Here is a 57,201-nt window from a genome sequence, read left to right as displayed (position 1 = left end):
TGTAATTCTCGCCCTCGGTGGCCTCGGTGAGTTTCTTGCGCAGCTTGCAGATGAACACGTCGATGATCTTCAGTTCCGGCTCGTCCATGCCGCCATAAAGATGGTTGAGAAACATCTCCTTGGTCAGCGTCGTGCCCTTTCGCAGCGACAAAAGCTCAAGCATCTGGTATTCTTTGCCCGTCAGGTGGACAGATTTCCCGGCCACATCGACGGTCTTGGCATCGAGGTTGACGTTGATCTTGCCGGTGCGGATCACGGATTGCGAATGCCCCTTGGACCGGCGGATGATCGCGTGGATGCGCGCCACAAGCTCGTCGCGGTGAAACGGTTTGGTCAGGTAATCATCCGCGCCATAGCCAAAGCTCCGGATCTTGTTCTCCGTATCGTCCGCGCCGGTAAGGATGAGGATCGGCGTCGCGATCCGCGCCAGGCGCAACTGACGCAGCACCTCGTGCCCATTCATGTCAGGCAGTCCCAGGTCGAGCAAAATAAGATCGTAGTCATAAAGCTTGGCCAGATCGATGCTCTCCTCTCCCAGATCTGTTGTGTAAACATTGAGATTAGCATGGGTGAGCATCAGCTCGATACTCTTCGAGGTTGTCGGATCATCCTCGACCAACAATACACGCATAAGGGTTCTCCAGATTTAATTTTCATCACACGTACACTGGCCAAAATTGGTTAATCACGCGTTACCGTTCAAAGAACATCCTGACAACTCTCGTCATGGTTGTCTATACGCCTTCAAGGTGGTCGCCTTCAAAGCGCCTTCTCCATGCTCGGCCACGGCCATGATCCAGCTATCAAACTCTTCTTCGCTCAGACTGTATTCCCGGAGTGCGTCACCACGGGAGATCAGCCCATAGGCCACCCCGCGTACCACCGCGAGCTTGCGTGACGCCACCCAACGCTTAGTGTCCTGTGGCGGCAGGTCCGCCAGGCTCAAGACCGTTCCATCCGGCAGGGTCACGGCTCTTGGCCCTTCGACTTTCTTCAGATACATGGCACTCACCCTTCTTTCACTGCAGCCAGAATGCGCTTTGCAGGCTTAATGAGCAGTGAAACCGGGGCTTGAGAGTGCTTAGGATTTTCCTATATTCTGACAGACCCGAGCGGAGACCGACATGGCATTGGACAGCGACACATCCTTGAATTCCCTAGGCTTTCCCAAGTCGCCGGCGGATACCCGAGTCGTGGTGGCGATGTCAGGTGGTGTCGACAGCTCGGTCGTTGCCGCGCATCTTGCCACACAGGGCTATGACGTGGTGGGCGTGACGCTACAACTCTACGATCATGGCGCAGCACTCGCCAAAAAGGGGGCCTGTTGCGCCGGTGTCGACATTCATGATGCGCGCCGCGTGGCGGAAGACCTTGGGTTTCCGCATTACGTTCTGGATTACGAGAACATCTTTCGCGATGCAGTGATTGACGAGTTTGCCGACAGCTATCTCGCAGGGGCCACTCCGGTGCCGTGTATTCGCTGCAACGAGCGCGTCAAGTTCAAGGACCTGCTGGAAACCGCACGGGATCTGGACGCAGATTGCATGGCCACAGGCCACTATATCCAGCGCAAGATGGGAGAAAACGGCCCTGAGTTACACAGCGCGACTGATTCGGCCCGCGATCAATCCTATTTCCTGTTCTCGACCACGGCGGAGCAGCTGGATTACCTGCGCTTTCCCTTGGGGCATCTGCCGTCAAAACAGGCGACACGTGAGCTTGCCGCTAAATATGGCCTGCAAGTGGCCGACAAGCCGGACAGTCAAGACATCTGTTTCGTGCCGGATGGCAACTATGCGGGCGTTATCGAGAAACTGCGTCCCGGCGCCGCTGAGCCGGGCGAGATCGTGCATGCCGACGGACGTATTCTGGGGACGCATGAGGGCGTGATCCACTACACCATCGGTCAGCGGCGTGGCCTTGGCATCGGCGGATTGGATGAGCCGCTTTATGTGGTTCGCCTCGACGTGGATACCAAACGCGTCATTGTCGGTCCGAAAGAGATGCTATCGACCCGGACCGTGCCACTGCGCGAAATCAATTGGCTGGGCGACGCAGCTCTGACCTCGCGCAGCGAATGGTCTGTTTTGGTAAAGGTCCGATCCACCCGCCCACCGCGCGAGGCCGTGCTGCGCCCGATCTCAGAGACCGAGGCCGAAGTCGAATTGCTAACCCCCGAAGAGGGCGTGTCTCCAGGACAGGCCTGTGTGTTCTACGAGTCGCAGGGCAGCCGCGTGCTGGGCGGCGGCTGGATCTGGCGCGGCGCCTGAAACCTGGCAAAAAACATCACGCATCCAGATGCACGTAAACGCGGCGGTTCTGGCGGCCCTTCTTCTCGATCTTGCCAAGTCGAAGGCGTCCTATTTCGCCGGTGCGCGCCACATGTGTTCCGCCGCAGGGCTGCAAATCGACCTGATCCGAGCCGCCACCAATCCGGACCAGCCGAACTGGCCCGATACCGACGGGCGGCGTCACTGACATGGTCTTGACCAGCCCCGGATTGGCGCGCAGCGCGCCTTCGGTGATCCATTCTTCGCTCACAAGCAGATCCCGATCCACCAGCATGTTGAGATGCTCCTGAAGCGTCTCGCGGTCTGTCGGGGCCTCCGGCATGTCAAAGTCGAGTCGGCTGCGCTCCTCACCGATGCCACCGCCGGAGACCGGCAACGGAATGACCACCGACAGTAGGTGCAGCGCGGTATGCATGCGCATGAGCCGATGGCGCCGCGGCCAGTCGATCTGCTGACGCAGCACCGCACCCAACGGGGGCAGCGGGGCGGGCTCTGAGGGAACGAGGGCTATGTCCTCACCCTCCCCCTTGACCGCCGTCGCAATGCTCAGGCTCTGATCTCCCCACCTGAGACGTCCACTATCACCCGGCTGACCGCCTCCGATCGGATAAAACACCGTCTGATCGAGAACCACACCGCCCTCGGGCGTGTGCGCCATCACGCGCGCCTCGGCCTCGGCGAGATAGGGGGCGGTGCGAAAGAGCGGCTCGCTCATCGTCCGTCGCCCTCTCCGCCTGCAACATCACCATCGAAATCGGCCTCGGACTTTGCCATAGGCTCACGGCTTGGCGTTGCGGGGGACGGATCAGGTGCACCTTCACGGCCGTCGGGTTGACCGCCCGCAGCCTCCGGAATCGCATTCCGAAACCAGACATCCTGCTGCGGAAAGGGAATCTCGATACCGCCCTCGATAAACAGCCGCGCAATCTCGTGATTCATGTCGGAATGCACGTTCATCACCCAGTTCACATCGCGCAGAATGGCGCGGATTTCGAAATCGAGCGAGTTGGCCCCGAAGCCCCGAAAGACAATATTGGGCGGCGGGTTCATCAACACCATCGGATGCGCCTCGGCGACCTCGCGCAAGATCGTCTCGACCTTGCGGGTATCAGAGCCATAGGCCACGCCCACCGGTACGATCACCCGCCCCACCGTGTTGCCGCGCGTATAGTTGGTGACCGTGCCGCTGACGAAATCGGCATTGGGCACGATCACGTCAGTCCGATCAAAGGTCTCGATCCGGGTAGAGCGTACTGAGATCGATTTTACATAGCCATGCTGGCCGCCAACCTCGATCCAGTCACCTTCGGAAATCGGCCGCTCAATCAGCAGGATAATGCCCGAGACGAAGTTTGACACGATGTTCTGAAGCCCGAAACCGATCCCGACCGAGAGCGCACCAGCGACGATGGCAAGCGAGCTGAGGTCGATGCCCGCGCTGGTAATCGCAATAAGAGCTGCAAGGAATATGCCCACATAGCCCGTACCCGAGACGATCGCGTTGCGCCCGCCGGTATCTAGCCTGGTCTTGGGCAGGATCGTATTTCTAAGCGCCCCCTGAAGGAGCCGCGTTGCCAAATAGCCAAGGGTGAAGACCAATGCGAATGTCAGAAAGATCGCGGGCGATATTTGCGTGCCACCGAGACTGACACCCTCTGTGAAGCGCGTCCAGAATTCCAGCAGTTGTGCCGGACGCGCGCCCCAGATGAGTGCAAAAACCGGCAGTGACAGCAATACCAGCACAAAGCCTGCGAGCACAGGCAGAAGAGATTCCTGCGCACCGTCCCGATTGCCCGTGACCATCACGTATAGCTCTGTCAGCAGACGTTGCAAGACCAAGAGCGCGGCCAGCAGCATGAGCGAAAGCGCCGCCGGCAGCATCATCGCCTGCGCTGCCTTGACATAACCAATCGCCGCCAGAACCGGAGCCAGAAGTGCAAGCGCCGTCAGCAACCGTGACAACAACCGAGCGATGCGATCACGAAAACCGGTTTCCGAGTCAGGAGCGCTCTCGCTCGCACGGCTGTGCAGGTTCAGCAGATTGGCCAGACGCCAGAGCAAAAGCCCAGTGAGCGCCAGAACCGGGAAAACCACGACGTTGGTGGCCGCCTCGCTCCAGCCTGCGCCCTCGGCGACCGACTGGATGAAATAAAACGCAGCGACAACCCACCCCATCAACGCCCCGTAAAGACGACCTGAGTAGCGACAGCGGTCGTCGAGATTGAGCACCGGGCCACGCGGTTCGTGACGCGGAAAGATACGCTGCGCGAGCCAGCGTGCCAGAAGAAAAATGAAGGCGGCAGGCAGAAAATTGGAGAGCAACAGATCCGTATGTGATCCGGTCAGTCCAGTGGCCTGAATTGAACGCACCAGGGCATAGACCCCGGCATAGGGCAAGAACCACTCGCCCAGCGAAATCAGAAACGTGGTGATCCAGCGCCCGGCGCTCGGCTCGTCCTGGCTCAGTTGCCGCATCAGGCGGGTCGACCAGCGACGTCCGCGCAGCAGCAGGATGAGCCCCAGAAGCAGCCACGCCACAACCGCCGGCAGACTGTCGTTGAGCACCGCGCGCCCAACCGGGCTCCTCCATTCGAGCGCCACCTCGGAGCGAACGGACTCGGCCAGACCATAGGTCGCGCGCAGGGCCTCAGGCCAATGAAGAGGGTTGACCGGCATCGGCCCAAGACGCAGCAACTCGGCGGTTTGACGATCACGAATGACCTGATCGATGCCCTGGATGAGCCCGTCGGCGCGACTCTTGGCCAACTCGGCTGTGCGCACCGGCGCCTCAAGGCGTGTCAGCCTTCGGTTGAGTTCCTCGCGTTGTGCGGCAACCTCCTCTGGTTCGTTGCCGTCTTCGGGCACCGCACCAAGGGCATCAAGCTGGTCACGAACGGTTTTGATCGTTGTGGAATTGGTGCCTTGCGCGTCCAAGAACTTCTGTCGGAAGTCAGCGACGAGACGGCGCAGATCCTCGAGGATCTGCGTATCGACTTCGCCGCTTTCCAGCGCGTCCTCCACCCGCGTCGCAAGAGATTCCCAAGCCTCGTAATCCACCTCGTTCAACGATTGCTGCGCCTGCGCCATCGGCGCAAAGGGCACCATCCCGCCGCCGCCAATCGTCACGGCCAGAATGAGGCATAGAACGCGAAGCAGGTGTCTCACTCCTCGAACACTCCCGGTATCGAACGGGGTGCCTGATCAAGCCAGCGGGGGGTCGGCAGACCCTTTTCGCGCAGGAAATCCGGATTGAACAGCTTGGACTGGTAGCGCGTGCCGTAGTCGCAAAGGATGGTGACGAGGGTATGTCCCGGCCCCATCTCTCGCGCCATCCGCATCGCCCCCGCGACATTGATCCCGGTCGAGGCCCCCATGCAGAGGCCTTCGTACTCCAACAGATCAAAGACGATGGGCAGCGCCTCGGCGTCCGGGACCTGACAGGCGAAATCGGGGGTGAAACCGTCGAGATTCTCGGTGATGCGAGCCTGACCGATGCCCTCGGCGATAGACGATCCCTCGCTCTCCAACTCGCCGGTCGTATACCAGGAATATAGCTTGGCCCCCATGGGATCAGCGATGCCGACCTTCACGCCCTTTGGCTGAAGCGCCATGCCGACGCCTGCCAGCGTACCACCCGATCCCACGGCGCAGACAAAGCCATCGACCCTGCCGCCGGTCTGCTCCCATATCTCCGGGCCCGTGGTCTCGACATGCGCCTGCCGGTTCGCAACATTGTCGAACTGATTGGCCCAAATCGCCCCGTGAGGTTCGGATTTGGCAAGTTCTTTCGCCAAACGCTCTGAATACCGCACAAAGTTGTTGGGATTTGAATAGGGCGCAGCAGGCACTTGCACAAGATCCGCCCCGGCGAGGCGCAGCATATCCTTCTTTTCCTGGCTCTGCGTCTCGGGAATCACGATCACGGTCTTGAAACCGAGAGATGCCCCTACCAGCGCAAGGCCGATGCCGGTATTGCCCGCTGTCCCCTCGACGATGGTCCCGCCCGGTTCCAACTCGCCGCGGGCCACCGCATCACGAATGATGTACAGGGCAGCACGATCCTTGACCGATTGCCCGGGATTGAGAAACTCGCATTTTCCGAGGATTTCGCAGCCGGTTTCCTCACTCGCACGGCGCAACCGAAGGAGGGGCGTGTTGCCGACCGCTGCGGCCAAATCATTTGCGATGCGCATCTCTCGTGCTCCTGTGCTCAGAATGTCCGCTCGGTTTAGGCGTTCAGCCCATGGAACTCAAGCCGATGCGCGCAGTCGTGCGCGTTCACGCTCAAGCCACAAAAGACTCAGAACCAACGGACCGTTATTGGCCTCTCCACTTCCAACCAAGGCCATCGCGCGGGCAAAATCAACGACATGGCTGCGTATATCTTCGTGCTCCGTGGCCAGCCCGCCCTGCCCCATTTGCATATCGGGCAAATCACACAAACCCACAAAGATGTGGAACAGCTCGGTCGAATACCCGGGCGTGCAGTAGTGCGCCGAGATCTTTTCCAACCCTGTCAAAGTCAGGCCCGCCTCTTCCAGGCATTCACGGCGCGCGGCGTCTTCCGGAGATTCTCCGCCGTCGATACGGCCCGCCACCGGTTCGAGCATCCAAGGCCGTGGATCACCGCGCCCGTAGGGACCCATGCGAAACTGCTCAACCAAAAGCACGCGATCCCTCTTCGGGTCATAGGGCAGGACAAGGGCGGCATCGGTCGCGACGAAAACCTCACGCCGCAAGACCGCGCTGTACGTCCCGTCAAAGCGTGGATGGCGTATCGTATAGGCACGCGAGAGAAAAAAACCGGCATGGGTGATCTCGCAAGAAATGTCCTCCACTGACTCAGACGACGTCGCGCTGCGCAGATCGGTCGGGGCATGGACCTGTGCCGCGACCCGAGCCCCCGCCCGCGACAGGATCATAGAGTTCCGCGCAGCCAGATCATCCGCGCGCGCAAGGCCAATCATGGCCATGATCTCCTCTGCGGCCTCTAAAAGCACGGGACCAAAACGCTCGGCCCAGTCATCGCCGCGCCAAATTCGTGATCCGGGCTGGCCCGGGAAATACTGCGCGTCGATCTGTGCACCCTTGGTATTCACGACGATCGGAGCGGCAGGCCCGAGCCCCAGACTGTCCGCCAAGAAACTAACACGTTCAATTGCCTGCATATCACTAATCAGGACACCCTCGGCTATGCCCTCGCCTTGCGAGAGCCCGGCAAATGGCAAGGCGTCCGCACGTTCTGAAACAAAGGCGTTGTGCACCCGCGCCGGAGGCCTGCCCGTGTCGCCAGCCACGCGATCGAGCAATGGCGACCAAGCCAAGGGCCCGTAAACAAAAAGCGGGCACGTCACGGCCACCGATGAGACACCCATTCCGAGACGAGCCCCACCACGATGCCACCGGTTACGAGAAACCCGATCAGTGGGCCATTTATCATCACCGTGCCGAAATCGACGATCAGCTCAAACATCGAGGTCAAGCCTTCGATCACACCATCATACCGGTTATCCAGCGCACGCTTCAGCATTTCGTTCAGGCTCTGCACGAAGAGGGCCCAGAATACCAGTGCGCCGATCCCGGTCAGACCTGCGCTGAAACCTTCGGCATAGCCAAAGCCCAGGCGCTTGCCTGTGACACGCCAGCCGCAAATCATACCGAGCACGACATTGACCACGTTGAACCAGCCAAAATTAGTGTCATCGGGCATGAGAGGGCGAAACAATTCCGAGCCGAACCACCCCACGACACCAAGACCAACCGCCGCGACAAGCCTCCCGGCAGTTGGCATGTGATCTGTAACGGGCATCTATCCGGGCCTTGCGATGGTGATCTGTGTCACATCGCAACTACCCCCTTTGAAGGCGCCCGCGCAAGAGGTCAGATAGAAATTCCACATCCGGCGGAACCGCTCGTCAAAGCCCATATCAGCAATCTCGCCCCATCTTTCGTTGAAGCACTGATGCCAGCGGCGCAGCGTCTGGCTATAGCTTTCCCCGAATTCGATAGAGCCCGCGACGGTCAGCCCGGCGCGCTCGATCTGCTGGCGCAGGACCGTCGGGCTGGGCAGCATGCCCCCCGGAAAGATGTATTTCTGAATGAAATCAACATCGTTACGGTAGCCATCCCAACGGCTGTCCTCAACCGTGATGATCTGCAACGTCGCCTGCGCCCCGGGGCTGAGCCGGTCGCGCAGCGTCTCGAAAAACACCGGCCAGTAGCGCTCGCCCACGGCCTCGAACATTTCGATGCTGGCGATACCGTCATAGGTGCCGCGCTCATCGCGGTAATCCTGCAATTTGAGCGTCACCCTGTCCGACAGCCCGGCCCGGGCGATGCGCTCGCGGGCATATTTCAGTTGTTCCTCGCTGATTGTGAGGCCAGTCACGCGGAGGCCCCTTTGGCCAGCCGCATACTCGGCAAAACCGCCCCAGCCACAGCCGATCTCCAGAACATGATCGCCGGGTTTTACGCCCATCTGATCGACCATGCTGGCATACTTTGCGATCTGTGCCTGTTCCAGGCTGTTGCGCCCCTCGTCGAAAATGGCGCTGGAATAGGTCATCGTGTCATCCAGCCACAGCCGGTAGAACTCATTGCCCAGATCGTAGTGATAGCTGATGTTGCGCCGCGCCTGTGCCTTGGAATTGCGCTTGAACCAAAAGCGGATGCGCTCGTAAAGCTGTGCGATGGGCTGGCCGGGATAGCCGTTGTAGATCCCGTCATCATCGTTCAGCAGATCCATGAAGGATTGCAGATCGGGCGTCGACCAGTCACCGTCGAGATAGGCCTCGCAGAACCCCAGATAGCCCTCGCGCACCAGCCGGGCAAAGACCTCCGGGTCGTGGATCTCCAGTACCGCCACCGGGCCGGGGCGCGGCCCTTGCGCGCGAAAGGTACGGCCATCGGGCAGCACGATATCGAGCCGCCCGGCGCTGATCTGGCGGGCCACGGCGAAAGTGCGGGCGAAATAGCGTGGCAGGTCGGTCTGGCCGGTCGTGTCGGTCAGGATCATGCGGTCGTTTCCTCGTGTTTCATCGTCAAGGCTAGAGGCTTCGACCCCGGGCGAGCAAGATTTTTCAACTGTGGCGATGCCCATTCAGACCCCCCGCGCTTGGTATGCGGCCAGCGCCCGTTCGCGCCCCTCTTTCAGACCCACGACCGGGGCCGGGTAGCAATCCTGCGGCGAGAGACCCCACGCACGCGGGATGGCGTCGAAATAGGACAGCGCCGTATCGCTCGGGCTGCGCGCCTCCTCGGCGATCCAGCGGCGGATATAGGCGCCTTCGGGGTCGAACTTGTGCAACTGCGTCTCGGGGTTGAACACGCGGAAATAGGGCGCCGCATCCGGCCCGCAGCCCGCCGCCCATTGCCAGCCCATGGCGTTCGAAGCCGGATCCCAATCGGTCAGGCAATCGGCGAACCACTCAAGGCCGATCTTCCAATGGGTCATCAGGTGCTTGGTGAGGTATGACGCCACGATCATCCGGGCGCGGTTGTGCATGGTGCCGGTCACATACATTTCGCGCATCGCGGCATCGACAAAGGGCACGCCCGTGCGGCCCTGTTTCCAGGCGATCACCTCGGGGCGATCCGGGTCCTCGTTCCAAGGAAAGGCATCCCAATCCTCGCGCCAGTTGCCGCTTGCGATGCGCGGCGTGTGATAGATCAGGTGATAGGCAAACTCACGCCAGACCAACTCCTTGAGCCATGTCTCGGCACCCGCCGCCCCCTCGTGCAGCGCGCGCAACCCGGCATGCCAGCACTGGCGCGCGGATATTTCGCCATAGGTCAGGTTCTCGGACAGGCCCGAGGTGCCGGGCTTGGCGGGCAGATCGCGAGCGGTGCTGTAATCGGCGATGGCCCCGCCGACGAAGGCCCCAAACCGCCCCTGCGCCGCCGCCTCGCCCACGCATTGATGCGGCAGGCAAACCTCGGCCCCGCGCTGCATGGCGGCCCCAAGCCTCCAGTCTTCCAGACGCTCGCTTTCGGGCCATGTCTCGGGCGAGGGAATGCGCGCGGGGGTGCTCTCGGGCGCGGGCACGTCGCGGTCCTTCACCGCGCGCCACATCGGGGTGTAGACCTTGTAGAACCCGCCCTGCTGCGTCTCGACCGTCCAGGGCTCGAACAGCAGATGCCCGTTATGGCTTGTCGCTTCGACACCACGCTCATTGAGCGCAGACTTGATGGCGCTGTCACGCCCAATCGCCTCGGGGTCGTAAAGCCGGGACCAATGCACCGCCTCTGCCCCCGTCTCTTCGATCAGATTGAGGAGGGCAACGCGGGCATCGCCTGTGCGCAGGATCAGGCCATTACCCTGCGCGGCCAGCGATTTCGCCAGACACTCGAGCGATAGGCCAAGCCGCCATTTCGCCGCCGCGCCGAGCCGTGCAACGCTGTCGTCGTGAATGAACACCACAAGCACAGGCCCGCCACGCGCGCAGGCCGCCGTCAAGGCGGGGTTGTCGCTCAGCCGCAGATCACGGCGGAGCCATACGATACTCGGTGTTATGTCGGTCATGCCCTGCCCCGGTCTTTCAGGGTCTTACGCAAGGCCGCCAGGGTCGGATCAAAGAATATCGTCTAGCGCGGTCAAAAGCTTGTCCACCTCAGCGCGCGACGTGTAATGCACGAAGCTGAGGCGCAGCACCCCCTTGTCCGTATCCACACCCATGGCCTGCAGCGGACGCACCGCGTAGAAATCACCGCCCCCCGCCATGATGCCATGCGCTGCAAGATCCGCCGCCGCCTCGGCGCCGGGCCGGTTGAGCACTACCGCGACCGTGGGGGCCTTTTGCTCCGCCATGACCGGGCCGAGAAGACGGGCCGAATTGCGGTCTGTGAGAAAATCCAGGACAGGCTGTAAAAGGTCGGTTTCGTGGCGGCGCATCAGGTCGTGAACCGCCGCCGCGCGAGTTGCAGCATCGCCCGTCACCCCGTGATGCGCGGCGAGCGCGTCGATGTAATCGGCCATGCCGGCACTTGCCGCGACCTGCGCGTGATCGGGTCCGGCGGGGGTAAAGCGCTTGTAGAGCGTATCGGCGTTGAAGTAATGCGCCTGATTGGGCAGCAGGTTGCCCAACTCACGGCGCATCACCATGATGCCCTGATGCGGCCCGTAGGTCTTGTAGGCCGAGAAAAGGTAAATATCAGGGCCCATGCCGCCCACATCGGGCAGACCGTGAGGCGCGTAGCTCACGCCGTCAACGCAGACAAACGCCCCCGCCGCGTGGGCAAGGGCCGTGATCTCGACCACCGGATTAACCGCGCCGACCACGTTGGAGCAATGCGGGAAACAGACCAGCCGCACACGCTCATCCAGCAGGCTTTCGAGGTCGGCGGGATCGAGCAGACCGGTCTCGGGGTCGATCCGCCACTCGCGCAGCTCGAACCCTTCATCGGCCAGGCGCCGCCACGGCCCGGAATTGGCCTCGTGATCCTGATTGGTCACGATGATCGCATCGCCGGGTTCCATCCATTGCCGGAACGCCTGCGCCAGAACATAGGTGTTCTGCGTGGTCGAGGGGCCAAAGCTGACCTCGTCAGTGGCCACCCCCATCATCGCCGCCAGCCGCTCGCGCGCCTCGTCCATCTCGGCACCCGCCAACTGACTGGCCTCGTAGGGCGCATAGGGCTGCACCTTGCGCTGCCGGTAATACCGCTCCAGCCGGGCGATCACCGGCGCGCAGGTATAAGACCCGCCCGCATTCTCAAAGAACGCCTGCCCCGCCAGGGAGGCCTCCGAGAAAGCCGGAAATTGCGCGCGCACGAAATCAATGTCGAGTGTCATCTGCTGTCCCCTGATCCATTTTTCCGCACAAAACAGCAAAGCCCCCCGGGGTGCAACACCCGGGGGGCTCTGGTTGGTCCGGCCGTCGACGCGTCCGGTCAGCGCTTTTCGTTCGCGAGGCCGCGCCAGATGGCATAGCACATGACGAGCAGAACCACTGTGAACGGCAAGCCGGTCGAGATAACCGCAGCCTGCAACGACGCAAGGCCGCCGCCGATCAACAGCACAATCGCCACGGCCCCCTCGAAGACGCACCAGAACACGCGCTGCGACACCGGTGCGTCGACCTTGCCACCTGCCGTAATCGTGTCGATCACGAGGCTGCCGGAGTCCGACGAGGTAACGAAGAACACGATCACAAGAATGATCCCGATCACCGAGGTGATCGTCGCCAATGGCAGTTCCGCAAGCATCTTGAACAACTTGAGTTCAAGCGCCGCATCCTGCGCGCCGGTATAGCCGTCAGCCACCACCTGGTTGAGCGCGGTGCCGCCAAAGACGGTCATCCAAAGGATGCAGACCGTGGTCGGGATGATCAGCACGCAAATGATGAATTCGCGCACAGTCCGGCCCCGGCTAACGCGAGCGATGAACATGCCCACGAAGGGTGACCAGGAAATCCACCACGCCCAGTAGAACGACGTCCAGCCCTGGCTGAAGTTCACATCTTCACGTCCGAACGGATTGCTGAGAGCAAACAGGTTCTGGAGGTAGGCCCAGATACTGTCGAAGAACAGCGTGATCAGAAAGATCGGCCCGCCCACCAGGAACACGAACAAGAGCAGGATCGCGGCCAGCCCCATGTTGATCTCGGACAGCACCTTGACGCCGCCGTCAAGGCCACGCACGACCGAAACAAGCGCAATACTCGTGATCACGGAAATCAGGATCACCAGCAGAAGCGGGTTGTTGGTCACGCCCGACTCGTCACTGTTGCCATAGGTGATACCCATGAAGGCGCGTGTGCCCTCTGCAGCGTCACCTGAGCCAAAGAGAAAGGTCAGACCCGAGGCCGTCTGTTCCGCACCAAAGCCGAGCGATGTGGCCAGACCGAAGAGCGTGGCAAACACCGCCAGAGTGTCGATGATGTGACCCCACCAGCCCCAGACACGCTCGCCCAGAAGCGGGTAGAACGCCGAGCGCAGCGTCAGCGGCAGGCCCTTGTTGTAGGAAAACAACGCCAGCGCGAGGGCCACCACGGCATAGATTGCCCAAGGATGCAGACCCCAGTGAAAGATCGTTGCCGCCATGCCAAGACGCTGCGCCGCGGCTGCATCGCCTCCGGCAGCTCCGATCGGCGCCCAGTCCGTGCGCACACCGTCCTCACCGACCGCAGTACCGCCAAGTGATGTGGAAAAATGGCTCATCGGTTCTGACACGCCGAAGAACAGCAGCCCGATCCCCATACCAGCCGCGAACAACATGGCGAACCAGCCGATATAGCTGTAGTCGGGCCGCGCATCTGTGCCGCCCAGCCGCACAGAGCCATAGGGCGTCACGATCAGCAGAAGACAGAAGATGACGAAAATATTAGCGGCGCCAAGAAAGAAGAAATCGAACGTGTTGATGACGTAGCTCTTGGCGGACTCGAACACCGATGCCGCCTGCTCCGGCAGCGCCAGTGAGTAGAAAACGAAAATGACCACCGCCAGCCCGGAAATGAAGAACACCGGATTGTGGATATCAAGCCCGAACGGGCCAAGCCTTGGCTGGACATTGTCCTGACCGACCTCGTAATCGGTCTCGATGATATCCGAATGCCCTTCAGGCTCGGGTATCCCCTGATTTGCCGTTTCATCGGCCATTTAGGCCCCCTCTTCTCACTGATTGCCGTTTGAGACGCGCATGTCATGACCCGCAGGAGCACGTACTCTGCCCGCATGCGTGCCGCGCAATCTGCGTCGGCTTTTGCTTCATTTTGGGCCGGGGGGCGACCGCACAGACGTTGCTCGCGCGCAAAACAGACCCCCAAACGCACCCGCTCCACGACGTAAGCTTAACAAGCTCGTGGCCTAAGGCGCAACCGGATCGCGTATCTTTTCAGCATAAAACGACATTTCCAGCCGTCGCATTTGGCAGATGAAGAGGGAATCGACCTTTAGAGGCGCGCCCATCCTTCACTTCAATTCTGCTGTGTCGGCCATCAACCGGGTTGAAGCGCGCAGCTTGAAATCGACATGCGTCCGTCAGAAGCGTCGTAAACCGCGTCTTGAACGCCGTATTCTCGGCCCGGCTATGGGCAGCACACGTGTGAGACTGCCGCGATGGGCGCAAAATCGACGGTTGGAGATCCGCCGCCAAAGCGGACACCGCGCGGCAAGCCCCCGCAAACCACTACAACAGGGAACGCCACAACATGAGTATAAAACCCCCATTTACAGATCTGGAGATCAAAACAGCTCCAAAAGGCTTTTACGAAGGCTACAGCCTTCCGATTGCCTTGATCTCCAAGACCGCCATGTCGCTTTTGGTGATCTGGGCGTTGGTCTGGCCGCTCAACGCCAATGCCACGCTTTCCAGCCTGAACTGGTCTCTGCTGGAAGGCTTCAACACCTTCTACATCATCGCAACCGGCATCTTTGCCTTTTTCCTCTTCATCGTGGCGCTTGTCCCGGCCACCGGACGACGCTTGATGGGCCGGGGCGACGAAAAGCCGGAATTCTCGAATTTCTCCTGGTTCTCCATGATGTTCGGCGCCGGTCTTGGCGTCGGGCTTATGGTCTTTGCCACGGCTGAACCGTTGGGCCTGTGGGGCTCGAACCCTGAAACCGTCGCCGGGATCGTGAGCGGCAATACCGCCGAGGCCGTGACGCCCGCCTATCGCTATACCTTTGCGCATTACGGCTTTCACGCATGGGCAATCTATGTCGTGACCGGTCTGAGCCTTGCCTATTACGCTTATACCCGCGACATGCCGCTGACCATCCGTTCTGCGCTGACACCCCTTCTGGGACGTGCGGCCAACGGGATTCTGGGTGATGTCGTTGATATTCTCGGCGTCGTGGCGACCATTCTCGGTGTGTCGGTGACCATCGGCTTTGGCGTCTCGCAATTTGTCGACGGCGTGTATGCGGTGACCGGTATGGAATGGCTGATGAACGCAACAGGCGATACGCCCAAACCCTCGACCGTGGGTCTGATCGCGGCGCTTCTGGCCATCATGGGCCTGTCGATCCTGTCCGCCGTGTCAGGCGTGGGCCGCGGGATCAAGTATCTCTCGAACCTCAATCTGGTCCTGTCGATGATCCTGTTGATGGTTTTCGTCGTGTTCGGCTCTTTCGCCTTCGCGATGACGACCTATGCAAGCGCGTTTGTCGATTACATCCTGCATTTCGTTTCGTTGTCGTTCAACGCCTATGGCCCGTTGTCGGCAGATGCCTTTGCCGCGGCGCTGCCTGCGGAGGCGGCACCACTGGCCGGGGACCTCTTTGGCGGGGCGACCAATGCCTGGGGCAGCTACGACGGCTTTGCCGGCGGCCTGACGGGGGCTGCGGCCGAGTTGTCCGACGACGCCAAGCTGGCAGCCTACGAGGCGGGCACCGAGGGGCGTCTGTTCGGCTGGCAAGCGGGTTGGACCACGTTCTACTGGGCATGGTGGATCGCGTTCTCCCCCTTTGTCGGTCTGTTTCTCGCGCGGATTTCCAAGGGGCGCACGGTGCGTGAATTCATCCTTGGCTGTGTGATCGCACCGGCGCTGGTTTGCTTTGCCTGGATGACCATCCTCGGAGCCACGGCGATCGATCTGGAACTGAGCGGCGTCGCCGAGGGCGCGATCATCGGCGCGTCCAACACCAACAAGCTGTTTGCCACGTTGAGCTTTATGATCGACGGCGGGCTGTTGACCGGCATCACAATCATGTGCGTGGTGCTGATCATGACCTTCCTCGTGACATCGGCGGACTCGGGTATCCTGGTGATGAACACCATCATGTCGGGCGGTCAGGCCGAAACCGGGATCAAGCACCGTATCATCTGGGGTATCATCCTGACGCTGGTCATCGGGGCGCTGATCATCGCGGGCAATTCGGGGGCGGCGGCAGATCCGTTCGAGGCGCTCAAGAACGCCATGATCATCGGGGCACTTCCATTTACCGTGGTGATGATGCTGATGGTCGTCGCTCTGGCCAAGGCGCTCTATCGCGACAACCTGCGGGACAAGGGCGCTGTGATCGAAGGCCAACCGGCAGAATAAGCCGCATCGCTGACCCTGCCAAACTCTGACGCCGCGCCTCGCTTGCGCGGCGTCAGTCTGTTTGTGAGTATCTTTCCCGATAATGGCGCAAGACATGCAACCGAATGGCTGTCGCCAGCCCCATCTCGACGCCGCGCGCCGCATCTATTTCCGCCGCTAGCGCATTGAGCGGAATGCCCGTCTCTTCGGCGATCTCACGGAACGCCTGCCAGAACTCATCCTCAAGCGAAACGCTGGTGCGATGGCCCCTGAGAGTGAGGGACCGTTTGACCGGTCGTGCATTCATGGCACGCGGGCCTCGGGGGCGCTGCCCCCGTCCCGGACGCGGTCCGGGACTCCCCCGAGGTATTTCATGCCAGATGAATGGGGGGTCATTCCTCGTCCCGGCGATGCAGATCGAGCCTGCGGCGGGCCCTGTCGACCTCGGACTCTTCGAGCTTTCTCTGCGCCTTGGTCCGTCCAAAGCGCGTGGCGTTCTCGTCGGCGCGGGCCTTTTGCGCAGCCCGCGCCTTTTGCTTGCGCACCCGGTTCAAGTTGACCGGCGTGTCGCTCATTTCGGGCCGATCATGTCTTCGGGCCGCACGACGCGGTCAAAGGTCTCCGCATCCACGAAGCCAAGTGCGATCGCCTCTTCGCGCAGCGTGGTGCCGTTCTTGTGCGCGGTCTTGGCGACCTTGGTGGCGTTGTCATAGCCGATGGTGGGCGCGAGCGCCGTCACCAGCATCAGCGACTCTGTCATCAGCTTTTCGATGCGCGGCTCATTGGCGCGGGTGCCCATCAGCATCCGCTCGGTGAAGCTGTCGGTCGCGTCCCCCAGAAGCTGAATGGACTGCAACAGGTTATAGGCCATCATCGGGTTGTAGACGTTGAGCTCGAAATGCCCCTGCGAGCCTGCGAACTTGATCGCCGCGTCATTGCCCATGACATGGGCGGCGACCTGTGTCAGCGCCTCGGCCTGCGTCGGGTTGACCTTGCCGGGCATGATGCTGCTGCCCGGCTCGTTCTCGGGCAGGATCAACTCGCCCAAGCCGGAGCGCGGCCCGCTCCCCAGAAACCGGATATCGTTGGCGATCTTGTAGCAGGAGCCCGCCACCGTCGCGAGCGCCCCCGACAGGAACACCATCGCGTCATGCGCCGCGAGCGCCTCGAACTTGTTGGGCGCGGTCACGAAAGGCAGCCCGGTGATCTCGGCCATGTTGGCCGCGACCGTTTCGCCCCAACCCTGCGCGGTGTTGAGCCCGGTGCCCACGGCGGTGCCGCCCTGCGCCAGCTCGTAAATGCCGGGCATGCAGGCCTGCACCCGCGCGATCCCCTGCCGGACCTGATGCGCGTAGCCCGAAAATTCCTGCCCCAGTGTGAGCGGAGTGGCGTCCTGCGTATGGGTGCGGCCGATCTTGATGATGTCCTTGAACTCTTCGGACTTGGATTCGAGCCCCGCCGCCAGCTTGTCCAGCCCGGGCAGCAGCACGTCGCGCACGCTCATCGCGGTGGCGATATGCATGGCCGTGGGGAAGGTATCGTTCGAGGACTGCCCCATGTTGCAATGGTCATTGGGATGCACCGGGTCCTTGGAGCCGATCTCGCCGCCGAGGATCTCGATGGCGCGGTTGGCGATCACCTCGTTGGAATTCATGTTGGACTGCGTGCCCGACCCCGTCTGCCAGACCACCAGCGGGAAATTGTCGTCGAACTTGCCCTCGATCACCTCGCCCGCCGCCTGAATGACCGCATCGGCCAGCCGCGCATCGAGCTTGCCGCTCGCCTCGTTGGCCTGCGCGCAGGCCTTCTTGATGACGCCGAGGGCGCGCACGATGGCCACCGGCTGTTTCTCCCACCCGATGGGAAAATTCTGGATCGAGCGCTGCGTCTGCGCGCCCCAATACTTGTCGGCGGGCACTTCGAGAGGTCCGAAACTGTCGGATTCGGTGCGAGTGGCGGTCATAGCAAAGCCTTTCGTAGGACGTTTGCCTTGTTCATACCGCAGATGTGTAAAAGATCAATGCTGTATACTATGGAATACAAATATGCGGGCAGGTGGCAAATTGGCCCAGACCGTGCCCCTTCTCTCGACGCGCAGCCCCAATTCGCACCGCATTTCTGACGAGATGGGGGCATTCGGACTGTAGGTGATCTGCGCAAACCATCCCTCGCGGGCCATCACCTCGAAGGCGCGCCCAACCACCTCTCGCTGTATGCGTGGACGAGCCAACACCGGAACGCCCGAAATCACGGCGCCGATATCGCGCAGACCGATCGCCGAAATCTCCTGCGCCGGGCGGTTGAGCACGCGCACCCCAGGAAACCTGTCGCGTAACGCTTCACAAAACCGTGTATTGGTCTCCAACAAGGTGAGACGCTCCGGGGCCACCCCGCGGGCCAGAATGGCGCGGGTAAAGCTGCCCGTTCCGGGGCCGATCTCGACAACCGGGCCAGTGACACGGTCCAACCCGGCGGTCATCCGGCGAGCCACAGCGCCCGACGACGGCGCGAGCGCCACCACCTCACCCGGATGACGCAGCATCTCACCGAAAAACATGCCAAGATCCTTCGCCATGTCGTCTCTCCCGCAACCAAGGTCGGGAAACCGCTATGACAAAAGTGTAACCGCCACGTTACAATCGGTGCGTGTTACGAAAGTTTCAAACGGGAAGACGTCACTTGCGGAAGCTGTCGAGGCTGACCACTTCGGCATTACCGCCGTTCCCCTCGTCTTCCGGCGCTGTGCTCTCGTCTTCGATGCCGTCTTCTTCGACGTCCTGCGTCTCGAAGCGCAGGCCGAATTCGACAGATGGATCCACGAATGTCTGGATCGCGTCATACGGCACATAAAGCCTCTCGGGCGCATCCCCGAAGTTCAGCGTCACGGTAAACCCTTCATCGTTCACGTCCAGATCGTCATACCAATGCTGCATGACAACAGTCATCTCGGACGGGTATCGCTCGCGCAGCCAATCGGCAAGGACCGCCTCGGGATGCGTGGTGTCGAAGGTGATGAAGAAATGATGAGACCCGGGCAATCCTTCGATCTGCACCTTGCTCAGCACCTCCTGAATGAGGCCACGCATGGCGCGATGCATAAGATTTCCGTAGTCGATTGAACGAGACATGCTTTACCCCGGGGATTTCTATCGTTCAGCATAGGGGATTCGAAGCAAAACAAAAGACCTGCAATGCAAGCCCTCAGATCAAAACATGCCACGCGCCCGCGAGGCCCGCCATCAGCGCAAGAACCGGCACCATGGCTATGCGGAAAACCAGCAAAAGCACAGCCGCGAGAATAACGAAACCGGCATTGAGCGCCGCAAAGCTGCTCAAATCAGGACGCGGACCGAATGCCGTCATGGTCACGCTGGAGAACAAGACATGCAGCGCAAACCAGACTGACAGGTTGAGGATAACCCCCACCACCGCCGCGGATATCCCCGCAAGCGCCCCTTTGAGACGCGGCCTGGACAGAATTCGCTCGATATAGGGTGCGCCAGTGAATATCCATAGAAAACAAGGGGTGAACGTCACCCATAGGGTGAGCGCGGCAGCAAGGATAGCCATGCTCATCCCGCCCTGCGCATAGCCTGCCAGCAGGCCGACAAATTCGGTCACGAGGATCAGCGGCCCCGGCGTCGTCTCGGCCAACCCAAGCGCGTCGATCATCTGCGCCGTGCTCAGCCAGCCCTTGGTCGCCACCACCGTTTCGGTCATATAGGCAAGCACCGCATAGGCGCCGCCGAAGGTTACCACCGCCAGTTTGCTGAAAAACAGGGCAAGGTCCGTCAGAAAAACGGCCCCCATACCCCATGAGAAGACCACGGGCGCAGCCCAGAGCGCGCCCCACAGGGCAGCTGTTCCAAGCGTATGCAAGGGCCGCACATGAGCGTCGATCAGCGGCGCTCCGGGTGTTTCACCGCGCGCCTGAACGTATCCCCACAACGCCGCCAAGCCGATAATCAGTGGAAACGGCACTGACAGAAAGAACATGGCGACAAAGGCCAAACCCGCCAAAACCCAGCTCGCCCTTCCCTTGAGAGCGCGGCGTGCGAGGTTGACGAGCGCCTGCAAGACAATCGCCACCACAGCCGCCTTGATGCCAACGAAAAGCGCCTGCACCAGCGGAACGCCCCCATAGGTGGCATATCCCAAACCGAGCATCATGATCACCATAGCCCCGGGAAGCACAAATAGGAGTCCGGCGATCAGTCCGCCCGAAACGCCCCGCAGCCGCCAGCCGGCGTAAGTTGCCAGCTGCATCGCTTCCGGCCCCGGCAACAGCATGCAGAATGACAGCGCACCAAGAAATTGCGTCTCATCCAGCCACTTCCGGCGCTCGACCAGCTCTTCATGCATCATCGAGATCTGCGCCGCCGGCCCGCCAAAAGACAGAAGGCCAATGCGCAGAAAGCTGCGGACAAGGACAGAGAGCGGCGGCGCGGTCATGCCGGTTTGTCACCCGCCCGCCCGGCTTGCGCAAGTCATAGTTCCAAGACGCGCGGCACAGTGTCTGAAAAGAGGAAATGCAGGCTTCTGTTGCCAGGTGCCTGCGAACCCCGCCTTACCTGGCTAGAGGCAAGGACTTAAGTTTCGGTCTTGTTACCGCTTACGCAGCAACGGCGACCGGAGCACGGTTGTCATTTGCAACTGTACGTTTCGGACCGATAACGGTGGTACCTCACCGGGACAAAGCATAACCCCTTTAGACGTTCGTCGATCCTGTTTCGACCCCATGATCCCCAAATGAAGGATGATTGGTGGAGCCGCCGGGTACCGCCCCCGGGTCCGATCCGCTTATTACGAGCGCGTTTATGTCCATAGTCCCCGTTGCCGAGGACACCCCATACATAGGGGCTTTGGCCGGGCTTGCAAAGGGGTCAGCGCGGGGAAATCGACAGCCAGATGCCGTCACGCCCGCGCACCGTCAGATGTGCCACCGGCATGGCCGGGCGCTCCGGCACCGCGTCAAAGCGATAGGCCCGCACCAGCATCGCCAAGAGGAGCGGCCCCTCGATCATCGCGAAGCCCGCCCCGGTGCAGACCCGCTGCCCGGCGGAGAACGGGATATAGGCGGTACGCAGGCAGGCCTTGCCGTTCTCGGTGCCATAGCGCGCCGGGTCAAAGCCGTCGGGATTGTCCCACAGCCGTTCATGCCGGTGCAGGTGCCAGGGGCTGATCACCACCTGCGCGCCCGGTTTCACGTCGCGATTGCGAAACCGTTCAGGACATGTGCTCTCGCGCACCATCATCGGCACCGGCGGATAAAGGCGCAGCGTCTCACGAAACACATCCCGCGCCAAGCGCAGGCGCGACATGTCGGAAAACTCGGGCGCGCGGTCGCCAAACACCGCCTCGGCCTCTTCGGCAAGCCGCTCCTGCCAGTCCGGGTACAGCGCCAAAAGGTAAAGCGCCCAGGCCAATGCCGACGCACTCGTCTCATGCCCCGCAAGGAAAAAAATCGCCACCTGATCTACCATTTCCTGCGTGTCGAACCGCGCGCCGGTCTGCGGGTCCGCGGTGGTCATGATCTTGGTGGCCAGATCGTCGGGCGCGGTCCCGGCCTCGATCTCGCCCATGCGCTGCGCCGTCAGCTGCGTGATCAGCGCGCGGATGGTGCGAGCGGTCTCTCGCGTTTTCCGGCGATGAAAGCGCGGAAACCAGCGCGGCAGCGGCACAAAGGCCGCAAGGTTCAGCACCGGCTGCGTGCGCTGATGCGCCTTGAACTGCTCGAACACCTCGCTTGCCGTCGCGTTCTCGATCGGGATCGAGAACAGCGTGCGAAAGATCACGTCGGCGGCGGCGTGGCTGGTCTGCGGCTCGATATCGCGCGGGGTGCCATCGGCCAAGGGCGCAAGCCGCGCCACCGCACCCTGCCCGGCCATGACCATCGCCGCAAAGGTATCGCGCAGCCGCCCGCCCTCGAAGGCCGGGTCGATGATGCGCCGCTGCCGTTTCCATGTCTCGCCATTGGTGACGAACACCGACTGCCCCAGAAGCGGCCGCAACCCTTCGGACACACGCGTGGATTTCGGAAAATCATCAGGCCGCGCGCGCAACACCAGATCGACGAGGTCGGGCTGATTGCAGAGATAGGAGCGAAAGAACGGCGTGCGAAACTCGGCCATCCACGCGCGGTAGAGCCGCGCGGGCTGCGCCGAGAGAAGATCGGCCCGAAAGAGCCGCATGTAGCGCCACAATGACACCCGATCCGGCCGCGCGGGGGGCTTGGGCGGTGTCATGGCACAAGGCTCGTATAGCCCGAGGTGGCCCGCTCGATCCGGCTTTTGGACGGGGGCCGCCCGGTGAAGCGCTGCGCGAGGGTGTGCGGCCCGGCGGTGATCCGGAAATAGTCGTAATCCTTGGGCCGGTCAAAGGCGCAAAGATATTGAAAATGCAGCCGAAAAAACCGCCAGCGGAGGGCGCGCCACCGCTCGGGACTCAAGCTTTGGGTGAACGCCGCCGAGATCACCAGCGGCCAGCGCTTGCCCTCGGGCGCGACGCCACTCACGCTGACCGGATCGCAGAGCGCGAAGGCACAGCCATCGCCCGGCGCGGTCACGTCGAGCCAGAAAAGCTCTTCGCGCGTGCTCAGATAGGCCAGATCGGCGCGCAACCGGTGCGCGCGCGGCAGGAAAGACACCATCGGCACCACCTGCCCGAGACTGAGAAACGACAGCGCGGGGCCGTTCGCGGGCACACCGCCCGCGCGGATCAGATCGGCGAGGATCGACACACCCAAATGCGCGCCCGAAGAATGCCCAACGACCAAGACTTCGTCGCATTCTCCTTGCAACGCTTGCGCAATCTCGGCGGTGAACTCGGCCATCCGCGCCTCCAACTCCGGCGGGTTGCCCCCCAGATGCCGCGCGGAATAGGCGTAGTCATGCATCAGGTAATAGGCAAAGAACCGGCCATCCATCCGCCGGAACCATTCGAGGATGAGCGGCACCACCACCAGCCCGCCCCAGGCCGCCAGCGGATGCAGCAGGGCGAGGACGTGCCCCAAAACCCACGCCGCCAGCAGCGCCAGACCAAGCTGCGCCAACAGAAACCCAACCGGATAAAGCGCCGCAATCACCGGACCTTTGCGCAACCGCATCAGCCGAAACAGCGCGCCGGTGCCGATATAGGTGGCGGCGGTGCGGATCAGTTGGCCATATGTCGCAAGAATGCCTTGGTCCATGCTGTGCTTGACGATGTCGGACCAGACCAGCACCTCGACTTGGGCATCCACCTCGGCCCCATCCATGAATGCCCGCACACCCCAGCCGAACCGTGCCTTGGCCTTGCTCGGCAAGAGACTGATTTCATATCCTGAAATATCCGCCTGCGCGGCGCTTTCCTTGCGATAAAGCTCGCGGTAGCGGCGCGGCGGGATCGGATCGTAGCCCGGAATGTAAAACACGCGCCTGCGGCGCACAGGGGCGTTAACTGGGGCGTTGCTGCTCATGACCAACCTCTTGTCGGCCAGAGCCTAGCGCGGAAATCGGGCGAGCGTAAGGCGTTATCCGAGCACGGCGAGGGCCGGGAACGTCTCCAGCAGCCAGAAGGAAAAGGCCGAAAACCCGCCGGTCAGCATCAACAAGCCAATGGTCCACAAAAGCAGGCCCATCACCCGCTCGATCTGCTCCATATGGCGTTTCATCCAGCCCATAAGCCCGGTCAGACGCGGCAAGAAGGCGGCGACGAGGAGGAATGGAACACCAAGACCGATTGCATAGACCGCCAGAAGCGTTGTGCCACGCGTTACATTCGCCTCGGAGGCCGCAAGCGACAGGATAGCGCCCAGTTGCGGGCCGATGCAGGGCGTCCAGCCGAATGCAAAGGCGAGACCGAGAATATAGGCACCAAAAGACGACCCCCCCCGATCCCCGGCATCGAGACGCGCTTCGCGATCCAGAAAGCCAATCCGGTAGACACCGACAAAATGCGCCCCGAACGCCATCACAAGAACGCCCGCAATGGTATTGAACCAGCTTTGATATTGCAGGAACACCGTGCCGATGGCCGATGCCGTGAAGCCAAGAAAGAGAAACACCGTCGACAGGCCGAGAACAAAAAACAGGGCGGGTACGATCGCACGCCCCCGGCTGGATGCATCATCGGACAGATCATTCAGGCTGACACCGCTCATATACGCCAGATAGGGTGGCACAATCGGTAACACACAGGGGCTGAGAAATGAGATGATCCCGGCTGCCAAAGCCACAAACATGGCGGGCAGCAGTGTGGCGTCTATGATTTCGATTCCGAACATTGCGCAGACATAGCCCGGATGACGGGCCTCGTCACCCGGCAATGCGTCACATCCCTGTGGACAGGTGGTCACAAGGCCGCTATCTCACGCAACATGACCCCGAATGACACTCTGGATGCCTGCGGCCTGCTGTGCCCCCTCCCCGTCCTCAAGCTGCGCAAGCGGTTGAAGTCGTTGAGTATTGGCGAGACTATAACGGTTCAGGCCGATGATCCGGCAGCCGTGATTGACGTGCCGCATTTCTGCGCTGAAGCGGGGCAGGAATTGCTCTCGGCGACCGAGGCCAACGGCATTCAAACCTATGTGATCCGCCGAACCGTATAAGACCACCAAAAGAAATCACCGCGCGCCGGATTGCGGCACGCGGTGATCTGGGTCTTGTGGTCACGCGCCTCAGAAGGACGCGTGCGCGAGACGCTTACCCCAGAGACCACCAGCCACGACGCTTGGGCTTGCTCACGGGTTCACTTTCGGGAGCCTCGGCAGCAGGTTCCGGCGTTGGTGCCGGGGCCGACTCCGGGGGTGTCTCGGCGACCGGCGCGGGCGCAAGTTCGGTCGCGTCCTCGCTCTCCCGAGACGGCGTGGGCTCTTCTGTCGCGGGCGGCGCGCTCTGCTCGGCCGGCATCGGATCGGAGGTGACCGTCTCCTCCTTGACCGGCTCAGTGGTCGTGTCCTCTGTGGCTGCGGCCTCGGTGGGGGCGGCCTCGGTGGGGGCGGCCTCAGCCGCGTCCGGCTCTTTCTTCTTGCGCGGCGCGCGGGTGCGCTTGGGCTTGGGTTTCTCCTCGGCCTTGGCCTCGTCGGCCTCCGCCTTGGGCTCGGCCTCGGCCAATTCCGGCTCTTTCTTCTTGCGCGGCGCACGGGTGCGCTTGGGCTTGGGCTTGGGCTGTTCTTCGGCTTTCGGCTCTTCCGTGACAGCGTTGGCCTCGGGCGAATCGGCCTCGGCGCTCACTTCGGTCTTGGGCGCATTCTCTTGCGCATCACCGTTGCCCTCAGCGCCATTATTCTCTTCAGAGCCGTTTCCATCAGCCCCGTTACCGCCCGATTTGGGCTTGCGCCGACGGCTGCGACGGCGACGGCTTTTCTTGGGCTTGTCCTGCCCATCTCCGCCAGTCTCCGACGCGGCCGGGGCCTCCGACGCCTCGTCCTGTTCGCTGTCGGCGTCGCTCTCGTCGTCGATATCGCTCATCAGTGTCGAACTGGCCGATACGAATTGCGCTGGCGGAGCCTCGGGGACATTGCGGGTCGCGGTCTTGAATTTCTCCATCGTGAAATCGGGGCTGACCAGCGTGTGATCGCCTTCGATCCGAACCGAAAGACCATAGCGCGCCTCGATTTGGGCCACGTGCTCGCGTTTTTGGTTCATGAGGTAGTTGGCGATGCCAACCGGACATTTGAGAAGCACTTCGCGCGAGCGGCGACGCACGCCTTCTTCTTCGATCTGGCGCAGGATCGACAGCGCAAGGTTGTCATCCGAGCGGATCAGGCCGGTGCCATGGCACGCCGGGCATGGCTGCGTCGTCGCCTCGATCATACCGGGGCGCAGGCGTTGGCGCGACATCTCCATCAGGCCAAAACCCGATATGCGGCCCACCTGGATGCGGGCGCGATCGGTCTTGAGGCGCTCCTTCATCCGCTTTTCGACAGCGGCATTATTGCGCCGTTCGTCCATGTCGATAAAGTCGATCACGATCAGCCCGGCAAGGTCGCGCAGGCGCAACTGGCGGGCGACCTCGTCGGCGGCCTCGAGGTTGGTCTTGGTCGCGGTTTCCTCGATCGAACCTTCCTTGGTGGCACGGCCGGAGTTGACGTCGATGGCAACAAGCGCTTCGGTCACGCCGATCACGATATAACCGCCGGATTTGAGCTGTACCGTCGGATTGAACATGCCACTGAGGTAACTTTCGACCTGATGGCGGGCGAAGAGCGGCTGTTGATCGACGTAATGCTTCACGTTCTTGGCATGGGACGGCATGATCATCTTCATGAAGTCCTTGGCGATGCGATACCCCCGCTCGCCCTCGACCAGAACCTCGTCGATCTCGCGATTGTAGAGGTCACGAATCGAACGTTTGATAAGATCACCTTCTTCGTAGATTTTTGCCGGCGCGATGGATTTCAGCGTGAGTTCGCGGATCTGCTCCCACAGGCGCTGCAAATATTCGTAATCGCGCTTGATCTCGGCCTTGGTCCGCTTGGCCCCCGCCGTGCGCACAATAAGCCCGGCACCGCGCGGCACGTCGATCTCGCTGGCGATTTCCTTGAGCTTCTTGCGGTCGGCGGCGTTGGTGATCTTGCGGCTGATGCCACCACCACGCGCCGTGTTGGGCATGAGAACACAATACCGGCCCGCCAGAGAAAGATACGTGGTGAGCGCCGCGCCCTTGTTGCCGCGCTCTTCCTTGACGACCTGCACCAACAGGATCTGTCGGACTTTGATGACTTCCTGGATCTTGTAGCGGCGCGGGCGGGGTTTGCGGACCGGGCGAATATCTTCGCTATCGTCCTCATCGGCGACCGATTCGATGCTGTCGTCATGCGTGGAATGGTCGCGCGTAGAGGTCTCGGCATCTTCCTCCTCGGACTCCGCAGGGCTTGCCTCGGCTGCCGTCCCGGAGTCACCGCCCACATCAGGGGCCGCACGCTCGGCCGTATCTTCGACCGGTTCCTCAACAGGTGTTTCGGAAACGCGCTCCATCGGCGACGACCCCTCGTCAGGCGTCACATCGGTATCGGAGCGTTCATCGTCGTCCGTATCGAGGTCAATGGTTTCCATCCCTGAAATGTCAGTGCTGGCCACCGCATCATCAGAGTTGGTCTTTTCTGCCTGCGTCTTGGACCGCGAACGCGAGCGAGACCGAGACGGTTTGCGCTTGGGCTTTTCGTCCTCGTCCTTTTGCGCTTCGGCAAAAGCTTCTTCTTCGGCCATCAACGCTTCGCGATCGGCGACCGGGATCTGATAGTAATCGGGGTGTATTTCCGAAAAGGCGAGGAAGCCGTGGCGGTTTCCGCCATAATCCACAAATGCCGCCTGCAGAGACGGTTCGACCCGCGTTACCTTGGCGAGGTAGATGTTGCCAGCGAGCTGGCGCTTGTTCTCGGATTCGAAGTCGAATTCCTCGACCTTGTTTCCGTCAACCACCACGACGCGGGTCTCTTCCGCGTGGGTGGCATCGATGAGCATTTTCTTAGCCATGTTTTCCGATTGCATCGCGGCGCGGCAGCCGGCCCCGGGGGAGCGGCGCGTTGCGGCAAATGTCTGATAAGGGCGATGGCGGGCGCACAGCAATGGGTGCCGGTTGCGGCCCCTGCTCTGACGTTGTGTTGTCTCGCGCGCTTCATCGCGGTTCTTCTTCTCCGGTGCCGCGAAAGCGGTACCAATTCAGGGCCTGAGCGTCGGTTGACAGGGCGCAGGCTTGTATGCGGCCCCCTTTGAGCGGGGTCCAATCGGTCTGTTCAGCCGTGTCGGATATCATCCTGACCGAAGTCTGAAACAGCGAATCTCTTTTGGTGCGGGACGGTTCCATCCCTTTTCCATGAGATCACACTAAAGCGTCCGACGCGCCAATGACAATGGTCAAAATGAAATTGGCCGCCATGTGCCTCAAAGATAGTCAGACCTTTGAAGCGCATATTTGGCCATTTTCTCGTTCAATGTGCGACGCGGCAGGCACAGTTCATCCATTACAGCGGCAATGGACCCCTTGTGGCGACGCATCGTGTTGTCGATGAGCATCCGCTCGAACGCCTCGACGTATTCCTTGAGCGGCTTGCCCTCGGTGGTCATGACCGGCTGCATATCCTGATGATCGGACATCAGAAGCGATGTGATCGTCCCTGAGCCACGACGGGCCTGAAGCACCGCGCGCTCCGCCATGTTGAAAAGCTGCCGCACATTGCCCGGCCAAGGGGCCTGCAACAACTGCGTCGCCTCCTGTGCGCTGACCGGGGGCGCGTCACAGCCGTAGTCATCCGCAAATTGCTCGGTAAACCTGGTGAACAGCGTCAGGATATCCTCGCCACGGCTACGCAGCGGCGGCACGGTGATACGCAGGCTGGCCAACCGGTAAAACAGATCGGAGCGTAGCGCATCCTCGCAGGTATGTCCCTCGTTCTGCATATTGGAGATGGCAACGATGCGGGTCTCTGGCGGGCTTCCCTCGGAATTCACGAAGGTCAGCAGACGGGCTTGTGCCGCCTCGCTCAGCGCCTCGATATCTTCGAGCACGAGCGTGCCGCCGCGCGCCTCCTCGACCGCCGGCAGACGGCTGTCCTCGGGCTGCATCGGACCGAACAGCCGCTTGATGAGAGCATCCTCATCATGGGCCTCGCAGGCAATCGAGACAAAGCGCTTGCCGGCCCGTGCGCCCGCCGCATGCAGCGCATGCGCCACGAGCGTCTTGCCGGTACCGGTCTCGCCCTCGATCAGCACATGGCCATCCGCCTGCCCGAGATCCAGAATGTCCTCGCGCAGACGCTCCATCGCCGGGCTGGTGCCAATCAGCTTTTTCATCAGCTGGCCGCCATCGGACAGCTCCTTGCGCAGCGCGCGCGCATCGAGCGTCATGCGCCTCGCATGCGCCGCCTTTTTGGCCAGCTCGGTCATGCGATCCGGATTGAACGGCTTTTCCAGAAAGTCGAATGCGCCAATGCGCATCGCCTCGACCGCCATCGGAACGTCGCCATGCCCGGTGATCATGATCACGGGAAGCGAACTATCAGCGCCCATCAGTTTCTTGAGAAACTGCATGCCATCCATGCCCGGCATCTTGATGTCGGTCACGACAATGCCGGGATAGTCCTGGCCCAGGGCCTTTAGCGCATCCTCGGCCGAGGGAAACGCCTCGGTTTCATAGCCCGACAGTGCCAGCCACTGGCTGATCGACTGGCGCATGTCTTTCTCATCGTCGACGATGGCGATTTTCATGGCTGATGGCATCTTGTTATCACTCCGCTGCACGGGTCTCTTCTGGCAATATGGGAAGCTGCATCTCGAATACAGCCCCCCCATCGGGCGCATTGCGCGCCATGAGACGTCCGCCAAGGTCGTTCACGATCCCCGAGGAAATGGCAAGCCCCAGACCGACGCCATCCCCGGGTTGCTTGGTGGTGTAGAACGGCTCGAACAGGTTCTTGAAATCGCCAATACCGTGCCCGTTGTCGCGCACCGTCAGGACCGCCGTCTCGCCTGCCGCCAGAAGGATGTCGATATTGGCATCCGCCACTGTCTCGGTCGCGTCGATGGCGTTGCGCAGGAGATTGATGATCACCTGCTCCACGCGGACCCGGTCGCCCATGATCATGACGGGCTCGGCTGGCAGCGTGCGCGTGATCGTGACTTTGCGCTGACGCAATTGCGGCTCCATCATCGCCAACGCCGAGGCGACGGCATCGCCCATGTTTACAGGCGAAAACGTATCGCCCGAGTGGCGCGCATAGGATTTGAGCTGCTTGGTGATGGCGCCCATCCGCTCGATCAGATCGTCGATCCGCTGAAACGCCGAGAGCGCCTCGTCAGGCCGGTTGCGGGACAGCAGAAGCCGCGCGCCCGCAAGATAGGTTTTCATCGCCGCAAGCGGCTGATTCAACTCGTGGGAAACAGCCGCCGACATCTCGCCCAGAACCGCCAGCTTGGAGCTTTGCTGAATGGTCTGTTCGGCCTGCGCGAGGTTCTCCTGCACTCGCCTGCGCTCGGCGATTTCCCGCTGCAACCGGGCGTTCAATGCGCGAAGCTCTGCCGACTCACGCTGGAAAAGCGCCATGCGCAGCGCCGCTTTGCGGTTGAGGAAGTAGAACGCAAGCGCCAGAAGAATCGCGAATCCCATGATCTCCAGAGCAAGGTAACCGTTTACCTTGTCGCGCACCGCCGTGTAGGTCGTGAAGCTTGCAATACGCCAGCCACGGAACGCCACCCGGCCCTCGACCCGCATCACCGCCTCACCGCGCACATAGGCATCCGCCGGAAGCGCGGTCCAGTCCGAGGTGGCCTGTAGCGCGCGCTGAATGGCACTGCTCGCGGGCTCACGGGCCAGCGCCTCGGTCTCGGTCAGACCACGCCAGCGCGGCTCTGTCGCGAGGATGATCCGCCCTTCGGTATCGGTGACCATGACGGCATCCGATATCCCTGCCCAGGCTCTTTCATATTTGCGCAGGTCGACCTCGACCAGGATAACCCCCAACACGCCGTTCTGCGTCTCGATCCGTCGCGAGTAGTAAAAGTTGAATTGCCCGGTATCCTGCCGCAAAACCGAGAATACCGTATCCCGCGAGCGCAGTGCGTCAACAAAGTACGCCGCCTGTTTATGGGTCTCCCCGAGGCGCACGCGCTCTGTTGCCGCAACCGCGCGTCCATCCTTGTCGAGCAGCGTCAGCGCGGCCGCCCCGATCTCTTCGACAAACGAAATCAACCGCTGTGTGGATTGCGCATAGTCTTGCGTGTTGAGCGCCGAAATCAGTGCCGGATCACGCGCAAGGAGCTGGGGAACGATGGCATTCTGCCTGAGTTCCGACAGCAGGTTGCCGGAATATAAAACGAGACGCAATTCAGCCCGGTTTCGGGTATTTTCTGTAAATCTGTCTGTCAGCAGGCGGTGCGTCGTGACAACGACGACCACCGCGATGATGAAGAGCAAGACCAGCAAAAGCCTCGCACGCCATGATATGGTGCGCATGCGCGGGGCGTTGGGCTGTGTCGTGGTCAGGCTCATTATCAGAGTTTAGGCCGACCGGCCCCAGCCCTCAAGCCTTCAGCGTGCCCCGCCCTCACGCGTCGGCAAGCTCTTGCACCAACCCTTCGAACATCGCCGCCCCGTCGGTGCCGCCATGCAAGGGCTCGGCCATGCGTTCGGGATGCGGCATCATGCCGAGCACGCGGCGGTTCTCCGAGAGGATCCCGGCAATGTCGCGGGCCGATCCATTGGGGTTTGCAGCATAGGTGAAGGCGATGCGATCCTCGCCTGCCAGACGGTCGAGCGTGGCCTCGTCGGCAAAGTAATTACCGTCATGGTGGGCCACTGGCACGGTGATGGTGTTGCCGTCCTTGTAGCTTTGGGTGAACGCGCTCTGATTGGTGGTGACATGCAGGTCCACCGGCTTGCACACATATTTCAGCCCCGCATTGCGCAACAGCGCGCCGGGCAGGATGCCGGTCTCGGTCAGGATTTGAAAACCGTTGCAGACCCCGAGGACGTAGCCGCCCTTGTCGGCATGGGCCATGACCGACCGGCAGATCGGCGAATTGGCGGCGATCGCGCCGCAGCGCAGATAATCACCATAGGAAAAGCCCCCCGGCACGCCGATGATATCGACGTCGTCGGGAAGCGATGTGTCCTTATGCCAGACCATCGAGACCCGCGCGCCCGCGCGTTCGAACGCCACGGCAAGGTCGCGGTCGCAATTGGAGCCGGGGAAGACGATGACGGCGGCATGCATGGCAAGGACCCTCTCTTGGTGCTGTGGCGATGCTCTAGCGCGGCGGCGCGGGCTTGTCCATGCGTGGTGCGGCGCACGGGCCTGCGGGCGCGTCTTTTCCAAGGGAGATCACGCGAGGGGCACGCGTTTCGAATGGCATGGGGTGGAGGTTAGAGTTCAGCACAAATGCGCGGAATCAAGGTGCCGCAGGCACCGCCGCGCAGCGCCCGACCGCCCCCTCGGGCGGGCGCTTTTGCAAAGTTTCAAGCCATTGAAAATACGGACGTGTTTGGCTGGCATAAAGTGCGGTCCACCGAGGTTTCTGCGCCCACCCGGCGGTCAGGCACCGCGCGGCTTGTCTCTGAAACCGCCAACGCAGCTCAAGGCCAGTCGCGACACCAGCCGCAAGACCTGCGACCGCCTCTCAGGCCAGCTCCACCGTGTAACTCTCGATCACGGTATTGGCGAGCAGCTTCTCACACATTTCGGTAACGACGGCCTCCGCCTTGGCCTCATCCGTTTCCGCGAGTTCAAGCTCGATCACCTTGCCCTGCCGCACCCCTTCTACGCCTGAAAACCCGAGCGATCCGAGCGCGTGGTGCACCGCCTCGCCCTGAGGATCTAGAACGCCGTTTTTCAGCATGACATGCACGCGTGCCTTCATCGGTCTGGTCCCTTTCAGTTGATCAGCGTCGGGCGGGTGACATGGGTGTTCGACTTGGGCATGACGCCCAGACGGGTCGCGACCTCGGTATAGGCATCCGTAAGCGACCCAAGGTCACGGCGAAACACGTCCTTGTCGAGTTTCTGCCCGGTTTCGATATCCCACAACCGGCAGCTGTCGGGGCTGATCTCATCGGCCACGATCAGGCGTTGGAAATCACCGTCATAAACACGGCCCACCTCGATCTTGAAATCGACGAGCTTGATGCCCACGCCGAACATCACACCGGCCATGAAATCGTTGACCCGCAGCGCAAGGCTGAGAATGTCGTCCATGTCCTGCTGGCTGGCCCAGCCGAAGGCGGCGATATGCTCTTCGGTCACGAGCGGATCACCCAGCTTGTCGTCCTTGAGGCAGTATTCGACGATCGGGCGTGGCAGTTGCGTGCCCTCCTCGATGCCGAGCCGCTTGGCCATGGACCCGGCGGCATAGTTGCGCACGATCACCTCGAGCGGCACGATTTCACAAGCGCGCACCAGCTGTTCGCGCATGTTCACCCGCTTGATGAAATGCGTCGGCACTCCGATATTGTTGAGCCCGGTCATGAAATATTCCGAGAGCATGTTGTTGAGCACGCCCTTGCCCTCGATGGTGGCCTTCTTCTCGGCATTGAATGCCGTGGCGTCATCCTTGAAATACTGGATGATCGTGCCCGGCTCGGGCCCTTCATAGAGCGTCTTGGCCTTGCCTTCGTAAATTTTCTTGCGCCGCGCCATGATAACTCCGTCGCTGAGGGTGAGGGCGTGGGTCCGCCCATGCCGATGCGCTCTCATAGTGCATGGGCCAACACGTCGCAAGATGGCGTTGGGCCTTGCCCTTTCGTTCGACAGATTGCATATCGGGTGCAACGGCAACGCATGCAAGGGGACCGGCCGATGACCACCTTTGACGACCGCGAGAGCGCATTCGAGAACAAATTCGCCCATGACGAGGAAATGAAGTTCCGTGCCGAGGCGCGGCGCAACAAGCTTTTGGGCCTTTGGGCGGCCGAATTGATGGGCAAGGCAGGCGAGGACGCCGATGCCTATGCCCGCGAGGTCGTTAAGGCCGATTTCGAAGAAGCCGGTCACGAGGACGTGGTGCGCAAGGTCGCGGGCGATCTTGGCGACATCGCTGACGCCGACACGATCCGCGCCAAGATGGCAGAACTTCTCAAGATCGCCAAGGATCAGCTCGTCAAAGAGCTCTGATCCGATTCGGCCCTGGCGACTGGGCGCGCCGCTGCGTGCCCTTTCCGCGTAGCGCGCGGCCAAAACAAACGCGCCTCATCATTTGCATGAAAATTATGAGTTTGCGTAGCGCAGCAACAGGTGCGACATCTGCGCGCTCACAAATGTGGAATAAAGAGCAATGACCAACGCCCTCACCAAACTCATGGCCTCGCGTGACTGGATCCTTGCCGACGGTGCTACGGGCACGAATTTGTTCAACATGGGTCTGCAATCGGGGGACGCGCCCGAGATGTGGAACGAGCAGCACCCCGAGCGCATCGAACGGCTCTACCGCGAGGCGGTGGATGCGGGCAGCGATCTGTTTCTCACCAATTCCTTTGGTGGCAACGCGGCACGTCTGAAATTGCATGGTGCACAAAAGCGCGCACGCGAATTGTCGCGTATTTCCGCCGAAATCGGTCGCGAGGTGGCGGATCGCTACGACCGCCCGGTGATCGTTGCGGGATCTGTTGGGCCGACAGGCGAGATCATGGCCCCGATGGGTGCGCTGACACATGAGCTGGCCGTCGAGATCTTTCACGAGCAGGCCGAGGGGCTCAAGGAAGGCGGGGCCGACGTGCTCTGGCTCGAGACAATCTCCGCTCAAGAAGAATACAAGGCCGCGGCCGAGGCATTCAAGCTGGCCGACATGCCGTGGTGCGGCACCATGAGCTTTGATACGGCGGGCCGCACGATGATGGGCCTCACCTCCGCCGACATGGCGACGATGGTGGAAAAGCTGGGCAATCCCCCGCTGGCCTTTGGTGCCAATTGCGGCGTGGGCGCCTCGGATCTCTTGCGCACTGTCCTTGGATTTGTCGCGCAGGGTACGGAGCGGCCGATCATCGCCAAGGGCAACGCGGGCATCCCCAAGTATCACGACGGACATATCCACTACGACGGGACGCCCGATCTGATGGCGGAATACGCGGTTCTCGCACGCGACGCAGGGGCCACGATCATCGGCGGGTGCTGTGGCACCATGCCCGAGCACCTCTCCAAGATGCGCGCAGCACTGGAGGAGCAGCCCAAGGGCCCGCGCCCGAGCCTCGATCAGATCACCGATGCCTTGGGGGCGTTTTCCTCCGCAGTCGACGGCACCGGGGACGATGCGCCGGCACCGCGCAGAACACGCCGCAGACGGGCCTGATCGGCCCCAGACACCGGACGGCAACACAGGTGATGATGACCCTCTCAGCGTGACGCGAACTAAGTACGCGGAGTGAACGGCGCCATTCCGGCACGTCATCCACGACAGATCGGTACAAAAAAGGCCGCTGCTCCAAATGCGCTGCGGCCTTTTCCGATTACAGCGTTTCGACTTTTCCTTGAAACAGTCGTAACGCTGTAATTCGTTGTTTTTGCGCAATTTCAAACCGAAAAAGTCTATCAACTTTTTCTGAAATTGCTTTAAAGTGCGGTCGCGAGGGCGGACGCCATGCGCCCGCCCTCGCCGCGCCATCAGGCGAACATGAAATCGGCGTCGGTCAGGCTCTCTGACGCCACGCCTTCCAGCAGGATCGTGTGCCCATCGACATCGACTTGCGCCGTCGTCACACCATCCGAGCCGGCATCGGAAATCTGCAACGCATCGAACCCGCCGGTCACACCACGCAAGACAAGCGTTTCATCCCCTGCCACGAAATCCGTGATGACATCGGTCTCACCGTCATTGATCTCGTTGAAGACAAAGACATCCGTCCCGCGACCGCCTGACATCACGTCGTCGCCGCTACCGCCATTCAAACGGTCGTCGCCATCATTGCCATGCAGCATGTCGGCGCCCGCGCCGCCCGCGACAAAATCGTTACCGTCGCCACCGGACGCATGGTCATCACCGACACCGGCACCGATCATGTCATCCCCGGCGCCGCCTTCGACAGTGTCGTTACCGCCGCCGCCGCCAAGACTGTCATCGTCTGCACCGCCGCGCACCGCATCGTCACCGTTGCCGCCGCCCATCGTGTCAGCACCTGCGGCGCCCTGCACGTCATCGGCGCCATCGCCGCCGTTGACAACATCGTCTCCGGCCCCGCCGTCAAGAGTGTCGTCTCCAACGCCGCCGCCCATCATGTCGTCGCCGCCGTCACCAGACAGCACGTCATTGCCAAGGCCACCACCGATCTGGTCGTTCCCGGCACCGCCCGATGCCTCGTCATTCCCATCAGAGGCGGCGATATTGTCATCCCCTGCCCCGCCGAAAATAACGTCGTCGCCAACGCGGCCAAGCAAGGCGTCATTGCCATCACCACCGTTCAGGACGTCGTTGCCCGAGGCACCGTCGAGGCGGTCATCGCCCGCGCCGCCCCGGATCGCATCCGATCCGATACCGCCCAAGGCTGTCTCGCCACCATCGCCCAGCATCACGGTTTCACCGGCGCGCGCGCTCAGGTCTTCCAGAATGTCACGCGCGTTCTCAAGCGTGGTTTGCTCGATCTCTCCCGCCGCAGCAGGCAGGATCGGGACAAAACCATCCTGCTCACCATTGACTTCGCCTTCGGTTCCGGCCCCGACCCCACTGGGCACCGACACACCATGCAAGACGATTTCACGCAGGTTGAGCGGCAAGAGGTCCGCACCCTCGTAATCTGTCATGCTGACCGGGCTAAAGAAATTCGACGCATCATTGAGGTCGAAATTCTGCACATAGGTGAACTTGCCATCCTCGTCGGTCATGGGCGCGTTGCCCTCGGAGTCGGTGAGCGTCAAAATAATGTCGCCATAGTTTGGCAATCCTTCGAGCACCTCGACCACTCCGTCACGGTCCGCATCCGCGCTGATATCGGGGGTTTTCGAATCCGCCGGATTGCCCTCCATGTCAAACAAACCGTGGATGTGCTGTGGAACGGGTTGATTTGGCTCCATACCCTCTACCGAGATAGCGATGTTCACATAACGCGCGCCACTCTCCTCGGTTGGGCCGACCGCCACCAGAGCACCCCCTGTCACACCCGAATTGTTGAGTGTTGCCAAGTCAACGCTGAAGACGGAGTCGGCCAGATTCAGGAAGGCGTCATATGATGAAAAGTCGTTTCCGAGATGTGCCATTATAGTTCCTCCAATTAGTGTTACGCGACACCAGTCACGCGACAAAAGCTGAAGGAGTTTCGTTGCCCGGCTAAAAAATTCGCTGACCTGAGATCAGAGATTTGATTTAATTAAATTATTTTCCCAACTGCACCTTGATCGCATTACAGCAGCGACAGCTGATCACCCGTCTCGAAGGGAACATGAAAGAGGTCGCGCCGCAGATCCGCGGACCCCACATCGAGCCCCGTGCGCCGCGCCGCCAGATCAAAACGCCGGGCAATCATCCGCGCGAACACCCCCTCCCCGCGCATTCGCCGATGCCAGTCGGCTGAATAGTCCTTGCCGCCATGCATCTCGCGCAGCCGGTTCATCACCCGGCCCGCGCGGTCCGGGTAATGGATGGCGAGCCATTCCCGGAACAGCCCCGACACCTCGCGCGGCAGGCGCAGCATGATCCAGCTTGCGGCCCCCGCCCCGGCGTCTTTCGCGGCCTCCAAGATCGCCTCGATCTCGTGATCGCTCAGCCCGGGAATGACCGGCGACACCATCACCCGCACCGGCACTCCGGCCGCGCTCAGCCGCCGGATCACCGCCAGACGCCGCGTGGGCGACGGCGCGCGCGGCTCTAATAGCCGCGCCAGCCGGTCATCCAGTGTCGTCACCGAAATCCCCACCTTCGCCAGCCCCCGCGCCGCCATATCCGACAGGATATCCAGATCCCGCTCGATCAGCGTGCCCTTGGTCACGACCGCCACCGGATGGTTGAACCGTGACAGCACCTCCAGACAGCGCCGGGTGATCGCAAACTCCCGCTCCACCGGCTGATAGGGATCGGTGTTGGTGCCGATGGCGATCGGCGCCACCCGGTAGCTGCGCGCGCGCAGCTCCGCCTCCAGCCGCGCAGGGGCCTCGGGCCGCGCGATCAGCCGGGTCTCGAAATCAAGCCCCGGCGACAGCCCCAGATACGCATGGCTGGGCCGCGCGAAACAGTAGACACAGCCATGTTCACAGCCGCGATAGGGGTTGATCGACCGGTCAAACGGCAGATCGGGCGAGCGGTTGTAGCTGATGATCCGGCGCGGCCGCTCTTCGGAGACATGCGTGCGCAGCACACGCTCCCCCTCGTCGCACTCCCAGCCATCCGCTTCATACCGCACGCCCTGCGCCTCGAAGCGACCCGCCGTGTTGCTCGCGGCACCGCGCGCCCTCGGGCGCAGATCATGGGGCAGACTCGGGTCATGGGTCATGCACAAAATATGGAACATAAAGGGAACATATGCAACAACACGATAATCGTCATGCCGATAATTCAGTCAAATCGCGCGCAAATCCCGACTATAGGTCGGTTGCGGCGCGACCAGCGTCGCAATTCGGAAAGTGGCGATGCGACAAATTGACGAAAGCTGCGCCAGACTTAACAACGATGCGCGCGCGCAGAGCAAGCAAGGATTTTCCCATGTCTGACGAAGAAGACGACATCATCCTCTCGGAACTGGACGACGAAGAACTTGTCCAGCAGATGTTCGACGACCTTTACGACGGCCTCAAGGAAGAGATTGAGGAAGGCGTCAACATCCTGCTGGAGCGCGGCTGGCAGCCCTACCAGATCCTGACCGAGGCGCTGGTGGGCGGCATGACCATCGTAGGCAAGGATTTCCGCGACGGCATCCTTTTCGTCCCCGAGGTGCTGCTGGCGGCCAACGCGATGAAGGGCGGCATGGCCATCCTCAAGCCGCTCTTGGCCGAGACCGGCGCGCCGCGCGTCGGCAAGATGGTGATCGGCACGGTCAAGGGCGACATCCACGACATCGGCAAGAACCTCGTGTCGATGATGATGGAGGGCGCGGGCTTCGAAGTGGTCGATCTCGGGATCAACAACCCGGTCGAGAACTATCTCGAGGCGCTGGAAACCGAAGAGCCCGACATCCTCGGCATGTCCGCCCTGCTGACCACAACGATGCCCTACATGAAGGTCGTGATCGACACGCTGATTGAACAGGGCAAGCGCGATGACTACGTCGTTCTCGTCGGCGGCGCACCGCTGAACGAGGAATTCGGCCGCGCCATCGGTGCCGACGCCTATTGCCGCGATGCCGCCGTCGCGGTGGAGACCGCCAAGGACTACATGGCGCGCAAGCACAACAAGCTGGCCGCCGGGTAAGCCCGGACCATCTGCCCTCATGCCTGAGGCGCGACGTGCTTGCCGATCCGCTCGGCAAGCACGTTTTCGTTTCAGGCGCAGGTGCAATCAACGCGCCGAAACCAGACGCATGACCGCCACCATGACGATGCCGTAAAGGACATGTCCAACCAGCGCGACCCAGGTGATGCCGCTGAAATTCAGAAAGAACGGCAGCCCGGCAATCGCCGTGATACCGCCGATCGCAAAGACCCAGAGGCCAAACCCGTAGACGGCCGACGGGATGAACCAGCCGGCCGATTGACCAAGAACCCGCGTCCAGATCGGGCGAAAGATGAACAGCCAGCCGACCGGATACCCGATCAGGCCGACAAGATAGAAATGCACGAAATAACCGGCGAAATCGCCATTGGGCAGGCCGAACGTCCCCAGCAGGCTTTTGGCCAGGCCATGCGGCGACAGGTTGGCAAAACCGAGCGCGGGGCTCAGAATCTGGCCCCAAAGATCGAAGGCGGCGGTCGCGAAAAAGCCGGCGATGAACATCAGACCAAGGATCTGGGCAAATCCGGGGGCGAGTGCGGGGGTATGGTCGGTTGACGTGGTCATTCGGCTATGTCCTTGGTTGAGGCTAAACGGTGATCGTGACGCGCAGGTGTCGTCTCATCGCCGAATGCGCAATGAATGCTGCAAGCATGACACGAAAAGGTCAAAGCACGTGACTGATAACGACCAGAGCATGCCCGCCACGGCCACGCTGACCACGCAGGGGCTCGCCCCCGCGGGGCACGGCTCCATCCTGCTCATCGCCTGCGGCGCGCTCGCCCATGAAATCCTCGCGCTCAAGCAGCTCAATGGCTGGGACCACATGGACCTGCAATGCCTGCCCGCCAAGCTGCACCTTTATCCCGACCAGATCACCGCAGAGGTGGAAAAGGCCGTGGCGGCACACCGCGCGGACTATGACCGCATCTTCGTGGTCTATGCCGATTGCGGCACCGGCGGCCAGCTACAGGCCAAATGCGCAGACCTCGGCGTCGAGATGGTGGCGGGCCCGCATTGCTATGCATTCTTCGAAGGCGTTGACGAGTTCGCCGCACATGACGACGAGATCACGGCCTTTTATCTCACCGATTTTCTGGTCCGGCAATTCGATGCCTTCGTGTGGAAACCGATGGGCCTCGACCGGCACCCTGAACTGCGTGACATGATCTTCGGCAATTATACCAAGCTGGTGTATCAGGCCCAGACTGACAACGCGGACCTGCGCGCAAAGGCCAAAGACTGTGCCGCTCGGCTCGGTCTGGACTACGAGTATCGCTTTACCGGCTACGGGGATCTCAAGACGTCTCTCGAAAAACAGGCGCTGAAATCCTGACCGGCTTTCATCTGGCTTGAAATACCTCGGGGGTTTGGGGGCTGGCCCCCAACCGCGGGCGGCGCGCGCCAGTCATGCAGCCTCGGAGGCGACGAGCCTGATCCGCTCGATCATTGCGCGCACACCGTTTGAACGTTGCGCGGAAAGGTGCTCGTCAAGTCCGAGGCGGGCCAACTCGCCGCCGGCATCGACGCGGCTCACGTCGGCCACGGGCACCTCGTTGTAGAGCGCGCGCAACACGGCGATGAGACCCCGCACGATCATCGCGTCGCTATCGCCGTCAAACGAGAATACGCCGGCTTCGATACGCGGATGCAACCAGACCTGGCTCGCACACCCGTCAACCTTGGTCGCCGGCACCTTGAGCGCATCATCAAGTGCCTCCATCGCGCGGCCACGGTCGATCACATAGCGATAGCGATCTTCCCAATCGTCAAGAAACTCGAAATCCTCGACAATCTCCTCAAAGGCTTGGGTTGCCATCTTGCACTCCTTATTTCTTGATGCAGACGTAGGGTGCGTCCTGAAAAAGGTCCACCCCTCGCTTGCACCTTTTCAAGCCGGGGCGGATAAGGTAGGCGGGTAGCGCGGCGAGAGGGGACACATAAGATGCAGCGGCGGGTTTTTCTTTCAATGGCGGCAATGTCCGTTCTGGCCGGTTGCGGTGGCGGATTTCGTCAGTCGCGCGCAAATCCGCGCAATTGGTTCGGACGCAGCCGCTCACGCCGCCGCGTGCCTCAAACACCGGCGGACAACAGCAATCCGCTGATTCCCGAACGTGAGGATTCCATCTTTCGTCGCAACCGCGAAAAAGTTTACGAGGGCACGCTCGTGGATCAGGTCGTCGAAACGGTCGTGGAGCGCACGAATGACGGCGGAATCATCCGCGTCTCCGGACAAACGCTGCGCCAAGGGGCCTATGACGTTCGGCTGGTCTCTGACACTGGCGGCGAGCCGGTCAATGGCACGCTTGAATACAAGCTGATGGCCATCCAGCCCGTGGACGAGCCACAGGGCGCCGCACGTGCGCGGACCGTTCAGGCAGCGGTCTTTGTGTCCTCGCAAACGCTGGACCGGGCGGACGTCGTCCGTGTCGTCGGGGCACGAAACGCACAGGTCAGCCGCCGTTGACCTGACACGCGGACGGTCGGCCCGCGTTGAAATACCCGCGATGGTCCCGGGCGCCTCGCGTGAGCCCGCTTACAGATCAACCGTCTCTACATCGTTGCCTTTCACCGCCAGCCCGACCTCGCCATTGCAAAGCCGCAGCGCATCGCTCCCGAACACGTCGAGCCGCCAGCCCCGCAGCGCCGCAAGATCGCGCCCGCCTGATGCCAGTTGATCGAGGTCGGCGGCACTTGCAATCAGCTTCGCCGCGACCCCGTAACTCTCGCTCTTGGCCTTGAGCAACACGCGCAACAGGTCTGCGAGTGCGGGATTGACCTGTGCGCGGGTGTCAATTTGTGCGGGACGGGGCATCTGGTCCGGGGGGCAATCCAGCCCTGCCTTCACGGCGGCCACGATACCATCCGCAATGTCCCCCTTGCGCGCCTCGCGCAGCAACAGCCGTGAGCGGCCCAGATCCTGAAGCGTCGCGGGTTTGGTCGAGGCAAGCTCGACCAGCGCATCGTCCTTGTAGACGCGGCTGCGCGGGATGTCGCGCGCTTGCGCAAAGCTTTCGCGGAACCGTGCCAACTCGCGCAGGAGCGAGAGAAATTTGGGCGATGTGTTGCGCGTCTTGATGCGGCGCCACGCCTCCTCGGGATCAGTGCGATAGGTGGCCGGATCGGTCAGGACGCGCAGCTCTTCGGCGACCCACTTGTCACGCCCGGTGCTCGCCAGTTTCTTGGCGAGAAACTCGTATATCCCGCGCAGGTGGGTCACATCGGCCAACGCATATGTTTTTTGCGCGTCGGTCAGCGGACGGCGCGACCAATCTGTAAAGCGCGATGTCTTGTCGAGGCTCTGTTTCGAGATCCGCTTGACGAGCGTCTCGTAGCCCACCTGCTCTCCGAAGCCACAGACCATCGCCGCCACCTGCGTGTCGAACATCGGCTCTGGTATTACCCCCGCATCGACGAAAAAGATCTCGAGATCCTGTCGCGCGGCGTGAAAGACCTTGACCACCGAGGTGTCGCGAAAAAGGTCATAAAGCGGCTCCAGCGACAGACCGTCCCCGGCCAGCGGATCCACCAGAACCGCATTTTCGTCATCCTTTCCGGGCACCGCCAACTGGATCAGACAGAGCTTGGAATAATAGGTTCTCTCGCGCAAAAACTCGGTATCGACGGTCACATAGGGGTGAGAACGCGCCATATCGCAAAATGCGGCCAGATCTTCGGTCGTGGTGATGGTTTTCATAAGGGGTATTCTTCGCTCTTGTCTTTCTTCGCCGATCCTGTCCCCCGAGCCCAGCTATAGACGAGATAGGAGAGAATGCAAATGCCGGGCTCAGGGCAGATAAACCGGCCTGCGGTCGCCTGCCGCGAAACGGCGCAGCACCTTTGGATAAAGCACATGTTCCTGCGCCAGAACCCGTGTGGCAAGGGTCTCAGGCGTTTCCCCCGGCTGCACCGGCAGCCGCGCCTGCCCGAGGATCGGACCATCGTCCAGCTCCGGTGTCACCTCGTGCACGGTGCACCCCGCCTCGGTCTCGCCTGCCGCAAGTGCGCGGGCATGGGTATCAAGCCCGCGATACTTGGGCAAAAGCGAGGGATGGATATTGATCATCCGCCCCGCCCAGGACATGACAAAACCCGCCGTCATCACCCGCATGAAACCGGCCAGGCAAATGATGTCGATGCCATATGGCACCATCCGCTCTGCGATCTCATGCTCAAACCGCGAGCGATCAGAGCCATAGACCCGATGATCGACCACCTCGGTCGCGATACCTTGCCCTGCGGCCCAATGAATGCCACCCGCATCGGCGCGGTTCGATAACACAAGAGCTGGCCGCGCCGGGTGGTCATCCGTCATGCTGGCCACGAGTGCACGCATGTTCGACCCGCCCCCCGACAGAAATATCGCGACCTGTTTTGTCACAGAAGGCGCCCTGTATACCCAACACCGTCACCGGCCGACACATGCCCCAAGCGACACACGGTTTCGCCTGCATCCTGCAACGCCGCCGCCACCGCGTCGGCGCGATCTGGGGCGACGACAACAACCATTCCGATGCCCGCATTGAACGTCTTGAGCAATTCCGCTTCCTGCATCCCGCCGGTTTCTGCCAACCAGCGGAACACCGGGGGGAGCGTCCATGCCCCAAGGTCGATCTCGGCTCCCAACCCTTCGGGCAAGACACGCGGCAGGTTCTCGGTCAATCCGCCGCCGGTGATATGCGCAAGGCCGTGAATGCCGCCCAACCCGAGCGCATTCAGGACCGGCCGAACGTAAAGGCGCGTTGGCGCAAGCAGGGCGGCCCCAAGGTTGCCCTCCGCAAACGGGCAGGCATCCTCCCATGTCAGACCGGACATCTCGACGATGCGGCGCACAAGGCTGTAGCCGTTGGAATGCACCCCGTCGGAGGCAAGGCCCAACAGCACATCGCCCTCGGCCACGCCTGCGGGCAATTCGGTACCGCGCTCCATCGCGCCCACGGCAAAACCCGCCAGATCGAAATCACCCGCCGGATACATGCCCGGCATCTCTGCCGTCTCACCGCCGATGAGCGCACAACCGGAGCCTTCGCAGCCGCGCGCGATACCTTCGATGATCCGCGTCGCCTGATCTAGCTCCAGCTTGCCAGTCGCGAAGTAGTCCAAGAAAAACAAAGGCTCGGCACCTTGGCAAATAAGATCATTGACGCACATGGCCACCAGGTCAACGCCAACGCCATCGACATGGCCGGTGTCGATCGCGATGCGCAGCTTGGTGCCCACGCCATCGGTTGCCGCGACCAGAACCGGATCGGAAAAACCGGCCGCCTTGAGATCGAACAGGCCGCCAAAGCCGCCCAGTCCAGACATGACCCCGGACCGCCGGGTACGTTTTGCAGCAGGCTTGATCCGCTCGACCAATGCGTTGCCCGCGTCGATATCGACACCCGCATCCGCATAAGTGATCCCGTTCCGTTGCTCGCTCATGGCCGCCCCCGTCTGGTGCATGTCAGGTGAATGCGCCACCGGTTAGCCGATTGAGCGACGCGGCGCAATCTCAAAGCCTTGACCCCACCCCGGCCGCGGCTTACGAGGAGGATCAGGTCGGGCCTGTAGCTCAATTGGTTAGAGCAGAGCGCTCATAACGCTTTGGTTGGGGGTTCGAGTCCCTCCAGGCCTACCAAACCCCATTTATTCCCCTTCTCCTCAATCGCTTGAGGATGTTTCGCGGTGAACCTTTGGGGCAGGAACGCGGCGCTTGGGAGGCCCTGGACAGATATGTCGCCCGAACCTCGCCGCGCGCATTCGCGGGATGGCGACGGCCAGGGTGCACGCAAGGTAGACCGCGTCGCATTCCGGCCCCGGACGAACCTGCGCCGTCGGCATCAGGCGCTATCGTGGTCGGTAAGGCATTCGCTGTGATCCCGTAAAACCTCAAGGATACGACAGTCGGCAACCCGGTTGCTATTGCACTCGGCTATCATCCGGCGCAGCTCGACCCGAAGCGCGTTGAGCCGGGCGATCCGCGCCTCCACCTCGCGCAATTGCCGCTGAGCAACCGCGTCCACGTCAGCACAAGAGCTTTCGGGGCTGTCGGACAAGTCCAGCAATTCGCGGATCGCCTCCAGGGAAAACCCAAGCTGTCGGGCGTGCCGTATAAAGGCAAGACGATCGAGATCTGCCACGCGATAGCGGCGTTGACCGCCTTCGGTTCTTTCGGGCTCGGGCATAAGACTGATCTGCTCGTAATAGCGGATCGTCTGAACTTTCGTTCCTGTTCGCTTCGCCAGTGTCCCTATCGTCAGCATTGAGCTCATCCTTTTGCACCTACAGAAACTGTAGGATGCAAGCGCAGACCGGGCAAGCAAACGGGCAAGAGAATTCTGCTGCCGCAGGGCTTGAACCTACAGTTGGTAGAGGTCCTATCTTAGCGACTCAACAGGCGCACACGGACCGGGAGAAGCCCGAGAATGGCAGCAGACACGAGACAGATGGAGTGGCGGGTGACCGGCATGGACTGCGGAGCCTGTGCAAGCAAGGTCCGTGGCGCGGTCGAACGTCTGCCCGGCGTGACGGAGGTCGATGTCGCCCCCATGGCAGAGCGTCTGCGCCTGACACTGGACCAGCAGCATAGCTCACCCGACCGGATCGAAAAGGCGGTCCGCGCGGTCGGATACGGGATTTCGGCACCAGATGCCGCTCCCGAACAGCCCGAGGGCGGTTTTGTCTTGCCCGAGGAAGGCGGCGGTTCGGCGTCCGGGTCGGCCGATCCCGATCAAGAGGCGACGCAAGGTTGGTATGCCACGTCCAAGGGCCGGCTCGTCCTCGGCACAGGCGGCCTATTGGCGGCCGCTTGGGCGGTGCATTGGCTCATGTCCGAGCAGGTCGCGCAATGGGCCTTTGTTCTCGCCACGCTGCTTGGTCTTTTTCCCGTGGCGCGGCGCGCTCTTGCCATGGCGCGGGCCGGCATGCCCTTTACGATCGAGATGCTGATGACCATCGCCGCAAGCGGGGCCCTGGTGATCGGCGCGGCCGAGGAGGCGGCACTTGTGGTTTTCCTGTTTGCCGTGGGTGAAACGCTCGAGGGCCTCGCTGCCGGCAAGGCGCGCAACGGGATCCGCGCGCTGGCACGCCTCGTTCCCACGAGCGCACGGCTCGAGGTCGATGGCGCGACCCGAGAGGTCCCGGCGAACAGTCTCGAGATCGGACAGGTCGTGATGGTACGCCCCGGTGACCGGGTGCCTGCCGACGGAGAGGTCATAGACGGGACATCAGGGGTCGACGAAAGCCCGGTGACGGGCGAGAGCGTACCAAGCCTTAAAGAAGTGGGCAGCGCCGTGTTCGCGGGCTCGATCAACACCGAGGCCGTGTTGCGCGTGCGGGTCGACAAGACGGCCAAGGACAACACCATCGCACGCATAGTACGTCTCGTGGAAGAGGCTGAAAGCGCCCGTGCGCCGACCGAGCGTTTCATCGACCGCTTCAGCCGCGTTTACATGCCTGCTGTCGTTGGTGCAGCAGTGCTCGTGGCCATCATCCCTCCTCTTGCTTTTGGGCAGGTCTGGTCAGAGTGGATCTACAGAGCGCTCGCGCTCCTGCTGATCGGTTGCCCCTGCGCCCTCGTTATCTCGGTCCCTGCGTCCATCGCGTCAGCGCTGTCGGCTGGCGCGCGCAATGGCCTTTTGATGAAGGGCGGCTCTGTAGTCGAGGCCATGGCCCGGATCACCCATATCGCTTTTGACAAGACCGGAACGCTGACCTGCGGGCGACCGCGCGTCACCGACATTTTGCCGCTGAGCGGGTCCGAGGCCGACGTGCTGGCCCTCGCCGCAGCGGTGGAGAGCGGCGCCAGCCACCCGCTCGGCCAGGCGATACGTGCCCGCGCCGAGGCGGACGGCGTCGATATCCCGGCGTCGCAATCGTCTCGTGCCATTCCAGGAAAGGGTGCCGAAGCCGAGATCGCAGGCGCGATGGTCACCGTGGGCTCGCCCCGGCTCGCCGATGAGACCGGCGTTCTGACCCGCGCGCACCGGGAACAGACCGCTTGCCTCGAGGCGGAAGGCAAGACCGTCGTGCTCGTCTGGCGCAAGAGCACCGTGCTCGGGGTGATCGCCCTGCGCGACGAGCCGCGCGCCGATGCGGTCGATGCCATGCGCCAGATCCACACAATGGGGCTAGCCCCGGTGATGCTGACCGGCGACAACGCGCGCACGGCCGCCGCGATCTCCGAAGTCCTCGGGATCGACTACGTCGCGGCGCTGCTGCCGGCGGACAAAGTGCAAAAGATCCGCGATCTCGGTCACGAGGCGCGGGTGATGGTGGTGGGCGACGGGATCAACGATGCGCCGGCCCTCGCCGCCGCGCATGTCGGCGTCGCCATGGGGTCAGGCACCGACGTGGCGCTCGAGACAGCCCATGCCGCAATCCTGCGCAACCGCGTTGCCGACGTACCCGCCACAATCCGCCTTGCCCGTGCGACGATGGCCAATATACGGCAGAATGTTGCCATCGCCCTTGGGCTCAAGGCGGTGTTTCTAGTAACGACGCTTCTGGGCATCACCGGCCTCTGGATAGCGATCCTAGCGGACACGGGGGCAACCGTGATCGTCACGCTCAACGCGCTTCGCCTGCTCGCCTTTCGCCCGGCACGTGAAGGACGTGGCCCCCTTTCCGGCACACTGTCAGCTATACCCCGCCGCATTGCCGCCCCGGTCGCCAAGCAACATCCCTGATGCGCAACGGCCTTTGCGGCACAGCATCACTCCACCTCGAAGACCGGGATGAAGCTCGCTGGGGCCAGGGTTCCGACGAGATCGTCCTCGTTGACGGTCTCCGAGACCACCAGACGGATCTTTGGCCCGGCGTGGCGGATGTCCAGCGACCCTTCGATCGCACGGACTGCCATCTCGATGGCCAGCTTGCCCTGCAAGATGGGAAAATCGGTTGGCGCCGCAAGTATGCGACCCCGCCTGATACCGCGAAAGACGGCGTGGCTCATGTAATCCGACACGATACTTATCTGGTCGCTCAGCCCACGCGCGCGCAGAATTGAAACGGCAACCTCCGCCGTGGGTGCGCTGCCAACGAGGTAATCTACCTCGATACCACTATCGAGCGTCTCTTCTACCAGTGACACCTGAATTTCGCGCCCCGTATCGCCGTATTTTGTTATGGCGATACGGGCGGAGCTTTGCGCGACCGCCTCACGAAAGCCCGCCTCGACGAAAGAGACCCACCCTGCCCCCTTGGGTCCTGGAAACCATGCGAGTTGTACGGCAGGGCTGCCCGGCGGATGCCGTGCCGCGATAAAGCGGCCCGCCATGGCGCCCATCTCGTACCATGAAACGCCCGCCTTTGCGGACACACCCGGATCGGCGATGTCATTGACAGCCGCGATCACCGGAACGGTTCGCGACAGATCGAGCACGGTCGGTGTCAGCCCGTCGAAAGAGACCGTACCAACGACAAGCGCGTCGGCCCCCTTGGCCACGCAATCCCTGATCTGCTCGATCTGCCGGTCAAGGTTGGGATAGCCTCCGGCCTCGACAAGGCGAAACCCCACGCCCAGACGCTCGGCCTCTTCGACCATGCCGTAATTGACCGAGAGCCAATAGGCGTCCTTGAGATGTGGATACGAGACGCAGATGGTCCAATTGTCTCGTGCCTTGCCAAGCGGGTTATAAGTCTGTGACCGCGTCGCGCTGCTGTAGTCAAAAGGTGTCACATGGGCTTCGATTGCCCAACCATCAGCCCACAGAGGCAGGGGGACGAACATGAGAAAACAGGCGATTATTCTTTGCATGAAAATTTCACTCCTGTGCAGAAAATTACTATAGGCTGGCGGGATCAGAGTGCAAGAAACTGGCGTTTCGGGGCCTGAAAAGATGAGAATCAGAACCGGATTGGGTGCGCGCCTGCTGGCCGCCTTTCTCGTGATCGCCGGCCTTCCTGCGCTTGCGGGCTTTTTCGGCTGGTTCGAGTTGCGCGATGTCACCCGCACGCAGCAGCTCCTGTATGACCGGTCGATCCCGGTCCTGACAGACATGCGCCGCTTTACCGAGGAAAGCGCGTCGATTGTCACGGTCGCACCAGAACTGGCTGCGGTCGGCGACGAGGCGAAGCGTAGGGACCGTGCGGCCTATCTCAGCGCCCGCGTTGCGGCGCTTTCGGATCATCTGGTACAATTTCAGACCGAACACGGCGGCACCGGGGACGACCTGACCCGCGCGGTGGCCCAGATGAAGGCGGGCATTGCAGAGCTTGACCGACTCGTGAAACAGCGCCTGGCCTTGATCAGAGCACGCCAGGAGGGTCTGGACGGGGCCCTCGCCGCGACCTCGGAACTTCTGAATATGGCGGACACCCTGGTGGCCAATGCCGAAATGGGCACCGCAGCGGTGATCTCGAACCTCTATGAGTTCGATACCAGCGACCCCGGCATCGCATCCCGGCTTGCGACGCTCGACAAGCTCATCGAGGTCGACCTGTTCCAGCTTGGGCTGATGTTTGAATTGCGCTCGCGCACGGCCGAGATGGGCCTGTTGTTCAATCGTATTGCCACGATGCGAACCGGAGACGATCTGCCTGTAGTGCAAGCCCAACTGGAGGACAGAGCGGCGATCGTCGCGCGCCGGGTGGCCGCGATCCGCGATCCGGGCCGGGCAGCGCAGGCGGAGCGCCTGCTGGCCATCATCCTGCCTTTGAGCGACGCCACCGGCACGGGTGGACTGCTCGGGTTGACCGGAAACATCCTGCGTTTGGATCGCGAGATCGAAAGTCAGCAGGCCGCGCTGCGTGTCACGGCCAAGCGATTGCACGCAGCGGTCACGGATCTTGCGGAACGCGTGCAGGCAGACGCCTTTTTCGCCGGCACGCGGTCTATGGAAGTCATCCGCGCGACCCGATTGCGCAGTGCGGGCGCCGCAGCACTGGCACTCTTGTTGTCGCTCGGCGTGCTCTGGTTCTACGTGCGCGGCAACATTTCGCGGCGGCTGGACAACCTTTCGGACATGATGACCCGGTTGGCGGCGGGGCAGCTAGACACGCGCGTGGCCCCGCGTGGCACAGACGAAATCGCCGGTATGGAACGCGCAGTCGAGGTATTTCGCAGGCAGGCCATTGCCAACCGCAGTCTGGAGGAGGCGCGCCGCCGCAACGAGGAAGAACTCTATCGGCATCGCACCGCGCTGCAAGATCTGGTCGCCGAAAAGACCGAGCAGTTGCGCGGCGAAGTCGAGGCCCACGCACAAGCCCGACAAAAGGCAGAAACGGCGGACCGGGCCAAGTCCGAGTTTCTCGCCATGATGAGCCACGAAATACGCACGCCGATGAATGGTGTTCTGGGGATGCTGCGCAACCTCTCGATGGACGGGCTGTCAGAGCCACAACTCGAACAGCTGCGCGCGGCGAGGGCCTCGGGCGAGAGCCTGCTCACGATCCTCAATGACATCCTGAATTACTCCAAAACCGAACTGAGCGGCGCGCAGGAAGAGCGCGGAGTCTTCTCAGTTGCCGAGGTAATGCAGGTCATCGTCACGCTACTGGAGCCGGGGGCGAGGGAAAAAGGCATCAAGCTTTGGCTGGACCTGCCCGAGGATGCGCCTCCCGCTGTCAACGGCGACATGGCCAAGCTTCGGCAGATCCTGTTCAATCTCGTGTCAAACGCCGTCAAGTTCACCGAGGAAGGCGAGGTCGTTTTGCGATTGCGCTGTCGCCCAGCCGATTCCGGCTGCGCGACCCTGATCTTCGAGGTGAGCGATACGGGTAAGGGCATTTCGGCACAGGCACGGCAGCGGATATTCAAAGCTTTCGAGCAAGAAGACGGGCTCACCGCACGGCGCTATGGCGGCACCGGGCTCGGGCTGGCGATCTGTCGCAAATTCGCCGAGGTGATCGGCGCGACGCTGAGCGTGGAGAGCACACTCCATGTGGGTTCGGTCTTTACGCTCATGGCCGATTTTGACCTCGCCGATCCGGGCGCCCTGGCCGAAAACCTCCCTGAGTGGACACCCGTCAGGGGCGCGCGGGCGTTGCACGTGCTGGTCGTCGAGGATCACGAGGTCAACCAGCTTGTCGCGCGCAGCTATCTTGAGCGGATGGGTCACAATGTGGTCTGCCTCGGGAGCGCGGAGGACGCGCTCGAGCGATTGCGGTGCGACAGCTTTGATCTCGTGCTTATGGATGTCAACCTTCCGGGTCTGTCGGGAACAGAGGCCACACGCCATATCCGTGCAATGCCCGAGGGGCGCACATTGCCAATCATCGGGATTTCCGCTCATGTGCAGGATGACGAGGTCGAGGAGCAGCTCGATGCCGGGATGAATTGCTTTGTCGCCAAGCCGATCTCGCCCGAGCGACTGCTTGCCGCGCTTGATCAGGTCTCGGGCGGTGGGCGGCGCAGCGTGTTCTTGTCGCCGCGGTCTACGTCATGGTCCGGAGGGTCGGACGAGACCGTGCTGGGCCACATGCGCGCCGATCTGGGCCATGAGCAGACAATCAAGGCGGTCGGGCTCTACCTCGCGGGGCTGGAAGACGAGCAAGCGCTTTTGAAGAACGCGCTCGCCGCGCAGGATACGGCGCGCCTATCCAGCATCGCACATCGGATGAAAGGGGCCGCAGGAAATTTTGACCTGCCCGATCTCCGCATATGTCTACAGAAAATCGAAGACGCCGCGCGCACAGGCGATCTTGTGCGGGCGGACGAGACAATTTTCCAACTGTTCGACGAAATCCGGGCCGCGCGTCAGACTTTGAGCCAAGCGGTCGAGGAACTGGCAAACATGCCTCAATCCAGGATCGCCGTGAATATGTAACCCTCGCCGTGGGCAGTCGTGATGAGCTTTGGCGCCGCCGGGTCGTCTTCCAGTTTGGTACGCAGACGGCGGATGATCACATCGACCGTGCGCGGATCGGGATCTTCCTGCCGGTGAGTGACCGCCGCCATCAGCCGCTCACGGCTCAGCACTTGTCCGGGGTGGCCCAGAAACTCGGTCAAAAGTTCGTATTCGGCACGGGTCAGGCGGATGGCCGCACCATCAGGCGCGGTCAATTGGCGGGTGGCAAATGAAAAGGTAAACCCGTGAAAGCGCGCATGCTGGCGAGACAGACGACGCTGGCCCTCGGTGCGCCGCAGAAGGTTCTTGATGCGGGCCAGCAATTCGCGGCGGTTGAACGGTTTGCACACATAGTCATCCGCCCCCAGTTCCAAACCGACGATGCGATCCACGTCATCACTTAGGCTGGTGGTCAGGATAATCCCTATATCCGAGCGAGCGCGCTCTTCCCGCGTGATCTGCAATCCGTCCTTGCCATCAAGCGTGATATCCACCAGCAATAGGTCCGCCCACTCGCTCTCCAGCTTGGGTTCTGCCGCTTCGGCACTGTCAAAAGCGGCGACGATATAACCATACGCAGTAAGATAGTCCGCGAGCGTGGTGCGGGTCACCGGCTCGTCTTCGATAATAAGGATATGGGCCGTCTTTGCCATAGCAGCGACCTCTGAATGGTTTCTTCCTGTTAATAATTTTTCACAAATAAGTCCAGTTGGTTCATGCCCATCGTCTGACGTGTTCACATCCGATGCGTAAACTTCTCGCACCAAAGCCCGAAAACGGGCGGGATAAATCAACACAGGGAGTTTACAGAATGACTATGCGTTTGCGTATTTTCGGCGGGGTCGCGGCGGCGGCGATGGCGGCGAATGGGGCCTTGGCGGATTCGCAGGATCCGATCATCATCCCGACACATAACTGGTCCAGCCAGATCGTCATGAGCCATGTGGTTGGTCAGATCTTCGAGTCCATGGGCAATAGCGTCGAATATGTCTCGACCGACAGCCAGTCGGTTTACGAATCTGTCCGTCTCGGCGATGTGGCGCTGGAGTTGGAAGTCTGGGAAGGCGCATTCGGCGCATCCTTCCGGGCCGCGTTGGAAAAGGGCGGCTTGCATGACGCAGGCGATCATAACGCGGTCACGCGAGAGGACTGGTGGTACCCGCTCTGGACCAAAGAGGCTTGCCCCGGCCTGCCCGACTGGGAAGCACTGAACGAGTGCTCTGCCGTTTTCGCAACACCCGAGACCGGGGAGTCCGGTCGCTTTCTTGGCGGTCCGGTGGACTGGCTCAAGCATGATCAGGAGCGGGTCGACGGGCTTGGAATGGAATTCAAGGTCGTGAATGCCGGCTCTGCCGCGGCACTCTGGGCCGAATTGGGCTCCGCGGAAAAGACCAAAAAACCGATCGTCCTATTCAACTGGACGCCCAATTTTGCCGAGGCCGTCTGGCCCGGCGAATTTGTCGAGTTTCCCGAATGGGTCGAGGGCTGCGACACCGATCCGTCGGTCGGGCCAAATCCGGACAAGACCTACGATTGCGGGAACCCCGCCAACGGCTATCTGAAAAAGGCGGCGTGGGACGGAATGAAGGACAAATGGCCCGATGCCTACGAAATGCTGACCAAGATCAGCTTTACCAATCCGCAGATCGCAGAAATGGCCAAGCTGGTGGACATCGACGAGATGGAGCCGGAAGAGGCTGCGGCGCATTGGCTGGAAAGCAACGGTAACGTCTGGCAAGTCTGGACCAACTGACCCCGACAAAAACGCCGTCTCACCCGTGGTGCGCCGCGGGTGAGGTCTCTGTCATGTCAAAGGGGGTGCCACGTGCCATTGTCCGAAACCGTGATCTCTTGCCGCAATGTCTGGAAACTTTTCGGTCCCTCGCCCGAAAGCTATCTGAAAGGGTTGCACGGCGATCCCGGCGTCGAGGCGATCCGACAGGCCGGTTATATTTCTGCCGTGCGGGATGTATCGCTGGACATCGGACGCGGCGAGATGCTGGTCATCATGGGCCTGTCGGGCTCGGGCAAATCCACGCTGGTACGGTGCCTGTCCCGTCTTATCGAGATCACCGGCGGCACGGTTACGGTCGAGGGGCAAGACATCGGCGCGCTCTCGGAAAAACAGCTGATCGGGCTGCGCCGCAGCAAGATGGGCATGGTGTTTCAGAGCTTTGGCCTTCTGCCGCATCGCACGGTTCTGGAAAACGTGGCCTTTCCACTGGAAATGCGCGGACAGGACAGGGCAACCCGGCGCAAACGCGCTCTGGAGGTGATAGAGCTGGTAGGTCTCGACGGACGCGAGGATTATTTTCCGCGAGAGCTGTCGGGCGGGCAGCAACAGCGGGTGGGTATTGCGCGTTCACTCGCCATCGAGCCGGACATCTGGTTTCTGGACGAACCATTCTCGGCGCTCGATCCGCTCATTCGACGCGAAATGCAGGACGAATTCCTGCGGCTGCAAGAAATGCTGGGCAAGACCATCGTGTTCATCACCCATGATTTCGACGAGGCATTACGGCTGGCGGACCGCATCGCCATCATGAAGGACGGGGCTGTCGAGCAATGCGATACCCCTGATCAGATCGTCTTGAATCCCGCGACCGACTATGTGCGCAAATTCACCGAAGAGATCGAAAAGGCGCGTGTCGTACATGCCTCGGGCCTCGCACGGCCGATCAACGGAACAGTGCCCGAAGGTCAGCCCGTGGCGGGCAAGAGCACAATTCGCGCACTGGCACGCATGCTGGTCAACGACAGCCGAGAGGTCTTGCCCGTGTCCGACGAAACCGGACGGATCACCGGCGGCCTCAACCGTCAGGAGGCGCTGAACGTACTGCTCGGGGGCCAGGCATGAGCGAGAGCACCCTGCCCGACCGGTCGCCGACGCCCATAACTCCGGCATTCAACCCGACGTGGGCGCTTCTTGCGCTTGCCATGCTATTGATCGCGGCGCGGCCGATATTGCCCGACGGGTTGATGCGCCCGGCCGATATACTCATCCTGCCGCTCGCGGACTGGATCAACGCGTTGTTTGCATGGCTGCGCGACGATCTTGGGCTGATCCACGTGACCCGTGCCATCGCGGATGGCATAGAGTGGCTGCTGAACGTGACCGCCAATATCCTCTACGGCAAGAACCGCTGGCCCCGTGTCGGGCCTTTGCCATGGTCGGTTGTGGCGCTGACCGCAGCCTGTCTGGGCTATTGGCTGGGCGGTGCGCGTCTCGCCGCGCTCGCGGGGGGTACATTTGTCTGGATCGCCTTGATGGGACAGTGGAAGTGGACAATGGAAACCCTGTCAGTGATCGTGGTCGCCGCGCCGTTCTCGGTCTTGTTCGGGCTCGTGACCGCGGTGGCCGCATGGCGTTGGCGCGGATTTGAGACCGTGCTCAACCCGGTTCTGAACATCGCGCAATCCATGCCCCATTTCGCCTACATGATCCCGGTGGTGGTGTTCATCGGCGTCGGGCCCAAGGCGGGCGCAATCGTGACGATCATCTTCTCGGTGCCACCGATGATCCGAATGACCCTTCTGGGCCTCCGCAAAGTGCCTCACGAAGTGATCGAGAGCGGCAAGATGTGCGGCAGCACAAGCTGGCAGTTGATGACCCGCGTGCGTATCCCCACCGCTCGAACGGATATTCTGGTTGGGGTCAATCAAGTCATCATGCAATGCTTGGCGATGGTGGTTCTGGCCAGCTTTATCGGCATGCCCGGTTTGGGCCAGAAGCTCTTGCAATTGCTTCAGGCCCTCAAGATCGGCCGCTCGATCGAGATTGGCATTACGATTGTTCTTCTCGCCGTGGCGCTGGACCGCTGCTCCAAGGCATGGGCCGAGCGCCAGCCGACCCATCACGAGCCCGGTATCGGCTGGGCCACGCGGCACCGCGTGCTGCTCATCTGGGCCGCGCTGATGGTGGCCGGATTTGCCATCTCCGCCGTGATACCGTTCTTCGCCGAGGTCTCGCGCGGGCAGTCTTTGTCGGTCGCCGACCCGATTGATGCAGTCATGTCATTCATCATCGTGACAATTGATCCGGTGACGCAATGGCTGCGCTGGTTCCTGATCACATGGGTTCTTATCCCGGTGCGCGACACCTTGCTCTGGTTCCCCTACACGGCCGTTCTGGTCGCACTTGCCGCGTTGGGATACGCGGTTGGCGGCTGGCGCTCGGCACTGGTCTGTCTTGGGTTCTTCGGCTACATCGCCATCTCCGGCTGGTGGGACCGGGCGATGATAACCGTCTACACCGTCCTTGTCGCGGTGATCGTGGCGGCCAGCTTTGGCTTTCCCCTCGGGATATGGGCCGCACGGCACGCGGCCCGGGCCAGACGGGTCCTGCTTTTGTGTGACACGTTGCAGACCTTTCCAAGCTTTATCTACCTCATCCCGGTCATCATGCTCTTTGGCGTCAACGATGTTGCGGTGGTGGGCGCGGTGGTCCTCTTTGCCGCCGTGCCGCTCATCCGCTACACGATAGAGGGCCTGCGCGGCGTGCCCGAGGCGATGCTCGAAGCCGCCGACATGTCAGGCGCCACGAGGGGCCAGAGCCTGCGTCACGTGCGGTTGCCGCTGGCCTTTCCCACGATCATGGTCGGTCTCAATCAGTCACTGATGTTCTCACTTTTCATGGTCATCATCGCGGCCTTTATCGGCACACAGGATCTCGGGCAGGAAATGCAGCGCGCGCTCAGTTCGACCGATGTCGGCAAGGGGCTGGTGCTGGGCTTTGCCGTGGCTTTCATCGGGCTGATGGCCGATCATGTGATCCGTCGTATGGCGAATACCTGACCTGCGCGGGTTTTTCTCCACGCGGCATTAGCTGTTCAGTCCCAGCCTTGTTTTCGCGAATGAACTGATTTGCGACTTGCAGGGCGGTTGCACAGGGAATGGCTGTGGCGCTTACCTTGGGGGTGGAATACCGAAAAAGACCACGGCCCCGTATTCATTCCGACTGTTATTCTCGGCCATAACAGCCTCTCTTTAGACAATAACTCAGGCGCTGCCGAATTCACTTGGCAGCTTACTGGCAAAAGCCCGCTTATAAACTAGCGGTGGTATTTAACTCAGTGGACTATCGTAAAACAAATCTCTGAATTTTTCAGGATGTGCATTTCACACCTGTGCGAACGCGTGGATTTCTGCTTAAATTTACGTTACGGAAACCTACCCGATCGCCTTGCTGCAGCGCGCATTGTACTCGGTCGCTCAGCCTGTGGAATTCTTGCGATCGCCGGGAGATATGGGCAAAAGTTGGTGACGCCTGATCAGGCGGCGGCTTGAACGTGGCGGAGCCCGTCGCGGAACTCAACCCCTTGGATGATCTCGGGCAGGCGATTTTGGCCGTCGAGTTTGCGCCATT

49 protein-coding genes, 1 tRNA gene and 1 other RNA gene (1 of these 51 only partly in view) are annotated in these 57,201 nt (G+C 61.7%); 14 read left to right on the top strand and 37 right to left on the bottom strand.

The window, feature by feature from the left end:
• Nucleotides 1-631, bottom strand: partial view of a response regulator transcription factor CtrA gene (gene ctrA, locus Q0X85_RS09455; RefSeq protein WP_297771621.1) — the 5' portion only. Its footprint begins 86 nt before the window's first position; 631 of the gene's 717 nt are visible here — the first part of the coding sequence; the start codon lies at nt 629-631; its stop codon lies off the left edge, out of view.
• 93 nt (nt 632-724) lie between these two features.
• Complete coding sequence (locus Q0X85_RS09450) at nt 725-1,003, bottom strand: DUF1153 domain-containing protein (RefSeq protein WP_297771620.1); 279 nt, start codon at nt 1,001-1,003, stop codon at nt 725-727.
• Nucleotides 1,004-1,124: 121 nt separating this feature from the next.
• Between Q0X85_RS09450 and mnmA the strand changes: the two genes are divergently transcribed.
• Complete coding sequence (gene mnmA, locus Q0X85_RS09445) at nt 1,125-2,270, top strand: tRNA 2-thiouridine(34) synthase MnmA (RefSeq protein ID WP_297771619.1); 1,146 nt, start codon at nt 1,125-1,127, stop codon at nt 2,268-2,270.
• A 16-nt stretch (nt 2,271-2,286) separates the two neighbouring features.
• Here the strand turns inward: mnmA and Q0X85_RS09440 are convergent, their stop codons facing one another.
• From Q0X85_RS09440 to Q0X85_RS09400, 9 genes are all read right to left on the bottom strand, one after another.
• On the bottom strand, nt 2,287-3,006 hold the full coding sequence (locus Q0X85_RS09440) for an alanyl-tRNA editing protein (RefSeq protein WP_297771618.1): 720 nt from the start codon (nt 3,004-3,006) through the stop codon (nt 2,287-2,289).
• Nucleotides 3,003-5,456 carry a DUF3772 domain-containing protein gene (locus tag Q0X85_RS09435; protein ID WP_297771617.1) on the bottom strand — a complete coding sequence of 818 codons (2,454 nt, stop codon included), beginning with the start codon at nt 5,454-5,456 and terminating at the stop codon, nt 3,003-3,005. The genes Q0X85_RS09440 and Q0X85_RS09435 overlap by 4 nt, the downstream gene beginning before the upstream one ends.
• Nucleotides 5,453-6,484 (bottom strand): cysteine synthase A, encoded by a 1,032-nt coding sequence (locus tag Q0X85_RS09430; RefSeq protein ID WP_297771616.1) that lies wholly within the window; start codon nt 6,482-6,484, stop codon nt 5,453-5,455. The genes Q0X85_RS09435 and Q0X85_RS09430 overlap by 4 nt, the downstream gene beginning before the upstream one ends.
• A 57-nt stretch (nt 6,485-6,541) precedes the next feature.
• Nucleotides 6,542-7,432, bottom strand: a complete 891-nt coding sequence (locus Q0X85_RS09425; protein ID WP_297771615.1) for an NUDIX domain-containing protein — start codon at nt 7,430-7,432, stop codon at nt 6,542-6,544.
• Nucleotides 7,433-7,641: 209 nt separating this feature from the next.
• A complete protein-coding gene (locus Q0X85_RS09420; RefSeq protein WP_297771614.1) occupies nt 7,642-8,082 on the bottom strand; it encodes a TrgA family protein in 441 nt (146 codons plus the stop codon).
• A gap of 18 nt (nt 8,083-8,100) precedes the next feature.
• The gene (locus tag Q0X85_RS09415) at nt 8,101-9,306 is read right to left on the bottom strand and encodes a cyclopropane-fatty-acyl-phospholipid synthase family protein (RefSeq protein WP_297771613.1); all 1,206 of its coding nucleotides are present in this window, start codon (nt 9,304-9,306) and stop codon (nt 8,101-8,103) included.
• 84 nt (nt 9,307-9,390) lie between these two features.
• Nucleotides 9,391-10,812 (bottom strand): deoxyribodipyrimidine photo-lyase, encoded by a 1,422-nt coding sequence (locus Q0X85_RS09410; RefSeq protein ID WP_297771612.1) that lies wholly within the window; start codon nt 10,810-10,812, stop codon nt 9,391-9,393.
• A 48-nt stretch (nt 10,813-10,860) separates the two neighbouring features.
• Nucleotides 10,861-12,081, bottom strand: a complete 1,221-nt coding sequence (locus Q0X85_RS09405; RefSeq protein ID WP_297771611.1) for an aminotransferase class V-fold PLP-dependent enzyme — start codon at nt 12,079-12,081, stop codon at nt 10,861-10,863.
• A gap of 98 nt (nt 12,082-12,179) precedes the next feature.
• Nucleotides 12,180-13,886 (bottom strand): BCCT family transporter, encoded by a 1,707-nt coding sequence (locus tag Q0X85_RS09400; protein ID WP_297771610.1) that lies wholly within the window; start codon nt 13,884-13,886, stop codon nt 12,180-12,182.
• Between the two features lie 551 nt (nt 13,887-14,437).
• Between Q0X85_RS09400 and Q0X85_RS09395 the strand changes: the two genes are divergently transcribed.
• Nucleotides 14,438-16,273: a BCCT family transporter gene (locus Q0X85_RS09395; protein WP_297771609.1), complete on the top strand. Its 1,836-nt coding sequence runs from the start codon at nt 14,438-14,440 to the stop codon at nt 16,271-16,273.
• A gap of 52 nt (nt 16,274-16,325) precedes the next feature.
• Here Q0X85_RS09395 and Q0X85_RS09390 read toward each other — a convergent pair whose 3' ends face one another.
• The 10 genes from Q0X85_RS09390 to Q0X85_RS09345 all read right to left on the bottom strand — a co-directional run bounded on the left by Q0X85_RS09390 (nt 16,326) and on the right by Q0X85_RS09345 (nt 24,515).
• Entirely contained in the window at nt 16,326-16,559 is a 234-nt protein-coding gene (locus Q0X85_RS09390; protein ID WP_297771608.1) for a ribbon-helix-helix domain-containing protein, read from the bottom strand.
• Between the two features lie 85 nt (nt 16,560-16,644).
• A complete protein-coding gene (locus Q0X85_RS09385; RefSeq protein ID WP_297771607.1) occupies nt 16,645-16,827 on the bottom strand; it encodes a DUF4169 family protein in 183 nt (60 codons plus the stop codon).
• Nucleotides 16,824-18,215 carry a class II fumarate hydratase gene (fumC, locus tag Q0X85_RS09380; protein ID WP_297771606.1) on the bottom strand — a complete coding sequence of 464 codons (1,392 nt, stop codon included), beginning with the start codon at nt 18,213-18,215 and terminating at the stop codon, nt 16,824-16,826. The genes Q0X85_RS09385 and fumC overlap by 4 nt, the downstream gene beginning before the upstream one ends.
• A 54-nt stretch (nt 18,216-18,269) precedes the next feature.
• Entirely contained in the window at nt 18,270-18,827 is a 558-nt protein-coding gene (locus tag Q0X85_RS09375; protein ID WP_297771605.1) for a methyltransferase type 12, read from the bottom strand.
• 100 nt (nt 18,828-18,927) lie between these two features.
• A complete protein-coding gene (locus Q0X85_RS09370) occupies nt 18,928-19,380 on the bottom strand; it encodes a ClpXP protease specificity-enhancing factor SspB (protein WP_297771604.1) in 453 nt (150 codons plus the stop codon).
• Between the two features lie 73 nt (nt 19,381-19,453).
• Entirely contained in the window at nt 19,454-20,704 is a 1,251-nt protein-coding gene (gene chrA / locus Q0X85_RS09365) for a chromate efflux transporter (protein WP_297771603.1), read from the bottom strand.
• Between the two features lie 76 nt (nt 20,705-20,780).
• Nucleotides 20,781-21,135, bottom strand: a transfer-messenger RNA (tmRNA) gene (ssrA, locus tag Q0X85_RS09360).
• Nucleotides 21,136-22,497 carry a cytochrome P450 gene (locus tag Q0X85_RS09355; protein ID WP_297771602.1) on the bottom strand — a complete coding sequence of 454 codons (1,362 nt, stop codon included), beginning with the start codon at nt 22,495-22,497 and terminating at the stop codon, nt 21,136-21,138.
• Nucleotides 22,494-23,708, bottom strand: a complete 1,215-nt coding sequence (locus tag Q0X85_RS09350; protein WP_297771601.1) for a hypothetical protein — start codon at nt 23,706-23,708, stop codon at nt 22,494-22,496. The genes Q0X85_RS09355 and Q0X85_RS09350 overlap by 4 nt, the downstream gene beginning before the upstream one ends.
• A gap of 54 nt (nt 23,709-23,762) precedes the next feature.
• Nucleotides 23,763-24,515, bottom strand: a complete 753-nt coding sequence (locus Q0X85_RS09345; protein ID WP_297771791.1) for a cytochrome c biogenesis protein CcdA — start codon at nt 24,513-24,515, stop codon at nt 23,763-23,765.
• 93 nt (nt 24,516-24,608) lie between these two features.
• Here Q0X85_RS09345 and Q0X85_RS09340 point away from each other — a divergent pair, with 93 nt between their 5' ends.
• Entirely contained in the window at nt 24,609-24,839 is a 231-nt protein-coding gene (locus tag Q0X85_RS09340; protein ID WP_297771600.1) for a sulfurtransferase TusA family protein, read from the top strand.
• 94 nt (nt 24,840-24,933) lie between these two features.
• On the opposite strand, the gene Q0X85_RS09335 is transcribed toward Q0X85_RS09340, so the two are convergent.
• The 6 genes from Q0X85_RS09335 to purC all read right to left on the bottom strand — a co-directional run bounded on the left by Q0X85_RS09335 (nt 24,934) and on the right by purC (nt 33,362).
• Nucleotides 24,934-27,708 (bottom strand): Rne/Rng family ribonuclease, encoded by a 2,775-nt coding sequence (locus Q0X85_RS09335; protein ID WP_297771599.1) that lies wholly within the window; start codon nt 27,706-27,708, stop codon nt 24,934-24,936.
• Between the two features lie 408 nt (nt 27,709-28,116).
• Complete coding sequence (locus tag Q0X85_RS09330; protein WP_297771598.1) at nt 28,117-29,439, bottom strand: sigma-54 dependent transcriptional regulator; 1,323 nt, start codon at nt 29,437-29,439, stop codon at nt 28,117-28,119.
• A 19-nt stretch (nt 29,440-29,458) separates the two neighbouring features.
• A complete protein-coding gene (locus tag Q0X85_RS09325; RefSeq protein WP_297771597.1) occupies nt 29,459-31,219 on the bottom strand; it encodes an ATP-binding protein in 1,761 nt (586 codons plus the stop codon).
• Between the two features lie 55 nt (nt 31,220-31,274).
• Entirely contained in the window at nt 31,275-31,943 is a 669-nt protein-coding gene (purQ, locus tag Q0X85_RS09320) for a phosphoribosylformylglycinamidine synthase subunit PurQ (protein WP_297771596.1), read from the bottom strand.
• 403 nt (nt 31,944-32,346) lie between these two features.
• Nucleotides 32,347-32,586: a phosphoribosylformylglycinamidine synthase subunit PurS gene (gene purS / locus Q0X85_RS09315; RefSeq protein WP_297771595.1), complete on the bottom strand. Its 240-nt coding sequence runs from the start codon at nt 32,584-32,586 to the stop codon at nt 32,347-32,349.
• Nucleotides 32,587-32,600: 14 nt separating this feature from the next.
• Nucleotides 32,601-33,362, bottom strand: a complete 762-nt coding sequence (gene purC / locus Q0X85_RS09310) for a phosphoribosylaminoimidazolesuccinocarboxamide synthase (protein ID WP_297771594.1) — start codon at nt 33,360-33,362, stop codon at nt 32,601-32,603.
• A 159-nt stretch (nt 33,363-33,521) separates the two neighbouring features.
• Between purC and Q0X85_RS09305 the strand changes: the two genes are divergently transcribed.
• Complete coding sequence (locus Q0X85_RS09305; RefSeq protein WP_297771593.1) at nt 33,522-33,836, top strand: DUF1476 domain-containing protein; 315 nt, start codon at nt 33,522-33,524, stop codon at nt 33,834-33,836.
• Nucleotides 33,837-33,996: 160 nt separating this feature from the next.
• Nucleotides 33,997-35,007 (top strand): betaine--homocysteine S-methyltransferase, encoded by a 1,011-nt coding sequence (bmt, locus tag Q0X85_RS09300; RefSeq protein ID WP_297771592.1) that lies wholly within the window; start codon nt 33,997-33,999, stop codon nt 35,005-35,007.
• A 311-nt stretch (nt 35,008-35,318) separates the two neighbouring features.
• Here bmt and Q0X85_RS09295 read toward each other — a convergent pair whose 3' ends face one another.
• Together Q0X85_RS09295 and Q0X85_RS09290 are read right to left on the bottom strand one after the other, a co-directional pair.
• Nucleotides 35,319-36,905 carry a calcium-binding protein gene (locus Q0X85_RS09295; RefSeq protein WP_297771591.1) on the bottom strand — a complete coding sequence of 529 codons (1,587 nt, stop codon included), beginning with the start codon at nt 36,903-36,905 and terminating at the stop codon, nt 35,319-35,321.
• 143 nt (nt 36,906-37,048) lie between these two features.
• Complete coding sequence (locus tag Q0X85_RS09290) at nt 37,049-38,134, bottom strand: PA0069 family radical SAM protein (protein ID WP_297771590.1); 1,086 nt, start codon at nt 38,132-38,134, stop codon at nt 37,049-37,051.
• A gap of 209 nt (nt 38,135-38,343) precedes the next feature.
• Between Q0X85_RS09290 and Q0X85_RS09285 the strand changes: the two genes are divergently transcribed.
• A complete protein-coding gene (locus Q0X85_RS09285) occupies nt 38,344-39,048 on the top strand; it encodes a B12-binding domain-containing protein (protein WP_297771589.1) in 705 nt (234 codons plus the stop codon).
• Between the two features lie 87 nt (nt 39,049-39,135).
• Here Q0X85_RS09285 and Q0X85_RS09280 read toward each other — a convergent pair whose 3' ends face one another.
• Nucleotides 39,136-39,633, bottom strand: a complete 498-nt coding sequence (locus Q0X85_RS09280) for a hypothetical protein (protein WP_297771588.1) — start codon at nt 39,631-39,633, stop codon at nt 39,136-39,138.
• Nucleotides 39,634-39,763: 130 nt separating this feature from the next.
• Here Q0X85_RS09280 and Q0X85_RS09275 point away from each other — a divergent pair, with 130 nt between their 5' ends.
• Nucleotides 39,764-40,402, top strand: a complete 639-nt coding sequence (locus Q0X85_RS09275; RefSeq protein WP_297771790.1) for a DUF1638 domain-containing protein — start codon at nt 39,764-39,766, stop codon at nt 40,400-40,402.
• Between the two features lie 72 nt (nt 40,403-40,474).
• On the opposite strand, the gene Q0X85_RS09270 is transcribed toward Q0X85_RS09275, so the two are convergent.
• Nucleotides 40,475-40,885, bottom strand: coding sequence for a SufE family protein (locus Q0X85_RS09270; protein WP_297771587.1), 411 nt, complete (start codon nt 40,883-40,885; stop codon nt 40,475-40,477).
• A 159-nt stretch (nt 40,886-41,044) separates the two neighbouring features.
• Here Q0X85_RS09270 and Q0X85_RS09265 point away from each other — a divergent pair, with 159 nt between their 5' ends.
• Nucleotides 41,045-41,533, top strand: coding sequence for a hypothetical protein (locus Q0X85_RS09265; protein ID WP_297771586.1), 489 nt, complete (start codon nt 41,045-41,047; stop codon nt 41,531-41,533).
• A gap of 69 nt (nt 41,534-41,602) precedes the next feature.
• On the opposite strand, the gene rnd is transcribed toward Q0X85_RS09265, so the two are convergent.
• The 3 genes from rnd to purM form a co-directional block, all read right to left on the bottom strand.
• The gene (rnd, locus tag Q0X85_RS09260) at nt 41,603-42,763 is read right to left on the bottom strand and encodes a ribonuclease D (protein ID WP_297771585.1); all 1,161 of its coding nucleotides are present in this window, start codon (nt 42,761-42,763) and stop codon (nt 41,603-41,605) included.
• 90 nt (nt 42,764-42,853) lie between these two features.
• A complete protein-coding gene (gene purN / locus Q0X85_RS09255; protein WP_297771584.1) occupies nt 42,854-43,447 on the bottom strand; it encodes a phosphoribosylglycinamide formyltransferase in 594 nt (197 codons plus the stop codon).
• Nucleotides 43,444-44,490, bottom strand: coding sequence for a phosphoribosylformylglycinamidine cyclo-ligase (gene purM / locus Q0X85_RS09250; RefSeq protein WP_297771583.1), 1,047 nt, complete (start codon nt 44,488-44,490; stop codon nt 43,444-43,446). The genes purN and purM overlap by 4 nt, the downstream gene beginning before the upstream one ends.
• Before the next feature lie 119 nt (nt 44,491-44,609).
• On the opposite strand from purM, the gene Q0X85_RS09245 reads away from it, so the two are divergent.
• Nucleotides 44,610-44,686, top strand: a tRNA-Ile gene (locus tag Q0X85_RS09245).
• Nucleotides 44,687-44,888: 202 nt separating this feature from the next.
• On the opposite strand, the gene Q0X85_RS09240 is transcribed toward Q0X85_RS09245, so the two are convergent.
• Entirely contained in the window at nt 44,889-45,311 is a 423-nt protein-coding gene (locus Q0X85_RS09240) for a helix-turn-helix domain-containing protein (RefSeq protein WP_297771582.1), read from the bottom strand.
• 162 nt (nt 45,312-45,473) lie between these two features.
• Between Q0X85_RS09240 and Q0X85_RS09235 the strand changes: the two genes are divergently transcribed.
• Nucleotides 45,474-47,735, top strand: coding sequence for a heavy metal translocating P-type ATPase (locus tag Q0X85_RS09235; protein ID WP_297771581.1), 2,262 nt, complete (start codon nt 45,474-45,476; stop codon nt 47,733-47,735).
• Nucleotides 47,736-47,761: 26 nt separating this feature from the next.
• Here Q0X85_RS09235 and torT read toward each other — a convergent pair whose 3' ends face one another.
• Nucleotides 47,762-48,805: a TMAO reductase system periplasmic protein TorT gene (torT, locus tag Q0X85_RS09230; protein WP_297771580.1), complete on the bottom strand. Its 1,044-nt coding sequence runs from the start codon at nt 48,803-48,805 to the stop codon at nt 47,762-47,764.
• 82 nt (nt 48,806-48,887) lie between these two features.
• Between torT and Q0X85_RS09225 the strand changes: the two genes are divergently transcribed.
• The gene (locus Q0X85_RS09225; protein ID WP_297771579.1) at nt 48,888-51,815 is read left to right on the top strand and encodes a response regulator; all 2,928 of its coding nucleotides are present in this window, start codon (nt 48,888-48,890) and stop codon (nt 51,813-51,815) included.
• Here the strand turns inward: Q0X85_RS09225 and Q0X85_RS09220 are convergent.
• The gene (locus Q0X85_RS09220; RefSeq protein ID WP_366129689.1) at nt 51,788-52,630 is read right to left on the bottom strand and encodes a winged helix-turn-helix domain-containing protein; all 843 of its coding nucleotides are present in this window, start codon (nt 52,628-52,630) and stop codon (nt 51,788-51,790) included. The two genes, Q0X85_RS09225 and Q0X85_RS09220, sit on opposite strands and share 28 nt — an antisense overlap.
• Nucleotides 52,631-52,647: 17 nt before the next feature.
• Here Q0X85_RS09220 and Q0X85_RS09215 point away from each other — a divergent pair, with 17 nt between their 5' ends.
• The 3 genes from Q0X85_RS09215 (at nt 52,648) to Q0X85_RS09205 (ending at nt 56,630) form a co-directional block, all read left to right on the top strand.
• The gene (locus tag Q0X85_RS09215) at nt 52,648-53,589 is read left to right on the top strand and encodes an ABC transporter substrate-binding protein (protein ID WP_297771578.1); all 942 of its coding nucleotides are present in this window, start codon (nt 52,648-52,650) and stop codon (nt 53,587-53,589) included.
• Between the two features lie 72 nt (nt 53,590-53,661).
• Nucleotides 53,662-54,693: a glycine betaine/L-proline ABC transporter ATP-binding protein gene (locus Q0X85_RS09210; RefSeq protein ID WP_297771577.1), complete on the top strand. Its 1,032-nt coding sequence runs from the start codon at nt 53,662-53,664 to the stop codon at nt 54,691-54,693.
• On the top strand, nt 54,690-56,630 hold the full coding sequence (locus Q0X85_RS09205) for an ABC transporter permease subunit (protein WP_297771576.1): 1,941 nt from the start codon (nt 54,690-54,692) through the stop codon (nt 56,628-56,630). The genes Q0X85_RS09210 and Q0X85_RS09205 overlap by 4 nt, the downstream gene beginning before the upstream one ends.
• Nucleotides 56,631-57,201 lie beyond the last annotated feature (571 nt).

Source organism: uncultured Roseovarius sp. (genome assembly GCF_947259555.1).
Lineage (GTDB): Bacteria > Pseudomonadota > Alphaproteobacteria > Rhodobacterales > Rhodobacteraceae > Roseovarius.
This window is presented reverse-complemented; position numbering and strand designations above follow the sequence as displayed.

What these genes read in the sequence shown, in the direction of transcription:
- rnd (WP_297771585.1), bottom strand. Translation starts at nt 42,763, where the DNA reads ATGAAAACCATCACCACGACCGAAGATCTGGCCGCATTTTGCGATATG.
- Q0X85_RS09295 (WP_297771591.1), bottom strand. Translation starts at nt 36,905, where the DNA reads ATGGCACATCTCGGAAACGACTTTTCATCATATGACGCCTTCCTGAAT.
- Q0X85_RS09375 (WP_297771605.1), bottom strand. Translation starts at nt 18,827, where the DNA reads ATGGCGAAGGATCTTGGCATGTTTTTCGGTGAGATGCTGCGTCATCCG.
- Q0X85_RS09290 (WP_297771590.1), bottom strand. Translation starts at nt 38,134, where the DNA reads ATGACCCATGACCCGAGTCTGCCCCATGATCTGCGCCCGAGGGCGCGC.
- Q0X85_RS09395 (WP_297771609.1), top strand. Translation starts at nt 14,438, where the DNA reads ATGAGTATAAAACCCCCATTTACAGATCTGGAGATCAAAACAGCTCCA.
- Q0X85_RS09335 (WP_297771599.1), bottom strand. Translation starts at nt 27,708, where the DNA reads ATGGCTAAGAAAATGCTCATCGATGCCACCCACGCGGAAGAGACCCGC.
- Q0X85_RS09345 (WP_297771791.1), bottom strand. Translation starts at nt 24,515, where the DNA reads ATGTTCGGAATCGAAATCATAGACGCCACACTGCTGCCCGCCATGTTT.
- purM (WP_297771583.1), bottom strand. Translation starts at nt 44,490, where the DNA reads ATGAGCGAGCAACGGAACGGGATCACTTATGCGGATGCGGGTGTCGAT.
- Q0X85_RS09330 (WP_297771598.1), bottom strand. Translation starts at nt 29,439, where the DNA reads ATGAAAATCGCCATCGTCGACGATGAGAAAGACATGCGCCAGTCGATC.
- Q0X85_RS09440 (WP_297771618.1), bottom strand. Translation starts at nt 3,006, where the DNA reads ATGAGCGAGCCGCTCTTTCGCACCGCCCCCTATCTCGCCGAGGCCGAG.
- Q0X85_RS09430 (WP_297771616.1), bottom strand. Translation starts at nt 6,484, where the DNA reads ATGCGCATCGCAAATGATTTGGCCGCAGCGGTCGGCAACACGCCCCTC.
- Q0X85_RS09235 (WP_297771581.1), top strand. Translation starts at nt 45,474, where the DNA reads ATGGCAGCAGACACGAGACAGATGGAGTGGCGGGTGACCGGCATGGAC.
- Q0X85_RS09355 (WP_297771602.1), bottom strand. Translation starts at nt 22,497, where the DNA reads ATGACACCGCCCAAGCCCCCCGCGCGGCCGGATCGGGTGTCATTGTGG.
- Q0X85_RS09305 (WP_297771593.1), top strand. Translation starts at nt 33,522, where the DNA reads ATGACCACCTTTGACGACCGCGAGAGCGCATTCGAGAACAAATTCGCC.
- Q0X85_RS09215 (WP_297771578.1), top strand. Translation starts at nt 52,648, where the DNA reads ATGACTATGCGTTTGCGTATTTTCGGCGGGGTCGCGGCGGCGGCGATG.
- Q0X85_RS09280 (WP_297771588.1), bottom strand. Translation starts at nt 39,633, where the DNA reads ATGACCACGTCAACCGACCATACCCCCGCACTCGCCCCCGGATTTGCC.
- Q0X85_RS09415 (WP_297771613.1), bottom strand. Translation starts at nt 9,306, where the DNA reads ATGATCCTGACCGACACGACCGGCCAGACCGACCTGCCACGCTATTTC.
- Q0X85_RS09270 (WP_297771587.1), bottom strand. Translation starts at nt 40,885, where the DNA reads ATGGCAACCCAAGCCTTTGAGGAGATTGTCGAGGATTTCGAGTTTCTT.
- Q0X85_RS09450 (WP_297771620.1), bottom strand. Translation starts at nt 1,003, where the DNA reads ATGTATCTGAAGAAAGTCGAAGGGCCAAGAGCCGTGACCCTGCCGGAT.
- torT (WP_297771580.1), bottom strand. Translation starts at nt 48,805, where the DNA reads ATGCAAAGAATAATCGCCTGTTTTCTCATGTTCGTCCCCCTGCCTCTG.
- Q0X85_RS09240 (WP_297771582.1), bottom strand. Translation starts at nt 45,311, where the DNA reads ATGCTGACGATAGGGACACTGGCGAAGCGAACAGGAACGAAAGTTCAG.
- Q0X85_RS09400 (WP_297771610.1), bottom strand. Translation starts at nt 13,886, where the DNA reads ATGGCCGATGAAACGGCAAATCAGGGGATACCCGAGCCTGAAGGGCAT.
- Q0X85_RS09370 (WP_297771604.1), bottom strand. Translation starts at nt 19,380, where the DNA reads ATGTCTCGTTCAATCGACTACGGAAATCTTATGCATCGCGCCATGCGT.
- Q0X85_RS09410 (WP_297771612.1), bottom strand. Translation starts at nt 10,812, where the DNA reads ATGACCGACATAACACCGAGTATCGTATGGCTCCGCCGTGATCTGCGG.
- Q0X85_RS09225 (WP_297771579.1), top strand. Translation starts at nt 48,888, where the DNA reads ATGAGAATCAGAACCGGATTGGGTGCGCGCCTGCTGGCCGCCTTTCTC.
- purS (WP_297771595.1), bottom strand. Translation starts at nt 32,586, where the DNA reads ATGAAGGCACGCGTGCATGTCATGCTGAAAAACGGCGTTCTAGATCCT.
- Q0X85_RS09265 (WP_297771586.1), top strand. Translation starts at nt 41,045, where the DNA reads ATGTCCGTTCTGGCCGGTTGCGGTGGCGGATTTCGTCAGTCGCGCGCA.
- Q0X85_RS09420 (WP_297771614.1), bottom strand. Translation starts at nt 8,082, where the DNA reads ATGCCAACTGCCGGGAGGCTTGTCGCGGCGGTTGGTCTTGGTGTCGTG.
- chrA (WP_297771603.1), bottom strand. Translation starts at nt 20,704, where the DNA reads ATGACCGCGCCGCCGCTCTCTGTCCTTGTCCGCAGCTTTCTGCGCATT.
- Q0X85_RS09325 (WP_297771597.1), bottom strand. Translation starts at nt 31,219, where the DNA reads ATGAGCCTGACCACGACACAGCCCAACGCCCCGCGCATGCGCACCATA.
- Q0X85_RS09405 (WP_297771611.1), bottom strand. Translation starts at nt 12,081, where the DNA reads ATGACACTCGACATTGATTTCGTGCGCGCGCAATTTCCGGCTTTCTCG.
- purQ (WP_297771596.1), bottom strand. Translation starts at nt 31,943, where the DNA reads ATGCATGCCGCCGTCATCGTCTTCCCCGGCTCCAATTGCGACCGCGAC.
- bmt (WP_297771592.1), top strand. Translation starts at nt 33,997, where the DNA reads ATGACCAACGCCCTCACCAAACTCATGGCCTCGCGTGACTGGATCCTT.
- Q0X85_RS09285 (WP_297771589.1), top strand. Translation starts at nt 38,344, where the DNA reads ATGTCTGACGAAGAAGACGACATCATCCTCTCGGAACTGGACGACGAA.
- Q0X85_RS09390 (WP_297771608.1), bottom strand. Translation starts at nt 16,559, where the DNA reads ATGAATGCACGACCGGTCAAACGGTCCCTCACTCTCAGGGGCCATCGC.
- purC (WP_297771594.1), bottom strand. Translation starts at nt 33,362, where the DNA reads ATGGCGCGGCGCAAGAAAATTTACGAAGGCAAGGCCAAGACGCTCTAT.
- fumC (WP_297771606.1), bottom strand. Translation starts at nt 18,215, where the DNA reads ATGACCGCCACTCGCACCGAATCCGACAGTTTCGGACCTCTCGAAGTG.
- Q0X85_RS09350 (WP_297771601.1), bottom strand. Translation starts at nt 23,708, where the DNA reads ATGAGCAGCAACGCCCCAGTTAACGCCCCTGTGCGCCGCAGGCGCGTG.
- Q0X85_RS09205 (WP_297771576.1), top strand. Translation starts at nt 54,690, where the DNA reads ATGAGCGAGAGCACCCTGCCCGACCGGTCGCCGACGCCCATAACTCCG.
- Q0X85_RS09275 (WP_297771790.1), top strand. Translation starts at nt 39,764, where the DNA reads ATGCCCGCCACGGCCACGCTGACCACGCAGGGGCTCGCCCCCGCGGGG.
- mnmA (WP_297771619.1), top strand. Translation starts at nt 1,125, where the DNA reads ATGGCATTGGACAGCGACACATCCTTGAATTCCCTAGGCTTTCCCAAG.
- Q0X85_RS09340 (WP_297771600.1), top strand. Translation starts at nt 24,609, where the DNA reads ATGACCCCGAATGACACTCTGGATGCCTGCGGCCTGCTGTGCCCCCTC.
- Q0X85_RS09385 (WP_297771607.1), bottom strand. Translation starts at nt 16,827, where the DNA reads ATGAGCGACACGCCGGTCAACTTGAACCGGGTGCGCAAGCAAAAGGCG.